Source organism: Microcoleus sp. N9_A2 (genome assembly GCF_036701775.1).
In the GTDB taxonomy this organism is placed as follows: Bacteria; Cyanobacteriota; Cyanobacteriia; order Cyanobacteriales; family Microcoleaceae; genus Microcoleus.
This window is the reverse complement of sequence record NZ_JAUBRH010000002.1, coordinates 142,970-200,640: the sequence shown is the minus strand read 5'-3', so window position 1 is coordinate 200,640 and position 57,671 is coordinate 142,970. Positions and strand designations below refer to the sequence as shown.

The window sequence follows — 57,671 nt, the reverse complement described above, 5'->3', positions numbered from 1 at the left end:
GGTTGACACAAAAGCGATATGACGCTGCTGAAGCAGATTTGAGAATAGCAATAGGATTCAGAGGCGACAGCCCAGAAGCTCAATGTCTTTTAGCACAGGTTCTCGAAATCAAAGGTAAGCCGCAAGCAGCCTTAGAAGCTTGGAATCAGGCGCTTAAATATTCTAATTACCGCGTGCCGAAACAAGATGAATGTATGGAAATTGCCCACCAACGTTTACAAGCAAAAGGAAATATCAAATGAAAACCAGGATGGCAATTATTATCGGTTTAAGTTCGATCGCAACTACCGCACTAGCAGCCAGCAACCGAATATCCAACGGACTAATTATCCATACTAGCGGGGAAGTTGCGATCGAGCGCCAAAACGGGCTAATTGTCCGCCCTACCAGCGGTACGCTGATTTATCCGGGAGACAAATTGCGAACAGCACAAAACGGACAAGTTATGCTGCAATGTGCTGATTTGGGAATAAAGTCGATCGCAGGGAGTGAAAATCAATTGAATAGCTGTTTGTTAGCTAAAGAAAAGTCTAAATCTGATTGTAGCGCCGACTTGGTTAAATGTCCCGATCGCGGCGACGATAAAATTGCTTGGAATAGCGCGCCAATTCCTTATATAATCAGTCCGAGGCGCACGAAATTGCTTGACAGCAAGCCAATTTTGCGGTGGAATCCGGTTGCTGGCGCTACTAGCTATAAGTTGAGCCTCCGGGAAAATGGAGCGAAATTAAACTGGGAAATGACTGTTAGCGGTACTGAGGCTGTCTATCCGGGGGAACCGGCGCTGAAACCGGGTGTTAAGTACAGATTGATTGTCGAGGCGAATACGGGTGCTTCTTCTGAAACTCCGGTGGTAGAAGGAGATACAGAATTTGGGTTGCTGGATGAGGGTGAGGTGGAAAGGGTGAAAAGTGAGGTTGGGGCGATCGACAAACAAGTACCCAATCCAGCGGCTAAAAAATTAGCAATATCCCAGATTTATCTTAGCACCAACTTGATTGCAGAAGCAATAGAAACCTTAGAAAGTTTGTCAAAAACTGGAGTTGAAACACCGCCAATTTACCGCACTTTGGGCGACCTGTATCGGGAGCGCTTGCAACTGATGCCACAGGCTGAATTATACTATTCAAAGGCGATCGGTACAGCTAAACCCGACGATATCGAGGAGCTAACCGAGGCTCGTTACGGTTTGGGACAAGTTCATTCATCCATGAGAAACAATCTGGAGGCTATGGGTTATTTACGAATGGCAAAAGATGGATTTCAAACTTTGGGAGATTTGCCAATGGCGGAGAAAGTAGAGAAGCAATTGCGGGATTTGCAAAGAAGGGAAGAGAGGAAATAGTAACGCGCTGTGATGTGAATTCCGGCAGGGAATGAATTCCCTGACTCAAAGCAACGGAGGAGACGGCAGTGCCGTTTCCCTACCCCAAAATAATCATGAGTACGATCTGAGAGATGTCACCATCACCCGATTAATTGTAGGGAAACGGCACTGCCGTCTCCTGGCTAAAATCAACTAATAGCCAACTATCACCCGATTAATTGTAGGGAAACGGCACTGCCGTCTCCTGGCTAAAATCAACTAATAGCCAACTTTTTTTTACAGTCCTCTGAAGAGGACTTTCGCTATTAGCCAGGGGTTGAAACCCCTGGCGGACTGAGGGACTCGCAGACTATCAGAGTGTACGAGATATCATCTACTAACAAAAACCATGAAATCAACATACAAAAAACCGCGCTTTTTCCTCACATTCCTCTCCTTCACCACCTTAGCAATGTGGGAAATAGGACTTTTATTCCCATCCCAAACAGCCACAGCCCAAATCACCCCCGCAACCGACGGCACGAATACTCAAATTACTCCCAGCGGCAACCAATTCAATATTAATGGCGGCCAACAATCCGGCGACGGTGCAAATCTATTTCACAGTTTCCAGCAATTTGGTTTAACTCAAGGACAAACTGCTAATTTTATATCAAATCCCAATATCCGCAATATTTTAGGGCGAGTTGTCGGCGGCGATGCTTCGTTAATTAACGGATTAATTCAAATAACGGGCGGCAATTCTAATTTATTTTTAATGAATCCGGCGGGGATTGTTTTCGGTACAAATGCCAGTTTGAACGTGCCTGCTGCTTTCACCGCGACTACTGCGACGGGCCTCGGTTTTGGCAATAATTGGTTTAGCGCGGCTGGTACTAATAATTATGCTTTATTAGTCGGAAATCCTAATAGTTTTGCTTTCACAAATACACAGCCGGGAGGAATTGTCAATTTAGGCAATTTGGCAGTGGGAGAAGGGCAAAATTTAAGTTTATTGGGCGGCACGGTTTTGAGTACGGGACAACTTTCTGCACCGGGAGGAAATATTACTGTTGCGGCTGTACCGGGTGAAAGTTTAGTCAGAATTAGTCAACCGGGAAATCTGTTGAGTTTGGAGATTCAGCCGCAATCTGTAGCCGGGAGTTTGCCTCAAAATTGGGTGTTGCCAGTTGCATCTTTGCCGCAGTTGTTGGCGGGTGGCGGGGGAAGTGCAACGGGGGTGACAGTCAACGCTGGAGGGCAAATAGAATTAACGGGTTCTGGTTTGCAGGTAGAGAATGGAGATGTCACTGCTAAAGCAGTAAGTGCGGAGACTGCAACGCTGTCAGCTAATCGCAATTTGACATTAGTTGAAAGTCTGTTGCGTACAACTGGCGATTTGAATTTGCTGGCTAACAATACTGTGCGGGTGCGCGACAGCGTGGCAAATCCGTTTGTGGCTAATGCTGGCGGAAATCTCTACATTCAGGGAAATCAAAGTATCGATCTTTTGGCGCTAAATCATCTTTCGCAAACGCCTTTTGTGAGCGGTGGAAATCTGACTTTAGTGAGTGATGGCATCATATCTACAGATGCTCACTTTCGCAGTGGCAATAATATGTCAATTCTCGATCGTTCGGGCAAACCTGCTAATTTTACCAGTTTGTACGATCCAATTATGCAGCCTAATGACTATACCTCTGGGGGATATACGGGGGCTTCCCTCAAGGTAGATACCACTTCGGGTACGGGAAATATTACTTTTACTGGAGATATCATAATTACGAGTCCAGATGCAACTTTGGCTGGTGCTACTACGGGTGATGAATTTATCTTGGGAAGTTCGCGATCGGTAATTTTGCGATCTGGCGGCAACATTCAAACAGGAAACATTGACACGTATCCCGATCCAAATATTTTTATAAGAATTGGTCAAACTGGCCCTATAACTTTGCAAGCTACAGGCAATATTCAAACAGGAAACATTAAAACAGATAATTTTGGGGGTGACGCTGGTTCTATATCTTTGACTGCTGGAGGAAATATTTCAACAGGAGAACTTCGTGCTATAGTTAGTTCTGTTAATGGCAATGGCGGTAATATTACTGTTAATGCAGGTGGCAGCTTTACTCTTACAGGAAATATAGCTTCTTTCTCACCAAGTCGAGCGGGTGACATTACTCTCAAAGCAAAAGGCGATATCTCTATGAACTGTTCTAATCCCTCTGTTTGTATAGAGAGTTTTGCTGGGGGTTCTCCTACCTTCAAACCTACTGGTAATAGCGGTAACGTTACCATCATCAGCGAACAAGGAGCTATTATTTTTTCTCCAAGTGGAGTACATATCAGCAGTGGAAATGGCGATTCCCCCGACCGTCCTGGTTCTATAACGTTACAGGCAAATGGTAATATTAATGTAGATCTTATAGGCTCAAATAGTACAGGTGAATCGAAAGCAGATGGTGGAACTATCAATATTACCAGCGTAAATGGCAATATTGAGCTTGGCGATATAAATAATTCTTCAGATGGGGGTAATGGTGGCAATATCACCATCTCTACCAGTGAAAATATTATAACAGGTGATGTATTAAACTACGGTAGATTGCAAGGCGGGAGTGTTAATTTTACTAGCACGAAGGGCAGCATCACTACAGGAAAAATAAATGCAACCAGCTCTCAGGACTCAGGAAATGATACAATTTTTCTACCGGAAAATGGTGGATCAATTACTTTGAGTGCCGATCGCAATATTACGACTGGCAATCTCAATGTAACGGCGAATCAAAACGGCGGCCCGATCGCACTTACGAGCACTGCCGGTTCCATAAATACCGGAACGATCGATGTCACGGGCGATCGCGCTGCTGGAAATATTACCATTCAAGCCAGCACCGGCATCACAACACCGACAACAGGAACCGCGATCGCGGGTACTTCTAGTAGCGGCAACGGTAGCAATGTTACTTTATCTACTGCCAGCGGTGACATTAATATAGGCGATGTATTAGTATCGGGAATCCAGGGCGGAAATCTAAAGTTTACTAACAGCAACGGCAATATTACTACAGGTCAGCTATTGACAAGTTATGACGGTTCATCTCCCGATCTTAAAACTAACACAGGCGGCAATGTTAATCTAAATGCTGGGGGAAATATTACTACCAGCGACATCCGGGCGATCGGCAATCAAGACGGCGGTTCAATCACGTTTAAAAGCGGCGGGGCGATCGACACTACCGCCGGAATCATCAATGCGATCGGCGGCAACAACGGCGGCAATATTTCCCTCGAAGCTGGAACCAACATCAGTACGGCAGGAATTGGTAGCGCTTTATTATTAAGTGGGTTCAACGCCAATAGCGGCAATCTTCGCATTCAAAGCGGCGGTAATATCGACACAACAGCAGGCCCAATTATTACCGCTGCGGCAAATGGCAAGGGCGGAGATATCACCATAATTGCTGGCGGAACAGTTTCGACATCTGATATTAATTCCCGCACTTTCGCTCCCAGTATTACTGTGAGTGGTGGCAATATTGATGTTAAGGCAAATGACTCTATTACTGCCAGTGGCCAGATCGAAACCAACCGCAATAACATTACTTTTAACGCTCCGGTAACATTAGGTGACAACCTGTCGGTCAAAATCTTAGATACTGGCGATATTACTTTTAAGTCTACTGTTGACGGGCCTTACAGTCTTACTGTTCAACCCCAGGCGGGAAGTGTGGATTTTGGTAAAGATGTTGGCAAAGCGACTGCCCTCAACAGCATCCATATTGAAGATGATATCACCAAAAATTCCGGTGCAATTAACATTTTTACTACGAATAATATTACCGCCCAAAATATTAAGTCAGCGACCGGAATTTCTTTGGATAGCGACAAAGGAGAAATCACCACAGGTGATCTCGATGCGACTTCCCCTAACACTGGCGGTAATATTGCTTTGAGCGCTGGAACTAATATTGCTGCGGGCGATATCAATACCTCGTCTGCTGGTAATGGTGGCAGTATCTTGCTCGACGCTACCGGAAGTATTACTGTTGGTAAAATTGACTCTTCGGCGCAGGGGAATGCAGGGAATGTCACGGCTTATAACCGCAGTGCTGCGGGCAATATTACGGTGAGTCAAATTAACGCTCAAAGTAGTCTCGGCAAGGGTACGGGAGGCAATGTCGAGATTCGGATGGGAAGGTTTTTTCGATCGCTCAATTCCTTCACAGACAGCAACGGCATCAATGCTAGCATTTCTACCGCTGGAAGTCCTGGAGATAGCAGCGGCGGTACTATAATTATCCGCCACGGAGGCGCAGGATTAACGCCGTTTATTGTCGGTGATTCTGCCACCAATGGAACGGCGGGTGCAATTACTAGGGGAAATTCTGATCCTATTCAAACAATTTTGCCGTATATTGCCTATCCTTATACTCACAAACAGGATGGCGATCGCATTCAAATTATTTCCGTACCGCCGCCAATAGTTGCACCGACACCCGCAGCTACTCCCACGCCCGCACCGACACCCGCAGCTACTCCCACGCCCGCACCGACACCCGCAGCTACTCCCACGCCCGCACCGACACTCGCAGCTACTCCAACACCTGCACCCACAGCAGCAGCTACTCCAGCGCCCGCACCCACAGCCGCAGCTACTCCAGCGCCCGCAGGCACGCCCTCCCCGCAAATCCAACCGCGTTTACCCCTCGCACCTTCGGCAACACCGGAAAGCTCGATCGCACCATCCCCAACACCGGAAAGCTCGATCGCACCTTTCCCAATTCCCCAAATATTTATCCCACCTTCGGCAACACCCCAAACTTCGATCGCACCTTCGGCAACACCCGATCCGATACCTGGTTTTCCCCTCAACATCCAACTACCTGAATTGCCCGATTCATTCGTACTGCCACCCCGCGCGCGCCCCACACAGCCCTCAACACCCACAACCCCAAACGCTGCTGCCCGCATAGCTTCGAGGCCTACCCTTCCCTCTGTTTCCCAAATCAACTCCTCCCTCGGCACTCAACCTGCGATCGCCCCCCAACCTTCAAACGCACCAAATCCCGCGCCCGCAGCCCCTCTTGCCTCTGTAACCCAGCCTGTAACTCAGATTCAGCTAGCACCTGCAAGCTCGATCGTACCCGCGCCTACAAGTGCGATCGTACCCGCGCCTGCAAGTGCGATCGTACCAGCGCCTGCAAGTGCGATCGTACCCGCGCCCGCTGTCAGCCAAAGCCAAACTCCCCAACAAAATTTAGCTTTTTTAATTGGCGATTTATTGGGTGCTGAAACTTCTTTCGAGCTAAATCGTGAAACTGGGAATACCAGAGTTGGCTTTCAACTAGAAAATAATCGACAAATATCGATCGACATACCGCCCGTTGAAACACCCAATATTACCTTTATCCCAGCTTCAGAAAACCCTCCAGAAAACCCGCCGCAGCTTGGCGCTTCTTCCACCGAACAACCCGACGGATATATAGTCTTAAATCCCGCTCCCGCCGAGACGCCTCCTCCAGAACAACCTGCTGAAAACCCTACTAATTGGTTGGCAAATATTCCCCAAATCTCTCTGCCGCAAATAGAATCACCTCCCGTTAATCCAGTACCCGCACCAACTCCAATTCCCGCACCAACTCCAATTCCCGCACCAACTCCAGCGCCCGCAACAATTCCCGCACCCGCACCAACTCCCGAACCAACTCCCACTCCCCCTCCGATCGCAGAAAATCCCGCACCCGCAGATATCCCGAATCTCTTTCCGTCACAAATTAGCAGAGCGCTCGTCGAACAAACTTTAGACCAAGGCAATGCTAATGATGCTGTTGCCCTAATTGACCAACTCTTTGAACAAGACTACGAAAATTATTATGGGGAAAATTTCACGGATAAAAAAATCAACGTTCAATATCTAAGAGAAACTCTGAAAACAATTAAGGAAGAAACTGGGAAGCAAGCTGTAATTGTTTACGCGCTCGTCCGTCTCGAACAATTATCGCTAGTTTTAGTAGTTCCCGACGGCCCTCTGATTCTCAAAAACATCCCTGTCGAGAGCGAACAATTGCTGAAAACAGTAGCAGAGTTTCAGAGGTCTTTGGGTCAACCAAATAATTCGGAAAATGACGAATATTTGCCAATAGCTCAACAACTTTACCAGTGGTTAATTGCGCCGATTAGTTCAAATTTAGAAGCATTAAATATAGATACTCTAGTGTTTTCCTTCGATGCCGGTTTGCGCCAACTGCCGCTAGCAGCTTTGCACGACGGCAAGCAATTTCTGGTAGAAAAGTACAGTGTAGGCTCACTTCCTAGTGTCAGCTTGAGTAACACAAAGTATCAAAGTTTGAAAAACGCTCAAGTTTTAGCGATGGGTGCTTCCCAATTTCCCCACACTGATAAACCTGCTTTGCCTGCGGTGCCGATCGAATTATCTGCGATCGCCGGTACCGTCACCGACAAGAAAAATCAAGCGGGATTCAGCAGAAATGAAGGTTTTCTCACTCCTGCTTCCGAATTTCCCTTGTGGCGGGGCCGCTTTTTTCTCAACGAGGACTTTACCCTGGAAAATCTCACCAAACAGCGACAGCAACAGGCTTTTGAGATTGTTCACTTTGCTACTCACGCGAGTTTTCCACAAAATCAAAACGGACGCAACGAAGCTGAGATTGACCTGTGGAACCGCTCTTTGGCTCTGGATGAATTTAGGTTGGCGAAGTGGTACGATCGCCGACAAGTAGAGTTATTGGTGCTGAGTGCGTGTGAAACTGCGATCGGCGACAATATAGCAGCAGAAATGGGATTTGCTGGACTGGCCGTCCGCAGCGGTGTCAAATCAGCGCTAGCGAGTTTGTGGAAAGTTAAGGATATCGGCACTTTGGGACTGATGACCGAGTTTTATGGCAATTTGCGATCGGAAAACATTAAAGCTGAAGCGCTCAGAAAAGCTCAACTGGCAATGATCCACAAACAAATTGTAGTAAAAGACGGTCAATTGCGGGGAACTCAAGGCGCGATCGACCTTACTCAATGGACACAAGTACCAAATGCAGATTTCTCTCACCCGAAGTTTTGGGCCGGATTCACAATCATTGGCAGTCCTTGGTAGGTTAATTGGAGATTTGATATTCACGAGTGGTAAGGTGTAAGGCTAGACACACCCCACATTGACTGGCGGCATTTTGCAAAAAGTAAATGTATCCCTGACTACTATCTTTTTATGTCATAAATTTGCTATGAATAGCACAACTAAACACTAGCGGGGCAAAACCTGTGGGCAAGTTTGATAAAATATTCAATTCAGAAGACCAATCCGAAGCAAGCTTGACTTTAGAAGAATCCGTAGCAGCGGTAGCACTTGTCGCAGCGGAGGCAAATTCCCCTGATACGGATGCTGATATCTTAGAAAGCATACTTTGGGAATCAGAAATATTTGCTGAATACTCGGAAGATGATATGTCAGCAATGTTTCAAAGACTCGCCGGTATTGTTGCCCAAGACGGTTTAGGAGCATTATTTAATACTGCTTGGGAATCCATGCCAGATGAGTTAGTGTTGGATACTTTTGCAATAACCGCAGCAATGTTTGTCGCCGATGGCGAAATATCTGAAAAGCACGAGGCTTTTCTCCAGGAATTCCAGCAAGCATTAGGTGTGGAAGATGAGGAAGCAGCAGAAATTATTGAGGATGTAATAGCTGCTTACTCGGAAGTAGAGGGCGAAGAGTCTGATTTCGATGTGGCATGGTACGTATCTCCTGAAGGCAATTTTAGCGTTCCCATTCCAGTTGACGATCAACGAGGCGGTAAAATTGATGATCAAGAAAGCTGTGTCGCATTTTCAGATGACTTTGGCGTTTTGCTGAAAATTGATTATTTCCCTGTTGCTGGTGAAGTGGAAGAAACAATCGAGTCGGTTGGCGAGGAAGGTTATCTCAAGTCTTTTCTCGACAATTTTGTTTCTCAGGCAATTCTTGCTAATGTTGCCAATTCTAAGTTACTCCATGCGGAATATTTAGAAGATGAAGAAGCTTATTTCGTGGTTTTAGATTTGCCTGGGGGTGCAACTCTCAGCGGGCAGAAAAACGATGGCCCTCTGACTCGGTTGGATGCTTACCGGGGACTTATGGCTTTTATTGCTGACGATTTTTGCTACACCGTAAGCTGTCAGCGAATTTATCAGGAGGGGGATGAATTGGGTTCCCTGGAGTCTGAAGTTGAGGGAATTATGAACAAGATTTTTGACTTTATTGAGACAATCGAATTCGGGCCGATCGAATAAAGAGGACTTGTTTAGACGGGCTAAAAACCAGGTTTCTTTCTAGATTTCTCGCTGCTTAACCCTATATTTTCAGAGAAACCGGGTTTTTAGCCAACCATTCTCAGGATATTACATCGTGTCCGGTCGATAGACAAAAATCAAACTGGTTTCTAGGGAGGACTTAAATCCTCACTACTTCCCGGCTCGCGGTTATTTTACCGCACTGCTAGATATTAGAGGTTTTTTGCCATAAAGAGTGCGATCGAGAACAGGGTTTTTTGACCGATTCTCGATCGCACTTCCAGATACATTCAGTCAACCACAGTCGAGAGACAGCAGCAATTAGCTGCCATTGGCGACTAATTAGTAGTCTGAGCTTCCACCAATCTTTGCTTGAGTTCTTCCAGAGCACTCGCCCAGCGCGGATCTGGCTGCACCGAGCCGGAATCAGCGCTCGACACCGTTGCTGCTGACTGATTGCGGCGAGACTTGTTGTTGTCACCCCGACGGCGATTGCTTTTGCTGGAACCGCCTCCACCTTGGCTAGGGGGAGCCGAGCGCTGCTGTTGCGGCACAGGTGCTGGCACAGACGGCGACGCCGACGCGGACACCAACTGCGGTGACTGCGGCGACGACTGCTGCTGCTGATCTTCTTCGCCCTTCTCAGATTTACCCTTAGAGCGCGGCAATGCCTTCTCTATTTTCAGTGGGTTTTCTTTGAACATCAAGCCGTTGTATTTCTCAATAACTTGGTCGGCTTGTTCGTCGGTTAGCACAGTCACAAAACCGAATCCTCTGCATTTACCAGTTTTGCGGTCTGTAATTACCTTTGTGGTAACAGATTCACCCTCCGGTGCAAAAACTTCTTGCAATTCTAGGCGATCGAGTTCCTTTGGTAGATTGCCAACATAAAGACGAATAGACATGAAAAATTCCTCCAGACTTGGATTTTAATTAATTTGCTCGAACAGAACTACCTGAAGTCAACTGAATATTGACTTCAGGCAAACACCACATAACCAGAGAATTGGCGCATTCCTCCCACCAACCTTGACAGCTCCCCCCACCTTTTAGAACAAAAAGATGATTTACTCTGATAAGGCCGGAACTTAACCGCCGATGCAGAGAGCTTTTAAATCTCAGGTTGTTGTGTAAACTTTTAGTCATCACTCAAATGTTTAGGCTATTGGCTATTCTGTATTACTTGCTTCCGGTTTTGATTCAGAATGTTTATAGCCAGCGCCGTCTAGAAATTTATGTCCAAGGATGTCAATTGCAAGCGATCGGAATGCCAGTATTCAGTTTAATACAGTGATGGATAAAATGGCTAACATTTTTTCAGGCAGTAATCTTACCTCGTTCCTAATCTCGCTCCTAATGCTGAGAACTACTTATTTACCCGCTATCCCTTAAATCGGGCCCGGCAGAGTCCGAGCATTCTTTAAAGGTATCACAGCCTTGGTAACAGAGCTAGTTATTTAGGAAGATTTCAGGCTGAATTTAACGGAAACCACATCTGAATCACTTTTGAGAATTCATCCCACACAGCAATAATAGCGGTAGAAAAAAAACAGCCGACAAGCGGCTGGCTGTACTTGCTGTGTTGGGATGTTGACAATTTTTACGCAATGCCTTAAGGGATTTTAGCCAACTGAAGTTATTGCGCTATTTGGTTCAATTCAATTTATGTAAACTAATGTAACAGAATGCTGGCAAAAAAGCAACTTTTCTTTACGAAGGAAGAGGCAAGTTCGGCAACGGATTTTGTAACGGATGTAACGGATGTAACGGATAGACTGTAGGGTGCGTAGGGAGCAACTCCAGAATCCGATCGCCAATCCGCTGTTTAACTCAAAACCGATGGAGGCTGCGCGTTGACACCGATTCACCTGAGATGTTGCACCATTCTCAATAAGCTTTTTATGAACAGGCAAGATGCCTGTTCCACAAAGAGTGAATTTTCTTGTGGAACAGGCATCTTGCCTGTTAAGCGAGAATGGTGCAAGATGTGAGATTCACCCCACAATCCGATCGCTATTCCTCACCTTGGGCCCTGGATAATAATGTATGCGCCCCAAATAGCAGCAGCAAAAGCCAAAATCGCAGACCAAATCGGATGTCCGCTGTCACTAACCCTCCCTCCTTGACTGCGGAGACTTTCAAGGTCGATCGCCACAGTAGCACCACGGCGCAGCCAACCAGTCGCCACAACAGATGTTCCGATCAAATCGCTAGGGCGAGTAGTCTCTTTGAACAAAAATGGCCACAAAGAGCCAATGTAGCCAAACCTCGAAACATAGTGCAACCTCACCAACCCCGTCGCCGTCTGCAAAATCAAATCTTGTCCCAGCCAATTACTCATACCCGATCGACCCAAAAGTTGCCCTTCCAGCCGCACCGGTTCAGCATCCAGCGGCAAACTCTCGGGATTTGACAAAATTTCCGGCAAACTCGGCGAAGCGGTTTCTCGGGGTATAATATCCGGGAAGAAATAATTGATCCGCATCAAAGTACCGATGCTAAATCCGATCGGCAAACAGCCCCAAAGAATCGATCGATCGCCCCAAAGCCAATCCAACTGCCAAATACTCGTCCTCGAAAAAATCCCGCCAATCAGCCAAAGCACCCCGACTATCGCCAAACTCATCGGAATCCCAAAAAACGGCGCACCCTGTAAAAATAGTTTTGAGTCTTTAAATTCGAGTATTGACTTAAACAGAGACAATTTTCCTTTCCTGGGTGGTGCTTGCACTCCCGCGTTTGCCAAATCTAACTCTGTCTCCAGTTGCCAGAATTGAGCATACAGAGCCAACAGCTTCAAACGCTCTCCCAGCAAAGGATGCGCGCGGTTAACCGTCAACCAATTGCGCTCCTGATTGCTGACATCCCACAGCAAAATCTGTTCCAGCGGCGCGTGTAATGCAGCAGAACCAAGGGTTACAGCTTGTCCAACCCCTACAGGTAACAATAGATCGAAACTTTCGAGGAAAAAGCTAGTTTGTTTTTGCTGCTCGATATTAGCAGCAATGCCGATCGCAATTTTAGACAATGCCCGCGTCAAACCGTTAGGATTACCCGTAATTTCCGCAGCAGTGCGATCGCTAAAATATACTCTGCGGCGCGACACCCACAACATCGGCCACCTGAACAACTTATAAATCCCGTAACTAATAGCAGAAATTGCAGCGGCCACAAATTTGACAGCAGAACGCAAAAACTCGATCGTCATTAAATCGCACAACCGCTCTTGCCAGTGCGCCACCTGCCAATAAATCAAGTAAGGAATCTGAATCACCAGCAGCGCCAGGGACATCGGCGCAAAATCCCAGTGAGAGATATGGCCCAACTCCCGCGCGAAAATAGTGGCAATTTCATCATCCGTCAATTGTTCCAATAGCCCGCGACTCACAGCAATCCGAGCAAAACGGGGCAAACAGCCGTAACTGAAAGCTACAGGAACATTCAGCGGCAAGAGTTTCAGCAGCGGCACCGGCATATTTTGCTTCGTACAATAACTTCGCAGTACCCGACTAGCTTCCTTGCTGTGCTTGGATAAAACTGACCCGCGCAGAGTTTCGATGCCGCAAAACAGTTTCAGCAGCGCGTCTATCAGCCAGGGAGACGAGGCCAAAAGCAATCCAAAAACCATCTGAACAAAGGGAGTTGGATCGCGGTAAAAAAGCTGAATCGGCGCGAAAATAGGCAGTCTAGTGAATATGTAAAGCTGAACCAACAGAGAATTAGTGTTTGTCAGCAGGAATTGCAGGATAAAGCGGGCTAGGAAAAATAGGGCGATCGCACTTGCAAAAGCTTCGATCCGAAACTCCAGCAACTTTAGCGGTTTGAGGGGACGCGGGCTTTTCACGCGCGCTGCTTCGCGCCAAGTTAGTTGGTAAGTATCTGTTGAGGAACGGGGGCTATTTTCGTCGCTAGTTTCTGTATCGGGTGTGGTTTCTGTGGATATTGCCGGTTTGGGGGGTGGTGGTGGCGGTGAAATATGTGTCAATTTGGTGTTTCCTGGCGTGGCAGTCGGCTCTAAGGTTGAAAATCCGGTTTTTTGGTCTGCGGTCGGTCGTAGCGAAGCGGGGCGTAAGCCATCGCCCTTAACCGTTTTTTTCGCTGATTCCGTTGCTGAATTGAAGGCGACAAAGCCTGTTTTTGGGGGAGTTTCCGCTGGTTTTGGGGGGAGAGGTGGGGTTAATTCGGTTAAAGTGCGATCGGCCCAGGTTTTGATTTGGGTGTTGGGGATTTTGGTGAGGGATGTGCACAGGGCGATCGCCTCTTTAACATTACCGGTGGCTTTGTACGCAGCCACTAACCCCATCTGCGCGCGGATTCCCGACGGCTGATTAGCTGCGGTTTGGGTAACGGATTCTAAAAGGGCGATCGCGGTGGGGTAATCCTGCTGTTTCAAAGCTGCGAGCCCAGCCTCTAGAGACTGTTTTGCAGATGAATCCGCCGGATTTGGATTAGTGGGAGGTGCCATGACTGTGCTTTCGCTAGCGTCCTTTCTAAGATAGCTTTGCTGGTCGATCGATAACTGTTCTAACACAGCTCTATTTTGCTGTCATTAGTTGCAACTTTTGCCACAAGGTACTTAAGTAATTTCACTAAAATTATTTGTTTCTGAGATATTGCACGATCGCCACGATCCGACAGGGGTTTAAACCCCTGCCTCAAAGCTAAAGTCCTCTAAAAGAGGACTGAAGAATTATGTCAATTTGTGGTTAAATACTTCCTTGCTCTTTTAGTCGGCGAAGGCGGACTTTGTTTGTGTAGAAGCGATTTCAATCGCCGGGTTTCAATCGCCGATTCCATCAAATTTTTGCTTATAATTAAATTAATACCTCACCTGCACACTTATGCCAATTGACGACGAAGATTTTGAAAGCGAATCTATTAGCGGCGATCGCAAACTGGAACTTTTTACCGACAGATACGAATTTACCCGCCGATTTGCCTTTTATTTAAACGAAGACCCCGCGCGCCAACAAATTTTGTATTTTTACGGAGATGGAGGCAACGGCAAGTCTTTGCTGCTACAACACTTGCAGTTTCACTGCTGCAAAAGGTTTTCGCCGCAGGTGTGGAAACAATTGCACGACATCCCAGAATCACAAGCCGCCCAAGTTGCTGATTTTGTCCGCTATGCTGAACCTAAGACCTACACTCCCATACCCGCAGTCAGACACGATTTCGGATTGATACCGATTAAAGAAGATAAACCGCAAGATAGATTTTACGGCTTGCTGATGCTGCGCCGAAATCTGGCAGCAGCCACTAAGAAATATAAATTTAAATTTCCAAATTATGACTTTGCTTGCTTTTGGTATTTGCTGAACAAAGGCGAATCACAGGCAACTCTCAACCAACTTTTCCCCGATGATGTGGCGGAATTGGTGGTACCTATAATTGAAACTTTTGCAGATTTTCCGGTGGTGGCGCAAGCTGTAGCGGTGCTCAAAGGGATAGATAAATTGGGCGGGATTAAGCGGGCGATGAAATTAATTCAAAATCGCTTGGGCGTCAGCGATGAAAAGGCGGAGGAAATTCGCCGTCTAGATATTGATACTGAGTTAACCGACTATTTGCCGAAATTGTTTGCTGGGGATTTGAATGCGACAATGGCTGGCAAAAATAAACCCGATCGCCTCGTGATGCTGTTCGATACTCACGAGAAAATGTGGGATGAAAAACGCAATTCTCAAGGCGCAACTTTTTGGTATCAAGATGAGTGGTTTCGGCGGTTGTTGAGGGCATTGGATTACAAATTGGGGATTGTAGTTGTTGTGGCGGGGCGAGAGTGTCCGGTGACGCAATTGCGGTGGCCGAATGCGTCAAGGTTTCCGATTCCCGCAGATTATATAGATGCACAATTGGTGTGGCATTTGTCGCCGGATGATGCGAGGGATTACTTGCACAAAGTGAAGATTGACAAGGCAGATTTGGCAGATGCTGTAATTAAATATGCCAGCGTCAATCCCGCTGATAATTGGGAGAATTTGCAGGTACATCCGTTTTATTTGGGTTTGTGCGCGGATGCGGTGCTGGCAGAAAGAAGGCGGGGAATTGAGTTGATGTCGTCGGATTTTGCGCGGATTCCGAAGTTGGAAAACAAGACTGCGGAATTAACAGATCGGTTGCTGAGTTATGTCGATCGAGAAGTGCGATCGGCCGTGCATTCGCTGAGTGCTGGTCGCGCTTTTGATGAGGATTTGTACGTAAAATTGGGATCTGGTTGCCACTTCCAGGCAAGCAGTGCAAATTTTGAGATGTTGACGGGTTTTTCCTTTGTGTGGAAATCGCAGAAGCGGGGGGATAACTGGTATCGGATTCACGATTTATTGCGGCGTTTGGATGCCGATCGGGATCATCCGAAAACTCGCAGGGCGCATGAGGTTTTAGAGGGGCATTATCGGGAAGTGGGGGATGTGGCTGAGGCAATTTATCATGCTAATCGCTTGGATTGGGAGCGGGGTGTGAAGGAATGGGAAGAGGTGTTTGATGAAGCATTGCGGCTGAGTCGTTACGGGGAATGCGAGTCGCTGCTGGGAGTTAGAGATGAGTTGTGGATTAAAAGTGATTATTGGCTTGGTAGAGTTTCGCGCTCGGAGGGAGATTACTATGCTCGGTTGGCTCGATATGTAGAGGCAAGACAGGAACATTTAGAGGCAGTTGCAGCCTATAATTCTGCTTTACTTATTGCACCGGATGATATCGCTGCTCTTACCAACAAAGGGAATGCGCTGCAAAGTCTGGGTGAATTGCAAGCACAGCTAAGTGAATTTGAGACGGCAAAACAGTCTTATTTTGAGGCGATCGCTGCCTGTAATTCTGCTTTACTTATTGCACCGGATTACCTTTGTGCTCTCAACAATAAAGGGATTGCGCTACTACGTCTGGGTAATTTGCAGGCAATTCTGAGTGAATTTGAGGCGGCAAAACAGTCTTACTTTGAGGCGAGCGCTGCCTGTAATTCTGCTTTACTTATTGCACCGGATTATACCAATGCTCTCAACAGCAAAGGGATTGCGCTACTACGGCTGGGTGAATTACAAGCAAAGCTAAGTGAATTTGAGGCGGCAAAACAGTCTTACTTAGAAGCGATCGCAGCCTATAATTCTGCTTTACTTATTGCACCGGATTATATCAATGCTCTCAACAACAAAGGGAATGCGCTGCGAAGTCTGGGTGAATTGCAAGCACAGCTAAGTGAATTTGAGGCGGCAAAACAGTCTTACTTAGAAGCGATCGCAGCCTATAATTCTGCTTTACTTATTGCACCGGATTATATCAATGCTCTCAACAACAAAGGGAATGCGCTGCGAAGTCTGGGTGAATTGCAAGCACAGCTAAGTGAATTTGAGACGGCAAAACAGTCTTACTTTGAGGCGAGCGCTGCCTGTAATTCTGCTTTACTTATTGCACCGGATTATATCTGTGCTCTCAACAAGAAAGGGAATGCGCTGTTAAGTCTGGGTGAATTGCAAACACAGCTAAGTGAATTTGAGGTGGCAAAACAGTCTTACTCAGATGCGATCGCTGCTTACAATAGAGCTTTACTTATTGCACCGGATGACATCATTGTCCTCAACAACAAAGGTATTGCACTGAGAATACTGGGTGATTTACAAGCAAAATTATCTGAGCAACAGGAAGCACTCAAGAATGGGCAAGAGGCTCTGGAAATGTTTAATCGATCTTTAGCCATTGCTCCTAACAACGATCTGGTTCGCAATAGCCGCGACGCGCTGCAACAACTTCTCGATAATTTGGGTGAGGATAGTCTCAGCATTTACCTCGATCGCAAGGAGTAAAGACGCGGCATTAAAAAGGAGGACGTGTCCAGTTAACTTAAACCGAAAGGCCGCCAAGGAATGAATTCCACGGGGCTTTTAGCAAAAGTCCTCGCTATGAGGACTAATGAATTCTTCAGTCCTCATAGCGAGGACTTTTGCTTTGAGGCAGGGGTTGAAACCCCTGCCGGACTCAGGGCTGAACGTTAAAGGCCCGCCCTCGAATTTAGCTATTTAACCTTGTAGCTTACCGCCCAGATTTTCTCGGCGAAGTACCATCAGCCCGCTTCCGACATCAGCACGCTCATCACCTGCTTCGGATTAGCGGCACGCTGTACGGGGCTCCAATCGCCCACTTCTGCAAATCCCAGCCGGTACAAAGTGAGTATGGTTTCCCTGACACCCTTGGGCGAACCGACAACCGTTAACAGCACCACTTCCTGTTCGCATACTGCTGCTGAGTCGTCATTTGGGCGATAGAATTTGTTGTCGTCAGGCAAGAATTCCTGTGACATAATATGTTCTCCTGGTTTTGGGTTTTCTAGAAAAACCCAAAAACCCAGCCGCCCCGCATTTCAACACATAGCAGGGCGGCTACAGAGGATGTTAAGATACTCCGTTAGCCTCCAGACTGCTAGTCCCAGTTTGGCGGTTATGCTGTCCATTGCTGTTAGCAGCAGCTTTGGGCAGTGCAACTAGATTTTTGGGCGACGCGGGCTGCCTCCTCTACAAGCAAGCAACCTCTCACTTCAAAGCGTAGCCGCAGATGGGGGCCGCCGTCAATCCATTTTGGATTTTAGATTTTGGATCTTAGATTTTGGATTTACTCGTTACCAGCGTCAGCGGCTGGAAACCAGTTAGTTCGGCCGAAATGCTAAATTAAAAGTAATGTTGCTTTAGTACAACCATGTCCAAACGACTCACCATTGCCCAAGCACAGCAGCAGCTTCCAAACCTACCCCAAGAACTTATCAATGAGCCTATCATCATCACTCAAGATGGCGTTCCCGTTATGGCTGCAATGAGCTACACGCATTTGACTGAACTGTTAGAAACCTTAGATATTCTCACCGATACAGAATTCGTTGCCAAATTGCGCCAAAGCATCACCCAAGCACGCCAAGGGGAAACTATTTCCTGGGAAAATGCCAAAGCAAAATTGGGACTATGAATCACGGAGAAAATGCGATCGAATATGAGATCCAGCTTACGCCACTGGCACTGGAAATGTTGGAGGCAGTCAAAGATTGACGAGAACAGGAAAAATTGCGCGATCGCATTGATTAACTACAAGTTGAACCACAAAAGCAAGGCAAAGCCCTTGTAGATAACCTATCAGAATTTCGCAGCATCCGAGCTGTTGGACAGCGCTATCCTATAGTTTATCAAGTCGAACAAGATCGAGTTCTAGTTGTCGTGGGACTAGGGAGACGTAAAGATGGTGACAAAAAAGACATTTACACCATCTTAGAAAAACTGTTAGAGCCGTGATTGTAACTTCTTATATCCGGCGTATTTAAGCCAAATATAGCAATCCTAAATCATTCATGTAAATTTGTAGGGGTAGTGCCCCCGTGCCTACCCCCTATCTATCCGGGCAACCACGGGGGGATTGCCCCTACAATAATTACGCGAATAATTTAGGGTTGCTATAAATATCATTTGTATGGACACAACAATGTTGTGTCCTTTGCCTGCGGTAATCTCACTCCTCGCTAACAGCCAAACCTGACACCACAGGGGCGATTGCATTTAACTTCAACACAGGATGCTCCCCTTCCACCTGTCGGCAATTCCACTCATTTCTAAACAGCAAAACCGGCCTTCCCCAAGTATCTTTCACCGTCACCGTATTAAACAGCCGCCCAACTTTTTCCAGCGCATCCCAACCGCCGTCAACCCAACGAGCTACACTGTAGGGCAACATATCGATCGTCGTTTCCACATTATATTCCGACTGCATTCTGAACTGCACAACTTCAAATTGCAACTGTCCCACAGCCGCCAAAATCGGCTCGCGTTTCGACTCATCAACCGAGTACATAATTTGCACTGCGCCTTCTTCCTGCAACTCAGAAACGCCTTTGCGGAACTGCTTAAACTTAGAAGGATTGGGATTTCTCAAAAAAGCAAAAAGTTCAGGAGAAAAACAGGGAATCCCTTCATATTCCAGTTTTTGGCCGGTGTAAATAGTATCGCCGATCGCAAATACCCCCGGATTGTTCAAACCGATCACATCGCCCGGATACGCAACCTCGATCGACTCGCGATCCTGAGCAAATAACTTTTGAGGTCTTGACAAACGCACCGTTTTACCACTGCGAGCGTGAGTCACGTTCATGTCCTTTTCAAACTTGCCCGTACAAACCCGAATAAACGCCACCCGATCGCGGTGTCTTGGGTCCATATTCGCTTGCAATTTAAACACAAACCCGGTAAAATCTTCATAAGTTGGTGGCAAGTCTCCGGCGCTGCTCTTGCGGGCGATCGGCTTCATAGCGTAATCTAAAAACGCATCTAAAAACAGTTCGACCCCAAAATTACTCATCGCGCTGCCAAAGAAAACAGGCGTCATTTTTCCAGCGCGAACCAAGTCTAAATCGAGTTCAGTTCCCAACTCATCAAGCAGTTCTAACTCTTCTTTGAGCTGATAGTAAAGGTCTTGTTCCAACAAATCTTCAATGCGCGGATCGCCCAATTCAATGACGGTATCAACAGCAGCACGAGAACCGTGTTTAGTCCGCTCGAATAAGTGAATTTTGCGCGCCCTGCGATCGAAAACACCTTTAAAGCGATCGCCCGTACCTATGGGCCAATTTACCGGATAAGTCTGCAACCCCAATTCCTTCTCAATTTCGTCCAACAAATCCAAAGGTTCTCTGCTAGGGCGATCGAGCTTATTAAAGAAAGTAAAAATAGGCAAACTTCGCAGCTTACAAACTTCAAATAACTTCCGAGTTTGCGGTTCCAAACCCTTAGCAGCATCCTCAAGCATCACCGCATTGTCAGCCGCCGCCAGAGTGCGATAAGTATCTTCGCTAAAATCTTGGTGTCCTGGAGTATCGAGCAGATTAATGTGATATTTTTTATACTCAAACTGCAAAACAGTAGAAGTAATAGAAATTCCCCGCTGCTGTTCCATCGCCATCCAGTCAGACGTAGCGTGTCGCTGAGCCCGCCGCGCTTTCACAGAACCTGCTTCGTGAATTGCACCTCCGTACAGCAGCAGCTTTTCTGTCAAAGTAGTTTTACCCGCGTCAGGGTGCGAGATAATAGCAAAGTTGCGCCGGCGCTCAACAGCAGTCAGCAGTTCAGTTTCGAGTTCTGTTGTCATCACAAATTAGGTAGGGGAATCATCACCCGATCGCCATTATAGCCTGTGCTACAGTTGCTATTAAAGGTAAAATTATCGGTAAAGTCAAGGAATAAAACTAATATGTACGACTCCGACAAGCGAAAGCTGCTATCACTGCTGTGCCACGGGGCTATTTTTTTGAGTACGTTAGGGTTGTCGATCGGAGTGCCGATCGCCGTATTATTAGTATCAGATGACCCCGTTGTCAAAGAAAACGCCACCGAAGCCATCAATTTTCACTTCAACGTCTGGCTGTACACCACCATTATTGGGGTGGTAACTTTCCTGACTTTAGGTTTGGCCGGCTTTTTCCTAATACCAATCGGTTATCTGCTGCATTGGGGACTGACAATCTTGGCGATTCTCCAGATTTTAAAAGATCCCAACCAACCCTACCGCTACCCTTTTATTTTTCGCTTATTCTAGACAGTAAATCGCTCTTGGGTATCGATTTCAGAAACCCGATTTCTTTAAGAAGAAACCGGGTTTTTAAGTGTTTTCTAACCCACATTCGTTACCCCAACTGGCCAATGCACTGCTTAAGTGACAAAGAGGGTTGATTGTCGGAGACAAGACTTTGTAAAAAAACTTAAAATCTTGTGTAACTAAGCATCATCCAGTTGGGGATTCCTGAAAATTGACCTAACATCATGAGTGAAATCTTCTTAATCCATAAAGCTTCAAAAATTAGAGCGAAATAAACTATTAATTCTAGCTGTTAAGCTAATCCGCCTTTAAATTGCATGGTCAAATAAACTTTCGCTATTGTGCGGTTGGTAGGAAAGCCCGCCCTCAACACACAATTTCAATGCACAACAGCTTATCTTTGGCATTGAAAATGGTGCAACATCTCTGTTTAAACTTACATCTTGCACCATTGTCAAGAACAGGCTTTCCGGCCTGTTCCACAAGAGATGAATTTTATTGTGGAACAGGCTTTCCGGCCTGTTCCTAAACAAGTAATTGAAAATCGTGCAACATCTCAGTTTAAATGAATGTGGGTAGCTCGGTAAGTGATGCCGAACCCTCTCTGCCTAAAGTCGCAATGGTGTCTTCACCCTATTGCAGGGCTGTTGTGAACGCTAAGTTGATCTTCAGTTGATGCCGTTTCCCAAACTATGCTAACCTCTTTGGGTTATTTCGCAGAGTTAGGGCGGATGTTTGATCGCTCCGAACCATCGTTTTTGCTTTAGCTGTGCTATTTTTGCATCTGGCGATCGTTTTATTGAAGTTTTCCACCAATTCTATCTCTACCAGGAGTCTTAAAACTTAATACAATATTTTTCCAATAAAAATCCCGCTCTTGTGGAACGGGAAAACCATCAGGGTGCATCTATATATATGTCACTATAACTCATAGGGGGTATAACCCCTCGTAGCTTTATCGAATCTTTACAATCACAAAATTTTTGTAAAGATTGAGGTTTTTATTTGACTGATCAGCCGTTTTATGAAATTAAAATGGAAAATGCTGACATTTATAAAATCCAGTGAGTTTCCTCTGAATAATCAAAACTTTAAGCTCCTTTACCATGCTTCGGCCAATGGTGGAGCAAATACCATAAGATGGCTACATTTGTGATAAATACCGCTAACTTAAGTACCGTGACCCCGTGAACTAATTCATATATTTCAGGGGGTATACTGATGCTTACCAGCACTAAAACTAAGATGGTTGCCCAGTCTTTTTCGTACCACAAACCAACGGCTTCAACAGCAGTTAACACTGCATAAAGTGCTGCGGCAAGTCCGCTAAGCAGTAAGTTTTTAGGCTTGAGAATTAAAAGTTTGTCTAAGATGAATTCAATAATTTTGAGTTGGCTTTCTCACAAATAAGATTGCGAAAACTCTTCTAAGACTTGATGATTTTTTAATGCAAAAAGCAAAGCAATCGAAGTTACTGTCAAGAGGGAAGCCACAAATGTTTTGTAAAGGACAATTGCGATTAAAGCAGGAGCGTGATGTTTCTTCACCTTAATTCTCGAAATATCAATAATGTGCGATCGCCTGGTTAGCCTGTTTAGGATTGAAAACTTAAATTTTAGTAGAGTGCGTCAGCAATTAGCTAATCTATTATAGCAAAAATAACGCGCTGCTGACGCACCTTACTAAGTTTGAGGATAACGTTGTGCTACGAAAGAGATAGCAGCAGCCCGATCGCCCAAATCGCCATCCAACCTCGCCGCCAACAAATCATCCAACATTCGTTTAAACCCAGGCCCCGGCTTATAACCCAAAGCCTTCAAATCGTTGCCATTCAAAGGCGGCTCAACATTCGCCCATTTGGTGAGATATTCCCAGATTTGGCGGCGGAATTTTCGCGGACTTTGTAGGGCGATCGCAATTAACACCGGCAACTCATAATTCCTCAACAGCAATACCAATTGACTAGGCAACTCGCACTTAGGCAAATTCTCTGCTAACTGGTTCTTTCCCGCTTCCAACACTTCCAACCGCTTAATGCTGTCAGCGGGTAACTGAAGATTTGCAGCCACCTTGCCGCGATATTCCGGTGCTAAATAAGCTATCAAAACTTCCAGCCGCATCTGCCAATCGGGAATATTGATAATGGGGAATGGGGAATGGGGAATTGGGAATTGGGAATTGGGAATTGGGAATTGGGAATTGTCTCTTCCTTCTTCTTTCTTCCTTCTTCCTTCTTCCTTCTTCCTTCTTCCTTCTTCCTTCTTCCTGACATCCGTTACATCCGTTACATCCGTTACAGAATCCGTTGCCGAACTTCCCTCCTCCTTCTTCCTGACATCCGTTACATCCGTTACATCCGTTACAGAATCCGTTGCCGAACCTTCCTTCTTCCTTCCATTCAAACACCGATCGAGCAAACGCAGTTGCCGCCACAACTCCCGATCCAACTCCAAACTAGGATGAATGCAGCGCAAAGCCTGCAAATCTCCCAGCATTTGCAAAGCAACTTTCCAGTACGGGGCTTGCAAAATGTATTTCAATTCGCTTTTGAGCCGAGTTTCCAAAGCCGGAGCTCGGCCGTTTTCCCCCTGAATTCGGTAATAAATCCCGCTTGCCAAAGCGTTGCGGATGTATCCTTCCGTCTGCGGCTCAATTTCAAATCCCAACCGCACCGCAAACCGCACAGCGCGATAAATTCGCGTGGGATCTTCGATAAAACTATTGGCGTGCAAAACTCGAATTTGCTTCGATTCCAAGTCCAGCAAACCGCAAAAAAAATCTAACAATTCGCCACTGCGAGGAACACCCAACCGCACAGCCAGCGCATTAATTGTAAAATCCCTGCGGTACAAATCTTGGCGAATTGAACTCGCTTCAACTTCAGGATTTGCAGCCGGATAAGGGTAAAATTCAGTGCGAGCCGTAGCGATATCCACCCACAGCGAGCCGAAAGCAGAGTCTTTGGGCCACAAAAGCGCGGCGGTTTGAAATTGACCGTGAACGTCCAAACGCGATTCGGGGTAAAGTTTTTGCAGCGAGGAAGCTAACTCGACACCAGCACCGGAATCGTCGGAACCGCACTTTCCATCCACAACCAAATCAATATCTGTTAGCGCCAATGTGTCATCCGTGGCTAAGAGTAAATCCCGGACTGCTCCACCCACAATATAAAGTTGCCAGCCGCGATTGTGGGCAATATTGGCGGCGATCGACAATAATTGCCATAATTCGGGACTGATGCGCGATCGCAACAACTGCTCAACCGATTCGGGCACGGGACAATTAGGCAATTCTGCATTGCTTCCCCTGTCTCGCGCTTTTTGCTGGTGCAATTCCCGCAACACATCAGTCCGGGTAACAATTCCCACCAGTTGACCGTTTGCCAATACTGGCAAGCGCCCGATATCATACATCACCATTAAAGATTCAATTTCTGGCAGCAAGGTATCTGGGGCGATCGTTTTTAGCTGCGGAGTCATGTAACCCTTGACGGGGGCGTGACTGAAACCGTGGTGCAGGGCAATGTCTATGTCGCGCCGCGAGATAATGCCAGCGAGCCGATCGCCCGTATCGACCACCGAAAGCCCCGAATGTCCGTAACGCAGGAGGATACGGTGAGCTTCCCCCACCGAAGTTTCTGGGCGAATGCTCCGCACGGGAGACGACATTAATTCGCGGGCTGTCGGAGGGTGCGGGATTTGAGCTTTCAGCGCGTCAGCTAATTGATTTAAAGTCAGCAGCGGATCAACATCCCGTGTAGCGAGGGATGCGGCGCGGGCGTGGCCTCCGCCACCGAGGGGTTTAAATAATTCGCTGAGGTTTGTGCCTTCGATGCGCGATCGACCGATAATAGCTAAGCGGTTGGAAACTGGCGATTCAGGGATGTTGCGGTGGTCGTTTTCGCTAAAGTTATAAACATTGGCTAAAAGTAGAGCATCGGTTTCAGTTAAATCTAGCAAGCGAGAAGCTAGTGCAGAAAGTCCGGGAACATAGTCATTAGTAGATAGCAGTACCCAAGCTACTGTATAACCGTGCAAGGTTTCCGATCGCAAATTCTCCAACGCTTCTCTCAGCAAATCCTGCAATTGCGGAGACAAACCGGGTTCTACATATTCCGCGATTACCCGCAAACTTGCTCCCTGTTCCATTAACCACGCTAAAGCCATTGCATCTCGCGCAGTTGCGCCCTCAAAGGTGAGGGAACCTGTATCGACGTGGATACCGAGGGCCATGACTGTGGCTTCCGAAGGTAAAAGCTGGGATACTGTATCGCCGTTTTCTGCGGAATTTTTGAGTTTTTCCCGCAGTTGTTCGACAATTAATGTGGTGGTTGCGCCAACTGCTTCAATCTGTGTAACCGTGGCGGGGATGTCCAAATCAGCTTGTAGGTGGTGATCAAAAACGGCTATTTCGTTGAGGTGTGGCAAGTCTAGCCATTCGGCGGCTTTTCCTAGTCGATCGCGCTGTGAGGCATCCACTATACTAATAGATCGAATTTGTTGCGGATTGACCGATCGACGTTCAATCAGCGGATACTCGTCGCGGTGTAGCGCCAAAAAATCTCGCACCGTCGGGTGACAACCGCCAGTCAGCACGATTCTGCTACCGGGGCGCAGCACGCAAAGTCCCACCGCCGCGCCTAAGCTGTCAAAATCTGCTGTTGTGTGGCACAAAACTAAGTCCATAGCCGAAAATCTCGCATCTCTCACTCCCACACTAGCAATTTCTGGTGCTCGGATACCGGATCGGGCGATCAGGCTTTAACTTAACCTTTCCAGTTTTCTGTCCTGCTGCGAACAATGATAAAATTGTTAAAAATCCCAAGAGCTACTGACGCTTGTTCGCGCAACGCCCGAATTTGCACAGTAGACAAGAGTGCAAAAGTCCTTTTAATCAAATTTTCGGGCGGGCTCGCGTGTCCACCCCACAAGAAAAAATGATTTTTTTGGGATGGGCTTTGAGCAGCGTCCTAGCTATTTTTGCGAGAGGTATAGTCTCTTTCGTATCAATCAACCGACAATTTCTCGATCGACCATCTGGAAATTGTCAAAAACTATAATCTGGAATATTTTGCCAGATTATGACAAACTATTTCTCGTCCACGCACGGTTATATCAAAAGGAGAAAAGATGTTATCAATTCTGTTTCAAGTGGTTTTACTAGGTCTCGTGCTACTGTCTTTTGTGATGGTTGTTGGTGTGCCAGTTGCCTATGCCTCTCCCCAAAACTGGAATCAGTCTAAAACGCTAATTTATGCTGGTTCTGGTCTCTGGTTCTTACTGGTTATTGCAGTGGGTGTCTTAAACTTTTTGGTAGTTTAATTTCGCCTAAGACTATCGAAGAAAGAAGGTAAAAGATAGAAGGTTGAAGGCATTAACCAGCAATTTAAAGTCATTCCGCATTCGGCAGAAGCTAGGAATTGTCCAGCCAGCACGACGAACTTGTATGTTTTTGCACTTGAGATTAAGATGAGATGTTTCAGCTTTCTAACTTTTGCCTTCTCGCCAACAAAAAACTAAAATCTAAAACCTAAAATTTAAACTAGAAACACTATGACTGTTTTCGAGGGAACTTTTACTCAAACAGAATCTTTACGATTTGCGATTGTGATCGGTCGTTTTAACGATTTGATTGTCAACAAACTTTTGGAAGGATGTCAAGATTGTTTGAAGCGCCACGGGGTTGATATTAATCCTGATGGGAATCAAGTTGATTTTTATTGGGTTCCGGGATGTTTTGAGATTCCCTTGGTGGCGCGCAAAGCTGCTCTTTCTGGCCGCTACGATGCGGTAATCTGTCTGGGTGCGGTAATTCGCGGCCAAACTCCGCATTTCGATTTTGTGGCTGGTGAGGTTTCTAAGGGAATTGCTGCGGCTGCTTTTCAAACTGGTGTGCCCGTGATTTTTGGGGTGGTGACGACTGACACGATGCAGCAAGCTTTGGAAAGGGCGGGAATTAAGAGCAATTTGGGCTGGAATTATGCGATGAGTGCTTTGGAAATGGGCACTTTGATGCGTCAAGTTAATGGTTTGGGCGCAAACTCTTACGGGCAATTGACTGCTGCGTCTGCTACGCAAGTGCTTGCGGGTGATGCTAGTCGGGCGATCGCCCCGGATGTATCATCGGATACCATAGACTTATTGAAAAAGTAATGCTGAAAGGTTGAGTTCGTAATTCCTACGATCGATTTTCTAGAAATTTTATGAGTTCATGTCATGAAAAATCACACCAGGAAACTCACCCGCAGCCGGTCAGATCATCTTCCAGTGGATTCGTTGCCAAAGTCTTTGATTGCTTTACTGCGCTATTTTCTAGCCTTCCTAGTTTGCTATTTCTGCTGGCAACCTGCTGTTTTGGCAAATAGCGCAGCGAATTCCTCACCTCAAACCTTAGTAACACAGGAAATTAACTACTCTTTACCCGCAGCAGGCGAAGTCTTTCTCGTTTGGGGAGTTAACGACTTGGCGACATTACCCCAAGCCCAAGGCCCTACAGGTACTGCAGTCAAAGATAAAATTATCTACACGCCAATGAAACGCCAGTCAAATCACTTCGCAGCCAAAGTGCGAGTAACCGCTGGTGCAACTATTGATTATGTTTTCCAAATTACCAAAACGCGGAGTGGTAGTAGCTGCGAAATTTGGGATAAAAACTCTTCTGCCAACACTAAAGACTATCATACTGTCGCCGTTCAAGGCGGAGTTGCTCAAATAGAAGCGAAAACAGCGATCGTAAATTTGTTGCAAGCATATGACACTACTTCTTCAGTATTTTGGTGGCGTGCGTCAGCAATTGTTCTCATTGTTTATGCTGCTTTATTAGTGGCAATTTTCCAGCTAAACACCGATCAGATATCAACCCGTGGTAACTGGCTGTTATATTTGATGCAAAAATATGTAAAATATCACTTTTCAGTAAATCTATTCCTATTTATCGTTGCCTGCTATTTTGTATTTTTATTTTGTTTAGAGTTCCCATCTATTCGGATGTGGGATGAATCTAGACTAGCAGTAAATGCCTTGGAAATGACGATGAATGGGGACTTGATAGTTACGCATTTTGAGGGAAAGCCTGATATGTGGAATACTAAACCACCTCTGTTAATTTGGCTCATAGCCCTCAGCATGAAAATTTTTGGATATAACACATTTTCTCTGCGGTTGCCGTCAGCAATATCCGCTATGAGTACAGCTATTATAGTTTTTATATTTTCTGCCAAATATTTGAAAGACATGAAAATAGCATGGGTGAGTGGGTTGGTATTAATAACCAGTTCCGCTTTTATAGGATTTCACGCAGGCAGAAGCGGAGATTATGACGCCATGCTTGTGCTTTGGATAACTATTTATTCCCTTTCATACTTGATCTACTTGCACTCAAATGAACTAGAAAAACAACGTTTTTATTGGTCAATAGCAACCGCTGCTTTAATCTTGGCAGTGTTAACCAAAAGTGTAGCAGGACTTATGCCATTGCCAGGTATTTTTTTGTATACTGTTTATCAAAGAAAACTAAAAATCTTGCTCTTTTCATCTCGGCTTTATATTTCTTTGAGCATTTTGATAGGAGTGGTATTAAGTTACTACATGGCTAGAGAATTTTATAATCCCGGCTATCTCAAAGCCGTAGTAGACAACGACCTGACAGGTAGATATTTCAATGTGCATGAAAAGCATCAGGGTTCATTTTTATTTTATTTATACCAGATACACAATGACAGATTTATGAGGTGGATCGAGTTATTACCTATTTGTTTACCGATTAGTCTATTGAGTGTTAAAAAAAATCTGAAAACAGTGGGATTTTTCGGATTTTTCTACTTAACCTTGTATTTCACGATCGTTTCTTTTGCCAAAACTAAGCTCACTTGGTATATTATTCCTCTATATCCCATAGCGTCTCTGGTTATTGGTGTAGGTTTAACTGAAATTTTCAAGGCGATACTTAATTCGTTTCCTGTTAACGATTTGAAGCGCCAGTTGATTTTTATTTTAACAGCTATCGCTATTTTCATCCTGCCTTATTTTGATATTACATATAACTTGGTTTATAAGCAGGATTTACTAAGTTTTGATACACGGGGTTCTGAAGTTATGTATGGAGATTACTTTCAAGAAATGTTCAACGATGTTCCGCAATTAACCAAGTTTACTGCGGTAAGTAACAAATATAATGCTCACTTGATATTTTACGCAGAAGTAGCAAATTTTCAGAACAATTATTCAATATCATCTGTGGTTCACTATCAGCAACAGAATAAAAACAAGAAATTTAATCCTGGTGAAGTAGTTGTTACTTGTGAATATGAAGTAACCAAAAGATTGGGACAGCAATACAATTTGAAATCATTACACAGCAATGATTTTTGCTCGACATTCACTATAGAAAAACTATCAACCTAAGCAGATGATTATGACACTTTTTCAAGCCAGTTAACTCAAATTTCAGGTATTACTGTTAAAGCATTCACTAAGTTTAAAAAAAATAACACTTAATATTGGAGACTGTTCATTACCTGGGATGCTTAACAATTAAGCATAATAACTTCGCTGTAAAATCAAGGGTTATAGCCGTGGATCGCCCGTCCCCGCCTCAAAGGCTAAGAATAACGACTACGCTAATCGATCGGCTCAAAGCTGACCCCGCTGAAAAAAAGCTGGTACAAAAGTCTCAAAACTCTTGTGCTGTGGAAGTTGCCGCCACAAAGAAACTGCAATTTTTATTGATCGCATCCGAGGGAAAAAATTAAATGAATATCTTGCAAATTCGCAAAGTGTGTGATAGAATAAAAAGTCATCAAAAATAGCGCAACAGCAACTAATTACTGCATGGCAACGAAGCCAACGATCGCATTTACGCACCTCGGCTGCGAAAAAAATCGCATCGATACCGAACACATGATTGGCTTGCTGGCTCAAGCGGGCTATCAGGTAGATTCTAATGAAGAATTAGCCGATTATGTTGTAGTCAATACTTGCAGTTTTATCCAAGCTGCGCGAGAAGAGTCAGTCCGCACTTTGGTCGAATTGGCAGAAGCTAATAAAAAAGTAGTCATCACTGGCTGCATGGCACAGCATTTTCAACAACAATTGCTGGATGAATTGCCGGAAGCAGTCGCAATTGTCGGCACTGGCGATTATCATAAAATAGTCGATGTGATGCAGCGGGTCGAAAAGGGCGATCGAGTTTCCCTCGTCTCTAGCGAACCTACTTACATCGCTGACGAAACAACTCCCCGCTACCGCACGACATCCGAAGGTGTCGCCTATCTGCGGATAGCAGAAGGCTGCGACTACCGCTGTGCATTTTGCATTATCCCGCACTTGCGCGGAAATCAACGATCGCGCACGATCGAATCTATTGTCGCCGAAGCTAAGCAATTAGCATCGGAAGGTGTCAAAGAAATTATCTTAATTTCTCAAATTACCACCAACTACGGCAAAGATATTTACGGCGAACCGAAGCTAGCCGAACTACTGCGCGCTTTGGGTCAAGTAGATGTGCCTTGGATTCGGATGCACTACTCCTATCCTACAGGTTTGACTCCGCAAGTTGTGGCGGCAATCTGCGAAACGCCCAACGTTTTGCCATACTTGGATTTACCTCTGCAACACTCGCACCCGGAAATTCTGCGGGCGATGAACAGACCTTTTCAAGCTGGGATTAATGATGCTATAGTCGATCGGCTCAAAGCAGCAATTCCCAACGCCGTGATGCGAACAACTTTTATTGTTGGCTTCCCCGGCGAAACCGACGAACACGCAGCACATTTGCTGGAATTTGTCAAGCGCCACGAATTCGATCACGTCGGAGTATTCACATTTTCCGCCGAAGAAGGTACCCCAGCCTTCAGCTTGCCAAATCAACTGCCAGCAGAAAAAATGGAAATTTGGCGCGATTCGGTAATGGCGGCACAACAACCTATATCATTGAAGAAAAATCAAGAATCTGTCGGTCAGGTAGTTGATGTCCTGATAGAACAAGAACAGCCAGAGACAGGTGAGTTGATTGGTAGATCCGCCAGATTTTCCCCAGAAGTAGATGGACTCGTCTATGTGACAGGAGAAGCACGGCTGGGATCGATCGTACCTGTGAAAATTACGAGTTCAGATGTCTACGACCTCTACGGTCAAGTAGAAGTATAGCTCGAACTGTCCCGCCCGCCAAAGCAGCATCAGCCCCGCGCTAAGAGTGTAGCCTCGCGTCGGGATGAGTGCCAGTGAGTTGACGATTCCACTCCCGCGAGTCGAATTCCAAGCCGTGCTGTGGAACAGCGACGGGGTGGATGAGGAAACGAGCAATTCTTCTGATAAAATTGGTACATCTTGACCACCAATGCCGTAAGCGAAAACCAAGCTCAAAGGTACGTGTTGCCAGAAAAAGTATGGGTCTTGGGAACCAGGACTCCTGCCCTTGGAGGCAATGTAAGACCAATAGAATTACGGAGTTCTGGCGGCTGTTGCCAATGAATTGGGAAGCCCGTGGTGTACCGCAGGTCACCGTCGGGTAGTTCACTGTTTTGTTTCTGAATGTAAAGAGTTATGCTAACATAAAGTCAGAAACCAGCGGGGAGAATTTGAGATTGCTTCGCCGTCCGCCCTACACGACAACGGTATCCCGAAAGAGTGTTGAGATGGATAGGCAGTAACGGTCGCTGCATCCCCTGTTGAATCCCGCAGACGACGGATTGCGGGATAGCGCCTGAACTAACAAACCTGTAACTACTATGTAGTGCAGTTCAGTGGGGCTGGTCATCATCCTCACTATAAAACGCCCTAGAGAGAAAGCTTGCAAGTACCTCAAAGGAAGTCCAATGTACTATTTTAAGAATGTTGGAAGTCGATAACCCGATCGCTGGCGGTTGGTATCGGTGATGTCACAAAATCAAAGACGGCTGTCGAATCGGTAAATTTAGTCACCATCGACGGAGCTGCCCTATACTCGATTGCTATTTAAAAAGGTGCGCGCAGGCGCAGCACCGTACAGAACTCATAATGAGTTCCTGCCTTATAGCAGAAATCCGCATCCGAGTTGGGCAACTTAGAAGGCTAAGGACTCGTTATTAGGAGCATTAATGAATTTATTGTTTGAAGGCTTGGGTCTTTCGGAAGAACTCGTTCTCCATCTGGAAACACTCGGCTTTACAGAACCTACTCCCATCCAAGTACAAGCCATTCCACACCTGTTAGCAGGTCGCGATGTTGTGGGTCAAGCCCAAACAGGAACTGGCAAAACGGCAGCATTTTCGTTGCCCATCTTGGAGCGGATTGATTTAGATGTAACTGCGGTGCAAGCATTGGTGCTGACACCGACTCGCGAATTGGCGATGCAGGTAACTGAAGCCATCCGCGATTTGAGCGGCATCAGCAGCGACGGCCCGGTAAAAGTCGGTCGCTCTCTGCAAGTTCTGACGGTGTACGGTGGTCAATCGATCGATCGCCAAATGCAGCGTTTGAAGCGTGGCGTTCACATCGTTGTCGGTACACCCGGACGCATATTAGATATGCTGAGCCGCGGCAGCCTGAAACTAGACAAGGTAAAATGGCTGGTTTTGGATGAAGCTGACGAAATGCTGAGCATGGGCTTTATCCAAGATGTGGAAAAAATCTTGGATGCTGCACCAAAAGAACGTCAAACGGCATTTTTCTCGGCGACGATGGAAGCTTCCATTCGGAAATTGGTAACGCGCCATTTGCGCAACCCAGTCAACGTCACCGTAGAACAGCCAAAAGCAACGCCGAAGCGGATCAGCCAAGGCGTGTACATGATTCCTCGCGGCTGGTCGAAGGCAAGAGCTCTACAGCCAATCCTAGAAATGGAAGACCCAGAATCTGCACTGATTTTTGTGCGGACGCGGCAGTCGGCGGCAGAACTTACTAGCCAACTGCAAGCAGCCGGTCACAGCGTTGACGAGTATCACGGTAATTTGAACCAAGCACAGCGGGAACGTTTGCTGCATCGGTTCCGCCAATGTCAGGTGCGCTGGGTAGTGGCGACTGATATTGCGGCGCGGGGTTTGGACGTGGATCACTTGACTCACGTGATTAACTATGACTTGCCCGATAGCGTAGAAAGCTACGTTCACCGGATCGGACGTACCGGCCGGGCTGGTCGCGAAGGAACTGCAATCACGCTGATTCAACCTGTTGATCGCCGCAAACTGCGTTTGATTGAACGCCACGTGCGATCGAGCTTGACAGTACGAAACATTCCGACACGGGCACAAATTGAAGCGCGTCAGTTGGAAAAGATGCAGGGTAAAGTTCGCGAAGCTTTGGCTGGCGAACGGATGGCATCTTTCTTGCCTCTGGTGTCTCAGTTGTCTGAGGAATACGACGCCCACGCGATCGCCGCTGCTGCTTTGCAAATGGCCTTCGATCAAAGCCGTCCGGCTTGGATGGGTGCTGATTACGCTCAACAAGAAGATCCCCCTATTGGTGGAGAAAACAGCGTCAAGCCAATCTTGATCAAGAAGCGGGCTAAGACTGGTGCGTCGAGTAATTCTGTGGGTTCGAGCGTTCCTTCTCCCGTTCCCCAGAACAGCTAATTAGTAGGGTGCGCTGAGGCGCACTTTACTTTGAAATATGTGTAGAGATGCGATATCGCGTCTCTACATTGTTTTGTTGATCTCTCTCTTCTATTCCTCTGTGTCCTCTGCGCTCTCTGCGGTTAAATCATCCAAAAACAACCGTAAACGATGTAAATCAATATGGAACTTAGCGATCGGACAATTTCTGTCACTAATTCTACGCTGAGTACGTTAATTGAAGAGTTGGGTACTGAGTGTCAAAATGTTATTACTTTAATCCATCAGCTTCAGTTACCTGATTTGAGCGATCGACAAAAAGCTGAAATTCTAGCAGAGTTCATGAGTGCTGCAATTCACCTGAACCTGCACTGTGGAGAGGATTTTCAGACACTAATTGCTGAGGAAATGGCAAAATTGTCGGATGATGATGAAGAGGATTAAGGAGATTTGGGCGATCGCGCATCAAGAAAAAGCCCTCCAGTCAACTCACCGAAAGGCTGAAAAACCTAAGAAATAAGCAGGACTCAAGTCCTGACTGCGAACCTGTACACGGAAATTTTTGGACTATTGTGTAATATTTTAGTTGAGCTGCGTGCCGATAATAATCTTTTGCACGCGATCGCCCTTAAGTTCCAAAACCAAATTAGAAGCCTTTTGATCGTTGCTGTAAGTCAACCGAGTCACTTCACCCTGCACAGATTGCGACCCATAACTGTAAGTTTTAACAATTTTTTTGCTGTTATCTCCTATCTTAATCCCATCAATTGTCACGAACTTGGGATTGGTAGTAGAAATTAAATAAACTTTGCCATCCCAGGCTGCTACTGTCAATTTTGAGTAGGTTAGCGTGCGAAATTTGCCCCCGATCGCCTTACCGCCCGGTTTAGTTTCGTCGCGTTGAGGTTTTCCCAACTTACGTTTTGCCTCTTCTACAGACATCCCCAATCGCACGCCGCCAATCCCCAAGCGCGAATAGTCGATCGCCGCCGGCGTTTGTGTCGCGCCCAGCATTCTTTCTAGCACCGCAACAGTTGGATTCATCGCAGGAATCGGGCGAACTAAAGCAGCAAATCCTAAGCTAGAAATTGCCAAATTAATCATGATGCCAGCGACGGCTGTTGTCACAAACAATCTTACCATTTTTTTATACCTTTATTTGGCAGTAGATTCCTGCAATATCCTGTTATATCCGGATAAATATAATGATTGCGGGCGAATACAATTCGCTCTTACACAGCCAAAGTCCGCCTGCGAGGACTAAAACAGTAACAATATTCATCCCCAAAAATATAACATAGAGAAACCCGGTTTCTGTAGGGGGCGTACCCCCGTGTCCGCCTTGATTCGGGGTTTCTGATTACCAACGCCATTTTACGTTTAATTAGCACGACTACTGAATCGCCGGAATGGGTGTGATATCCTAACAAAAGCCGTTTCTCCATAAAATCCGCAATTTAGATGACCGCCATAGATTCGACTAAACACCAAAAATCTAAAGCCCTCAAACCAGGAAGCCGCCGCCCCGCGAAAGAGCTTTGTAGCGAGTGCGGTTTGTGCGACACATATTATATCCATTATGTCAAGGAAGCTTGCGCTTTCTTAACTCAGCATATCGCAGAACTAGAAGAAGAGATTCACGGGCGATCGCGCAATCTCGACAATCCCGACGATTGGTATTTCGGAGTCAGTCAAAATATGATGGCGGCCAAGAAAAAAGAACCAATTGAAGGTGCTCAGTGGACGGGAATTGTCAGCTCAATTGCGATCGAAATGCTAGAAAAAGGCATTGTTGAAGGCGTTGTCTGCGTCCAAAATACGAAAGAAGACCGCTTTCAACCGATGCCAATAATTGCGAGGAATCGCGAAGAGATTCTCGCAGCAAAGGTCAACAAACCAACTCTATCTCCCAACCTTTCAGTATTGGAACAAATCGAGAAGTCAGGGATGAAGCGGCTGTTAGTAATTGGCGTCGGCTGTCAAATTCAAGCTTTGCGAACAGTCGAAAAACAACTAGGTTTAGAAAAGCTCTACGTTTTGGGAACACCCTGTGTCGATAATGTCAGCCGCGCGGGATTACAGAAATTCCTAGATACGACTAGCCGCTCTCCTGAAACTGTGGTTTCTTACGAGTTTATGCAAGACTTTAACGTTCACTTCAAACACGAAGATGGTTCGAGCGAGAAAGTGCCGTTTTTCGGGCTGAATACTAAAGAATTGAAAGATGTTTTTGCTCCTTCTTGTTTGAGCTGTTTTGATTATGTGAATTCTTTAGCAGATTTAGTTGTGGGCTACATGGGAGCACCTTTTGGCTGGCAGTGGATTGTGGTGCGAAATGACACCGGGCAAGAGATGTTAGATTTGGTAACGGATCAGTTAAATACTCAGCCGGTGATGTCTAAGGGAAACCGAAAAGAAGCCGTTCAGCAAAGCATTCCGGCTTACGAAAAAGGAGTGACATTGCCGATGTGGGCGGCGAAGTTGATGGGGGTTTTTATTGAGAGAATTGGGCCGAAGGGTTTGGAATATGCGCGGTTTTCGATTGATTCTCATTTCACTCGCAATTATCTGTACGTGAAGCGGAATTACCCGGAGAAGTTGGAGGCTCATGTGCCGGAATATGCTAAGCGGATTGTGGGACAGTATAAGTTACCTGAGTGAGGCGGATAGACAGAGTTTTTAATAGCTGTTTTGCAGGGACACGGTATTACCGTGTCTTTGTTGTATACAGTTCAGAAAATTAGAGGTACAAGATTATGACACTTATATTTGCAAACAAACACATGAATTTATCAAAGTCGATCGCACTTGCTTGCTGTGCCATCCTAGCATTATCTGGAAGTGGAAGGCCTGCGAAAGCAGCAGAAGTGCGATCGGGAAACAAAACATTTGCTGAATGGTGTCGCGAAAAAGATTCTTTGAGTTATGAAAGTAAACATACTGTTGAGGTGCTGTTGCGGCAAGTTGAGACTACTGAGTGCGATGCGGCTAATCAGAAACTTTCGAGTCTCACCGCACTCTTCCTTTGGGGTAATCAAATCAGCGACATCAAACCTTTACAATCTTTGACTAACCTGATTACACTCCACATTAGTAACAGTCAAATCAGTGACATCAAACCGCTAGCATCTTTGCCTAACCTGATTACACTCTCCGTCGGCAACAATCTTCTGGGCGACATCAAACCCCTAGCATCCTTGACTAACCTGACTACTCTCCAACTCAACAACAATCTTTTGGGCGACATCAAACCGCTGGCATCTTTGACTAACCTGACTTGGTTAGACGTCAGCAACAATCAAATTATTGACATCAAACCGCTAGCATCCTTGACTAAACTGACTTGGTTAGATATCAACAATAATAAAATCAGCGACATCAAACCATTGCTATCTTTGACTAAACTGGCTGCGATCGATCTCGAAAACAATCAAATCAATGACATCAAACCATTGCAATCCTTAACTAACTTGACTTGGTTACAACTCAGCGGAAATCCGATCGCCCCTAAAACCTGCCCTCTCAAACTAGAGTCTATCTGTAAGTGGGAACCACAAACTCAACCATAAAACTTTACAGTGACGCCCGATCGCACTTAAATATTTCATTCGCGAATGATAAATTTGGTGTTCATCAGAAAAACCCGATCGCCCTTATTGAGTAAAAGCGATCGCTCGAAAATTTTACACTACAAATCAGCAGCGTGTTCCTTCAATTCGTCCAAAGAAACGTATTCCAAAGTTAAAACGTGAGTCGCCGACAAAACCACGCGCGGCGCACATCCAGCATCCATTGCTTCCTTCCACCGAGAAGCGCACAAACACCAACAATCCCCTGGTTTCAATCCCGGAAATTTAAACTCAGGAACCGGCGTGCTCAAATCGTTTCCCATTCTTTTTGTGTATTTCAAAAAATCTTCTGTCAGTTGGGCGCAAACAGTGTGAGCCCCCAAATCCCCGCCGCCCGTATTGCATTTTCCGTCTCGATAATATCCCGTCATGGGCGACGTACAGCAAGTCTCTAATTTTCCGCCCAGCACATTTGTAGCTTCCGTCACCATCACAACTCCTCCGCAAAACTCTTCGATATAATTTTACACAAAAGCTAGTTGTTTATAGATATTTTTCCATGACAAAGTTGATGAATTTTTGATCCCTCCGTTCTACTTCCTGCTTTCTAATCACAATAAATCCCCGGCTTTCAAAAAAAGCTCTAGCTGTAATGCTGGCTTCGGCAAATAACTTGTTAAGTCCTAAGTCTTGGGCTTTTGACTCAATTTCTGTTAAAATGAGCTTGCCAACTCCTTGTCTTTGAAAGTCTTTGTGACAGTAAAAGCGATCGATATGGCCGCTTACTTCTAATTCCCCAAAACCTGCAATTTTATCACCTTCTTCTGCTACGAAAGTAAATTTACTGCTTAAACTTTTAGTCCAACTTTCAATATCGATATCGGCTGGAGCCCAAGCATCTACTTGGGCTTTTGTGTAATCGCGGATATTGACTTCGTGCACGGTGTCGTAGAACAGTTTTACAATTTTTTGGGTGTCGCCGATTTCGTAGGTTCGGATTTTCATAATCATTCAGGTGCAGATTCGCACGATTGGCGGGTTTTGGACGGAGATTGATTGCGGGTGTTTGGGATTTTGGGCTAAACCCGCCCCGACAAATCGACTCTAAAAATAATTTTACTGCACCCCTTGACAAGCTCCGCTAGTCTGTGCGAGATTAATTATAACAACTGTTCGATATACCTTATTTTTCCAAGCTCAGCCACCAAAAGCCTGTTTTGTATTCGGTTATACTATATCGGATGTTCGATATAGGAATATTTAGTCGATCGCCCTTAAATCTCCGATAACCTAGGATCTGGAATCAAACATCAGAAGATAGATCGACCTATGCCAAAGATAGTTGACCGCGAATTGTACCGCAAAGAACTGCTGAACAAAAGTTTTGAGCTGTTTGCCGAAAAAGGCTATTCATCAGTCACAATGCGAGAAATTGCCTTGGGAATCGGAGTTTCTACAGGTACGCTTTACCACTATTTTTCTAGCAAAGAAAGTCTGTTCGAGCAGTTAATTGAATACTTGAGCTATGAAGATACCAAAGAAGAAGCGCTGGCAGAATTGGGAAATCCGCCAACCCTAGGAGAAAGGATTCAAGAAATCATGGATTATATTGGGAAAAATGAAGATTACCTTACTAAAAATTTTTTGATTACATTTGATTTTTGTCAACACAAAACGCGCCAAGAAATTGATAATAATCAGGCACTCCAGCAAGCGGAAAAGCGTTATGAAGAGGCAGTTTGTTGCTACTTGGGTATTTCCGATCCAGCAATTGCTATATTTATCATCAACTATGTTGACGGATTACTGGTAAGAAGGTTTTATCAAGGCGAAAGGATCTCTTTTGCGGAACAAGCGAATTTATTAAAAGAAATGATCCTGGCTTATTTAGAAAAAAAACAACCGTAAATATAGGAGGAATATGAATTTTCAATATTTCATCAAGCCTAAAAATAAATTGGTAATGGGATTAGTAATTGCTGGCGCTGCTATTAGTGTTGGTACAAGTATTTACGGCATTTCTCAGTTTGGATTTTTAGCTAAAAATGCTGAACCTTTACCCGTAGAAACGCCGCCGCCCAGGAAAATCACGGCATTGGGAAGATTGGAACCGCTGGGGGAAGTGATTCGCTTGGGAGTGTCGCAGACGTTAGATGGCGATCGCATTTCCCAGCTTTTAGTCAAAGAGGGCGATCGGGTGAAAGCAGGACAAGTTATCGCAATTTTGGATGCGCGCGATCGACTAAAATCTGTTTTAGATGAAACCCAAGAGAAAGTCAAAGTTGCTGAAGCCAGTTTAGCACAAGTAAAAGCCGGGGCAAAGTCGGGAGAAATTAGCGCCCAAGCAGCAACAATTAGCAAGCTAAAAGCTGAACAGCAAGGCAATATAACTGTACAAGAAGCAACAGTCGATCGCCTGCAAGCGCAATGGCAAGGCGACAGAAGCGCACAGGAGGCAACTATCAACCGAATCACGGCGCAGTGGCAAGGCGAGAGGAAGGCGCAGCAGGCAACAATTAGCCGGATAGCGGCACAATGGCAAGGAGAAAAAACAGCACAAATAGCAGCAATTAACAAGTTAGAAGCTGAGTCTAGTAATGCTAAAGCTGAAGACTTGCGACATCAACAACTTGCGGGTGAAGGTGCAATCTCTCAATCGGTAAGAGATACTAAGCGGCTGACATTAGAAACCAGCCGCCAGGAAGTTAAAGAAGCACAAGCCAATCTCAGCCGGATTAACAATACGGCAAAGCAGCAACTAGAAGAAGCGCAAGCAAACCTCGATCGCATTAACAATACAGCTAAGCAACAAATCAACGAAGCAGAAGCAAACTTAACTCGCATCAACAGGACATCTATCCAGCAGCTTAACGAAGCAGAAGCCACACTCAAACGCATTCAAGAAACGGGTAGCGAACAACTAGAAGAAGCGAAATCAACTCTTGACAAAATAGCCGAAGTGCGCCCCGTGGATGTGCAAGCTGCCGAAGCTGAAGTCAAAAGTGCGATCGCCCAAGTGAAGCGCGCCCAAACCGAGTTAAATCAAGCTTCCATCCGCACGCCCAATGCTGGAAAAATCCTGAAAATTCATACTCGCGCTGGTGAAAAAATTAGCGATGACGGCATTGCAGACTTAGGAAAAACTGACCAAATGGTAGTCGTTGCGGAAATTTATCAAACCGATATCAGCAAAATTAAGCTAGGACAAAAAGCAGCGGTTATTAGCCAAGCATTCTCAGGAGAGTTGCAGGGAACTGTCAAAGAGATTGCGTTAAAAGTAAGCAAACAAAATGTGTTTAGCAATCAACCGGGAGAAAACTTGGACAGCCGAGTAGTGGAAGTAAAAATTCACCTAAATCCTGAAGCTAGCAAACAAGTTGCGGGATTGACAAATTTGCAGGTACAAGTAGCAATTAAACAAAACTAAAGTCTTTACTAAAAACCTTGGAGGATTGAAAGTTATGGTAGAATTTGGCCCCGATCCGAACCGACCTTATCCGATGGCAGACCAGCGCAGGGTGTGCTTCATAAAAAACTTCATAAAATCCCCCAATATTATCGCCGGCGATTACTCATATTATGACGATCCAATCGATCCAGAAAACTTTGAGAAAAATGTACTTTACAATTACGGCAGTGAAAAATTAATTATTGGTAAATTTTGTGCGATCGCCACCAACGTCAAATTTATCATGAACGGTGCAAATCACAAACTAGACGGCATTTCAACTTATCCTTTTCCCATCTTTGGCAATGGTTGGGAAACAGCCATGAATTTATTAATCGAACTGCCAAGCAAAGGCGATACTATTATTGGCAATGATGTTTGGATCGGCTATGAATCCGTGATTATGCCCGGAGTCAAAATCGGTGACGGTGCGATCGTTGCCGCCAAATCAGTTGTAGTAAAAGATGTTCCCGCTTACACAGTTGTCGGTGGAAACCCCGCAGGTTTAATCAAACAGCGTTTCAGCGATACCGAAGTTGCACAACTATTAGAAATTCGGTGGTGGGATTGGGAAATTGACAAGATTTCGCGCAATATTAACTTAATTATGCAATCTGATATTAAAGCGCTCAGTAATGCTGAGTAAACTCGCAAAGATAGCGATTTTAAATTAATAAAGTGGAGGTTTCCCAATGCTTCAAATTGCATACTTAGTTCTCTGCATTCTGGGCACTGCTTTGCCGTATTCCCAGTTTGTCCCGTTTCTCTTAGAAAAAGGGTTGAATGTTAACGCTTTCTTCGGACAATTGTTTGCGAATCAAATTTCCGGCTTTTTTGGCATGGACTTAATCGTGTCTTCCGTGGTTTTTTGGTTTTTTGTATTTAGCGAAGGTTCGCGTCTGAAAATGAAAAACTTGTGGATTTATATTGCCACTAACTTACTGGTTGGTGTTTCCCTGGGTTTGCCTTTATTTCTTCTAATGCGGCAACGTCAACTTGAACAAACAGCTTTAAGCGATCAACAATAAATAACTAATCACCAATTCCCAGTTTTCAATTCTCAATGCCAATGCTTCGACTTCGCTCCTATGCCCCAATACGGTTCAGCTAACACTGTTAATTCCCCGGAGATCCCCTAAATCTCCCTTAAGAAGGGGGACTTCGCAGCACCTTCTTGTTCCCCCCTTTTTAAGGGGGCTAGGGGGGATCTGTCTTATCTGAACCGTATTGCCCAATGCCCAATTCCCCATTCCCCATTCCTAAACAAAGCTTATGTTTCGCAAAACACCCCTTGCTTGGTTGCAAGTAACTAGAGAAAAAACTCGTCTTGCTGTTGCTATCGCAGGAATTGCATTTGCAGATATTCTGATATTCGTGCAACTGGGATTTCAAGATGCACTATTCGACTCTGCCGTTAAGCCGCACCAAAGTTTACAGACAGATTTAGTTTTAATCAATCCTCAATTTGAAACTTTTGCTGCGGTAAAAGACTTCAACCGAGAGCGACTTTACCAAGCACAAGGAGTAGAAGGAGTAAAATCCGTTACTTCCTTATATATTGGTATGGGAGAGTGGCGAAACCCCACAACCCGCACTACTCGATCGATTTTAATTTTTGGAATCGACCCCGGCAACATAACATTTAATTTGCCTGATGTCAATCAAAAATTGCCTCAAATTCAAATGTTTAATCATGTGTTGTTTGACCAATCTTCTCGACCTGAATACGGCGAGATTGCCAATATTTTTCACAAACAATCTACCCTCGAAACTGAACTCAATAAACGCAATATTCAAGTAGGAGGAGTCTTTACTCTCGGTACTTCCTTCGTGGCTGACGGTAATGTCATTGCCAGCGATTCTACATTTATGAATTTATTTCCAGAACGAAAACCAGATGAAGTTGATGTTGGCTTAATTAACCTAAAACCGGGGGCTGACATCCAAAAAGTTCAGTCAATGCTCAAAGCTATATTGCCCGATGATGTGAAAGTTTTAACCCTAGCAGAGTTTGCAGAAATTGAAAAAGCTTATTGGGCAAATGCTACTCCGATCGGCTTTATTTTCGGATTCGGTACAATCATCGGATTCATTGTTGGGCTGATTATTGTTTACCAAATTCTTTACTCCGACGTTTCCGATCACTTGGCGGAATATGCGACTTTAAAAGCAATGGGATATAGCGATCGCTATTTAGTCGGAGTCTTAATTCAAGAAGCTCTGCTATTAGCTGTTTTAGGTTTTATGCCGGGAATTGTTTTAGCCAACGGACTGTATTCGCTAGGACAATCTGCCACTTTACTGCCAATTGCGATGACAACAAATCGATCCGTTGTAGTGTTAAGTTTGACGATCGTGATGTGTACCGGTTCCGGCGCCCTCGCCCTTCGCAAACTCCAATCAGCCGACCCCGCAGACATCTTCTAATCTGCGTTCATCAGCGTCAATCTGCCTGCATCTGCGGTCAAAAAAACTCCCAAAAATCACCATGCAAACCTTAAATTTCCCCGCTAACCCAACCACCGTAACCGAACCAGTAATTTCAGTCCAAAAACTCAACCATTACTTCGGTCAAGGCTCCCTTAAAAAACAAGCCTTATTTGACATAAATCTCGACATCAACCCCGGAGAAATAGTCATTATGACGGGGCCCTCGGGTTCGGGGAAAACAACTTTATTGACGATGTTAGGCGGTCTGCGTTCGGCTCAAGAAGGGAGTCTCAATATTCTGGGGGAAGAAATACGCGGCGCTAGTAAGAATCAGTTAACTAAGTTGAGAAAGCAAATTGGTTATATTTTTCAAGCGCATAACTTGATGACGTTTTTGACGGCTAAGCAAAATGTGCGGATGTCTTTGGAATTACATAAGGAAATGCTGAATCAGAATATGGATGCTTTGTCAATATCAATGTTGGAAGCTGTGGGTTTGACCGATCGCGTTAATTATTACCCTGAAAATTTGTCGGGAGGACAAAAACAAAGGGTGGCGATCGCCCGCGCGTTAGTCAGTCGCCCTAAAATAGTTTTAGCGGACGAACCTACCGCGGCTTTAGACAAACAATCCGGGCGAGATGTGGTGGAAATCATGCAGAAACTAGCAAAGGAACAAGGCTGCACGATTTTGCTAGTGACGCACGACAACCGCATTCTCGATATTGCCGATCGAATTATCTACATGGAAGACGGCCGTTTAGCAACAAATCCGGATCGGGTAATTAGTGATTAGTTATTTTATTTGCCGGGCCCACAGCCTCGATCGCAGCTTCCAGGGCTATCGATACATGAGTCCAATGAGTTCCCCCCTGACAAAAACCCACGTAAGGCTCGCGCAGAGGCCCGTCAGCCGAAAACTCCGACGTACTCCCATCAATAAAAGTACCCCCAGCCATCACTAACTGACTTTCATACCCGTGCATCGGCGCCGGTACGGGATCTAAATAGGAACCGACGGGGGAATTTTGCTGAACCGCACGACAAAAAGCAATTAACTTATCAGCAGAACCGAATTCGATCGCCTGAATCACATCTCGTCTTCTAGCCAAAGGCATAGGATTCACTCGATAACCCAACTTATAAAAAACATAAGCCGTTAAATGATTGCCCTTCATCGCCTCCCCCACACAACCCGGAGCCATAAACAAACCCTGAAACAGCAACCGATTCAAATCAAAAGTTGCACCGCCACTGCTGCCGATTCCCGGCGCCGTCAAGCGACAAGTTGCCGCCTCCACCAAATCAGCCCTCCCGGCGACGTAACCGCCAGCAGGGACGATCGTACCCCCCGGATTTTTAATTAAAGAACCAGCCATCAGATCCGCACCCACAGCAGTAGGTTCGCAATCATCAACAAACTCCCCGTAACAATTATCAACAAAGCAAATTGTGTTAGGATTCTGATGTTTGACTATGGCGACGATTTTTTCAATCTCAGAAATAGACAAACTCGATCGCCAAGAATAACCGCAAGAGCGCTGGATCAAAACCAGACGAGTCTTTGCTGAAATAGTAGAGCTCAATGTCTGCCAATCCACACTTCCTTCGCGAGTTAGAGGCAACTCACGGTAACTAATGCCAAACTCAATCAGTGAACCTTGACCTTGCCCCCGCAAGCCGATCACTTCTTCTAAAGTATCGTAGGGAGAACCAGCCACTGCCAACATTTCGTCACCAGGACGCAGGATGCCAAAAAGAGCACAGGCGATCGCGTGAGTACCCGAAACAAACTGTACCCGGACAGCCGCGGCCTGGGCCCCTACCACTTCGGCAAACACCCCGTCCAAAGTCTCCCGACCCAAATCATCGTGGCCGTAACCCGTAACCCCTGCAAAATGGTGGACTCCAACCCGGTGGCTGCGAAAAGCTTTTAAGACTCGTTGAAGATTTTGCTTGACTGTAGTGTCAATACCAGAAAAAATCTGAAAGAGTGCCTGTTCTGCTTCCTGTAGCCGTGAAACGCTATTCATCTATACCTCGCTCACCCTTTGCGTGCGCGCTGTTCATTATGGCGTAGATGCGGCCCCTAGTTTGTAAACATAATATATTCATGACGATTGCAACTTCCAAAAAAACTTCTCCTGATTGGCCTGTCATAGGCTTTATGGCCTTTCTGCACATCGGTGCTTTATTTGCTTTGCTGCCGGGTAATTTTAGCTGGTCTGCGGTCGGGCTAGCAGTATTCCTGCATTGGGTAACAGGTGGTTTAGGAATTACTCTCGGATTTCACCGCCTTGTCACCCACCGCAGTTTTCAAACACCGAAATGGCTAGAGTATTTTCTAGTTATTTGCGGTACTCTTTCCTGTGAAGGTGGCCCGATCGACTGGGTAGGAATGCACCGGTTACACCACATACATTCCGACACTGAGACAGATCCCCACGATTCAAATCAAGGCTTCTGGTGGAGCCACATGGGCTGGATGCTCTCGGATCTACCGATCAGAGTAGAAATTCCCCGCTTTACCAAAGACATCGGCGACGACCCAGTATACAAGTTTCTCCAAGCATATTTTATACCCATCCAAGTTGTCTTCGGCGTGTTGCTTTATTTATTAGGCGGCTGGTCTTTCGTGGTTTGGGGCGTGTTTATGCGGATCGTGGTGGTGTTCCACTGCACTTGGCTGGTTAACAGCGCTACCCACAAATTCGGCTACCGCACCTACGAGTCGGGCGATGGCTCGACCAACTGCTGGTGGGTTGCTGTCCTCACCTACGGCGAAGGCTGGCACAACAACCACCACGCCTTTCAATACTCTGCTCGCCACGGTCTTCAATGGTGGGAAATCGACTTCACCTGGATGACAATTCAACTGCTGCAATCGCTGGGTTTGGCAACCAAAGTGAAATTAGCAGAAAAATAGCGATCGGCAATTAGTCATTGGTTGTCGGTCATCAGTTCTGGACTAATGGCTCGCGACCAATGCCTAATGCTGTTTTTTCGATCGGGTAAAGGTTGGGTTGAACTGAGATTGAATCATCTTGTGCGATCGACCCAACCAAAACCAGAATCAGTTATAATATAATTGGGAACAAAAAATTTTGTTTCGCAGCCAAAATTTTTAATTTCACAATAAAAACGTAAATCTTTTTCAATCCTCATCCAAAATCTATCATTGATTCTTTATTAGTTTGGGCAAGCGTGCACCAAAACAGTTCGCGACTCAATCCAAACTCTTATACGTGAATTCCAGTCTGCATCTCATCAGAAATCAAAAAAAGAATGACAATAGCAACACAAGACAAACTTCAATACAATTGGAAGCACGTTATTAGTTTAGCAGGACTGCATATCGGAGCTTTGTTCGCATTGCTACCGAGTAACTTCAACTGGACAGCAGTTGGTTTAACAGTATTCATGCACTGGATCACCGGCGGTTTAGGAATAACTCTCGGATGGCACCGCCTGCTCACCCACCGCAGCTTTCAGACACCAAAATTCGTAGAATACTTTCTAGCATTTTGCGGGGCCCTTGCCTGTCAAGGAGGAATAATTGATTGGGTTGGGTTACACCGTTTACACCACACCCACTCTGACCAAAATGCGATCGACCCTCACAACGCCCAGAATGGTTTTTGGTGGAGTCACATCGGCTGGATGCTGTATAAAGGCCCCGCTCACGCTGAAATTTCCCGCTGCACAAAAGACATTTCCAGCGATCCATTTTACAAATTTTTGCAAAATTACTTTCTCCCCATGCAAATCGTCTTTGGCGTGTTGCTTTACTTAGCAGCAGGCTGGTCATTTGTAGTTTGGGTAATTTTTGCCCGCTTAATTTTGGTATATCACTGCACGTGGTTTGTCAACAGTGCAACTCACAAATTTGGCTACCGCACTTACGACACTAAAGATAGTTCTACTAACTGTTGGTGGGTTGCGGTTTTGACTTACGGCGAAGGCTGGCACAACAACCACCACGCTTTTCAATACTCCGCCCGTCACGGTATGAAATGGTGGGAAATTGACTTTACTTGGATGACAATTCAAGTCTTGGAAGCACTCGGTTTAGCCAGTAAGGTGAAATTACCAGCAGCAAAATAAGCTGTTGCGGCATTTAGATTGAATTTGTGGGGGCGGGCTTCTAGCCCACCCCACAATAATTTAAATGCGGATTAACTAAAAAGGTGAGGTAGCAGTAAAAACTACAAACTTAGGAAATAATGTCATTGCGCTTCGGGAAAGCAATCCCAGGGACTTGAGATTGCCACCCATAGCTCACAATGAAAAAAACATAATCCAATACCCTTGCGACAACAACCATAAATAAAATTAGCAAAAAAGCCCTAACCAAGCGTACTGTCAACTGTCAACTGACAACTGACAACTGTCAACTGTCAACTGACTAATGAGACCGTTTTTGGTCGCTGCGGCCGCGCAAATATTCTGCTAAAAATGCCAATCCTCCCGAACCTACTATCAACAGCACGCTGAGAGCATTAATATCAGGTTTCACCCCAGTCCGAATCCGGCTAAAAATTTCCATCGGCAGAGTTGTAGTCCCGCTACCTGCGGTGAAACTCGCAATCAAAAAATCGTCCATGCTGAGGACAAAAGACAGCAGACAACCAGAAACAATCCCGGGTATTAATTGAGGTAACAAAACCTGAATAAAAGCTTCAACAGGTGTTGCACCCAAATCTAAGGCAGCTTCTTCTAAATAGGGGTTTAAATCCGCCAATCTAGTAGAAACAGCTAGGGCGATGTAAGCCAGACAAAATACAACGTGGGCGGCGACAATTGTCCACAAACTCAGAGGAATAGCGAGGGCTGCTAAAAATACTAGAGTGGCAACCGCGCTGGCAATATCTGGAATAATAATCGGCAAGTAGGAAACACCCTGATATAAACTTTTCCCCGGAAAGCGGTAGCGGGCTAAACCAACGGCCATTAAAGTTCCGAGTACAGCCGAGATTGCAACTGCACAAACAGCGACTGTTAAACTGTTTCTGAGGGCAATTAATATCCGCGTATCGCTAAATAATTTAACGTACCAATCTAAGGTGAATCCTTCCCAGCCGGCGCTAAAGCGCGATTTGTTAAAGCTGTAAAATGTGAGTACCAGGATGGGCAGGTACATATAAAAAAACATCAAAACGGCAAATATTACCTGCCAAGAAACCTTAAATTTAGGTTTTAAGTACATATCGGCTTGTATTTCCTCCTGTGGATTGTCGGCGGTATTTTCCATGTCTCATTATTAATCGGGAATTAGGAATTAGGAATTGGCAATCGAGAATTGGGAATGGGGAATTGATAATTGGTAATCTGGGAAGATAAGCATTGATTGTTGTCAGTTTACATTTTTTATTGGTTATTATTGATTTGCGAAACATATCAATAACCATTAACTAGCAACTACCAATCAATCAATCAATCAATCAATCAATCAATCAATCAATAAGTAATGTCAACTGTCAACTGTCAACTGTCAACTGACTAAACTGTCAACTGTCAACTGTCAACTGTCAACTGTCAACTGACTAAACTGTCAACTGTCAACTAACTTAAACTGCATTACGATCGCCATATTTGAGCAAAAGGGCAATTCCGATACTCACTGCAAAAATTAATACCATACTCAGAGCCGAACCCAGCCCCCAATTTTGTGTTGCTCCCAAAAACTGATTGTAAATCAAACGAGCGGCTGTCATGCTGGAAGCTCCACCGAGCAACTCGGGATCGACAAAATCGCCCAGACAGCTAATAAATACTAGCAAAGAACCCGCCGCAATCCCCGGCATTGTCTGGGGTACTGTCACTTTCCAGAAAGTTTCTATCGGATTCGCGCCCAAATCTTGAGATGCTTCTAACAATCTGCGATCGAGCTTTTCCAAAGAAGCGTAGAGAATTGTTACAATATATGGCAAATAGCTGTAAGCCATGCCGATGAGAACGGCGGAACTTTGATTTAACAATTCTAGAGGAGGGATGCCTACAAGGGCTAAGACCGAGTTGAGAACGCCCGTAGGACGCAGTATTGTAATCCAAGCATACGATCGCAACAGCGAAGAAGTCCACAGCGGCAACACAAAGCCCAACAATGTTAAATTCCGCCACTTCGGCGAGACATTGATGGCGATCCAGTAAGCGACGGGAAAGCCCAGCAACAAGCACAGAATAGTCGTTCCCGTTGCGAAAAAGAGCGATCGACCCATCACCTGCAAATTCAGCGGTTCAAACACTCGCAGATAGTTGCCGATTCCCGAAGGATTCACCAAATCTCCCGGCTTAATATTTGGTACTAAGCTAAGCTGAAAAATTACCAGAGTTGGTATTACTAATAATAAAACTAGAAACAACCCAGAAGGGCCGAGCAATGCTAGCGGCCCAGCCCACGACGACCACGGGGAGGCGGTTTCAGCTTTCACTGGAGATGTGGGAGGAATCGGAGGGGGAGCTTTGGTGGAAACAGCCATAAATAATAGTTTGGATTTTTTAACCGCTGATGAATGCGGATTAACGCGGATCTAATACGGATGGATGCAGTGGGCGATCGGCTGTGAGGGCGGATGGATGTAAAATTTGGATAAAAGTCAGAGATTGCGTGTAAAGTCCGCCCTACAGGTGAGGATCAGCCGCTGGTTAATTGAGTCCAGTAGCGATCGTACACTTCCATAAATTTCCCTACCGGAGCAACACCTTCGCAATTTCTTAAAACAGCTTCCGAAGGGAAAAGAATTTGGTTTTCCCGGACTTCCGGCGTTAACAAACTATAAGCATCTTCCGAAGGAGTTGAAAAACTCAGCCGTTCGACTAAAGAAGCAGCGATATCTGCTTGTAGCATAAAGTTCATCCATTTATAAGCTGCTTCGGGATTGGGAGCACCTTTAGGAATTACTAAAGTGTCAGTCCATAAAGAAGAGCCACTTTTTGGCACGACATAGCGCAATTTATCGTTATCTGGAATTACTTCATTAGCATCAGAAGAATAACACATGGCTACCTTCAAATCTCCTGTCAGTATTTGAGGCCGCCAAGCGTCAGTCGTAAAAGATGCGATCGCCGGTTTGAGCTCCACCAACTTTTCGTAAGCTTGTTTCACTTGCTCTTGGTTCGTAGAATTCAAAGAATAGCCCAGCATCCGCAACGCAGCGCCCATGACTTCTCGAACATCACTCGCCAGCGTCATTCGCTTTGCTAACTCTTGTTTGTGCTGCCACAAATAGTCCCAATCTTCTGGCTCTTCTTTGAGTTGTTCGCTGTTGTAAATCAAGCCTGTGGTTCCCCAACTCAAAGGCACACTGTAGCGATTTCCTGGGTCATAGACAGGGTTTTGGAACTGTTTTTTGAGCCGATCAATCCCGCCCAAAATCGAGTGGTCTAATGGGCTTAACAGCCCAAGTTCCGTCATTTGAACCACCATGTAATCAGATGGGTAAATGATGCTGTAGGCGCGGGCGCCACCGGCTTGAACTCTCGCCAGCATCTCTTCGTTGGAGCTAAACACGTCGGCCACTACGCGAATGCCAGTTTTTTCGGCAAAGCGATCAAGCAAAGCGTTATCGGTATAGCCTGCCCAAGTATAGATGAAAAGTTGGTCTGCCGAACCTTTGACGGGAGGAGCAGATTGTACGTCTGCAAGTCGCCAGCCACAACTCGAAAGAGCTAACCCGGAAATTGTCGCCGCCGAATTTTTTAGGAACTGACGGCGTGTAGAATTAGCCGGGAAAATCCTGGAAATTGGTAAGTTAGTCGGAGGCACAGTTAGATTTTAGATTTTAGATTTTAGATTTTAGATTGGGGAATTGGTAATTGAGAATTGGGCATTGGGAATTAGTAATTGGGAATTAGTAATTGGGAATTAGTAATTGGGAATTAGTAATTGGTAATTGGGAATTGGGCATTGGGAATTGGTAATTGAGGATTGGTAATTGGGAATTCTCCCTCTCTCCCATTCTCCCTCTCTCCCATTCTCCCTCTCTCCCATTCTCCCTCTCTCCCTCTCTCCCTCTCTCCCTCTCTCCCCCTCTCCCATTCTCCCCCTCTCCCATTCTCCCTCATTATTTTCGATCGCCCAAAGCAAGGCAATCAGTAGTTCCCCAGTAAGCATAAATCGGCGTGTTCTGGTCTGGGAAAGAGCCGCCGGTATTTGGCTGGCGCACCGTAATTTTATCGCCCGAGGTCAACTCAACCACATAATGAACGTGAGTGCCCATGTACATAGTATTTTTGAGCCGCCCTTCAAAACAGTTGACCGACACTTCCGGCTGGTATAGATTCAAATATACTTTTTCCGGCCGGACGCTGACTACCACAGAGTCGCCTGTGACACCATTCCACATATCTGACTGCTGAACGATTATTTTCAGATTGGCCGAGGTGCGAACTGTGAGAGTCGATCGGTCGATCGACTCCACCGTACCAGAAAACAAATTCGTATCCCCAATAAAATCCGCCACAAAAGCCGTCTGCGGACACTCATAAATTTCTTCGGGTGAACCAATTTGCTCAATTCTGCCCTCGTGCATCACCGCAATCCTGTCTGACAGACTCATCGCCTCTTCTTGGTCGTGAGTCACCATCACAAAAGTCAAGCCTAATTCTTGATGCAAATTCGACAGTTCCAACTGCATCTGCTTCCGCAACTTCAAATCTAGAGCCCCCAGCGGTTCATCTAGCAGCAGTACCGCCGGTCGATTTACCAGAGCTCTCGCCAAAGCCACCCGCTGCTGCTGGCCGCCCGACATTTGACCGGGAAACCGATTGGCGAAAGATTCCATTTTCACCAATTGCAAAACTTCCCGTACCCGTTCTTCAATTTCCGCTTTCCCCAGCTTTTTAATCCGCAGTCCAAAAGCGATATTGTCCCAGACATTCATGTGTCCGAACAAAGCATAGCTTTGAAACACGGTATTGACCGGACGGCGGTAAGCTGGAGTGTTGGTCATCGACTGGCCCCGAATCATCAATTCGCCCGCCGAGGGAGTCTCGAAGCCAGCGATTAAACGCAGCGTCGTAGTCTTGCCGCAGCCGGAGGGGCCGAGAATACTAAAAAATTCTCCTTGTCGAATGCTGATGTCAACTCCGCGAACTGCGGTTTCGCCGTTAAATACCTTAAAGACCTTGCGGAGTTCAACGTCAAGCGCTGTATCCGTTGCTGTCGTACCTTGGTTGAGTGCTGTCTGAAACATATTCGCCCTTTCCTGGGGGTAATGCACGCCACTTAAATACAGTTTAAGTTTAGACTTTTCTGTATTTTAGGTGAGGAATGTTCGATGTAACAGGTTTTGGGATTTGTTCTTTAAATTCTATCTCAGAGCGCACCATTCTCAGCAACAGGCTTTCCGGCCTGTTCCACAAGAAAATTCACTCTTTGTGGAACAGGCCGGAAAGCCTGTTCATAAAAGACTTATTGAGAATCGTGCAACATCTCAGATAGAACTGCCATCTATTTATTCTCAGGACTTGGCGTGGGGGATGGTTTTTGCGGTTTATCTGTTTTGGGTTCTTCTGCTTTTTTCCACTCTGACAAAGGTCGCTGGACGGCATTTTTAAAGTCAAAAGGCACTAGCAGCACGGGCAAATTTTCGGCTGAATTTTGAGGGGGCGCTTCCGGCGGATTGGCTTGAGCGTACAAGAAGCGGCCGCTAAAGTCTGTTTTGCCTAAAACTAAACGATGAGTTTCCTGGTTGTCCAGCTTGACTGTGACTGTAGCTTGGGGTTTGTCTAGACCGAATTCTGGGAGTTTAGCCGCAGTAGTATTAATCGTGCGATCGCTCTTTCCTGTTGCCAGCCTGTCTAGCAAGAAATCCACCGATGCCTGACTCGCGTGTGCTTGCACTGGCAATTTCATTTCCCAGCTAGACTTGCCTCCTTTTGTAGCATAAACTCGCTCAAAAGTCAAGATTTTTTCGGGAGTTTTGACTGTAAAGAATTGTATGCGATCGGAGTTAAAAGCAAAAATTTTCTGTTTTTCTTCCTTAGCGGCTTCCTGTTTCGGAGATACTTGCATCTCGAACAAAGCAACCAACCCAGTCATGCTCAACGCGACGGCTATCAATACTAATGTATTTTTCTGCAATTTCATAGTAACTGGGAATTGGGCATTGGGCATTGGGAATTGGGCATTGGGTATTGGGGAGTCTGTTATTAATAACAACTGACAACAGTCAACTGACAACTGCCAACTGTCAACTGTCAACTGTCAACTGACAACCGTCAACAGTCAACTAACTTATCTTCTCTTCCACCAGATAGCGCCGCCAATTCCAAGTCCGAGTAAAGGCCACATTAGCCAAGCTAAAACCAGCAATCCTACTTGGATGGTAGTCATGTTAACGCGGCGGTTGGTAGCTTTTTTCGGACTGATAGAAAAGCTTTGTTGGTCTGGTTTACTCAACCAACTGACTGAATTGAGAAACACGTCGCTATTGAGTTGTTGGTCAAACCAACCGTTAGTCACAAATTGAGATGTGCCAATTACTACCATTCGCGATGTTTTTCTAGGAGTTGAAGGCACAGAAGGAGTTGCCGTTGGACTGGGAGATGCTGTGGGTGTTGGTGTTGGCGAACTTTCCGGAGATTCTGTGGGAGATGCTGTCGGTGTTGGCGAAGTCGTCGGTAATGCTGGAGGCGTAGCTTCTTGCGAGACAATCACCGAATAGCTGATTGGGGAAGCTGTTGGCGAAGTTGTCGGTGATGGTGAAGTTGTCGGTGATGGTGAAGTTGTCGGTGATGGTGAAGTTGTCGGTGATGGTGAAGTTGTCGGTGATGGTGAATCTATCGGTGATGGCGAAGTTGTCGGTGATGGTGAAGTTGTCGGTGATGGCGAAGTTGTCGGTGATGGTGAAGTTGTCGGTGATGGTGAATCTATCGGTGATGGTGAATCTATCGGTGATGGTGAATCTATCGGTGATGGTGAATCTATCGGCGACGGTAAAGTTGTCGGAGATGCTTGGGGTGAAGGCGTGACCGGTGTTGGTGAAGGTGAGGGCTTTAAGGGAGTGCTGTCAGTGGACGATCGCACTAAAGCCACACCTAATAATAGCGGGCCTTGTCGATCGGTCTTCTGATCGAACTCCAATTTCTTAGTCGTCAAATCGCTTTCCGCCCAACTTTCCTGACTCGTCCAAATCAGCGGTTTTTCCTCTATCCCTTCTACTGGCGAGGTTTCCAAAGCACGCGCAAATGGATAAAATGAAATACCGTTGCCAAAACTTTGAGTAATCGGATGTTCGCCGTAGCGCCTGACGGTGGGAACCGTGGGGCCCAGACCAAATCTTTGACCAGTGCCCGAAGCATCGATGGCCAAACGGGTGTCTAGTTTTACGCCCCATTCTTGCAGCATTTTGTCCAATCCCGTATCAATTGCCGGGTCTACCATTAACAATAAACTGCCGCCACGATCGAGATAAGCTTTTAGTGCTTTAATTTCTGTATCGGAAAACGGTTTGTCCTGCCCCGGAACGATTAAAGCATCTGCATCTTCTGGCACTTCTTTTCGTTCTGTCAAATTCAGCGTTTGGGCGTTGTAGTATTTATCTTTCAGAGCTTTTTCAGCTTGCTGAATTCCGCCTTGACCTTCCTTTAGCGGGCGGGCTCCTTTGCCTTGCAAAAAGTAAACTGTAGCAACGCGAGTGCTCAGGATTTCTTCTAAGCCATTGGTAAGTTTGATCTCTGAAAGCCCTTGATTTGGGTCGCTACCAAAAGTAGTGCCACCTTTTTGCAGTACCTGTTTTTTCTCGCCGGATTGCAGGTAAACTTCTCCGATGCTAGTAATACTAAATTCCCGCGCTTTTCCCGGTTGGGCCTGCGGGTCAACAAACTCGAATTGAAACTTTTCGCCTCCCTCGCGTTTGTAGCTTTGCAACAATTCTTTGATTTGGGGGTTTTGGATGGGGTCAAATACCCAAACTTTGACTGTTTGTTGCAGGTTTCGCAGTATTTGTTGAGTCTGGGGGGCAAGGGTAAATTGTTGGCTTTCGGTTAAGTCGATGCGGACGGGATAGCGAACGGCTATGAAGTTAATTACTCCGAGAATCACAAAGACGGCGAGGGTGGCAATCAGGGCGTTGGTGCCCGCTTGAGTGGAACGCTGCCCCCAAAAGCTTTGTTCGTAACTCAAATATAGCAGCCAAAGTGCGATCGTCACTGCTCCGGCAATAACTAAACCGACTGTCAGGGGGTCCCATACTCCAGATACAAGTGCTGCTGTTACCCCCGCTGCGATGAGGAGGGGGCCCAGCAAAAAAACGTATTTCCAATTTGTTTTGCTAATTTTCATAATGTAAATATTGAGGGAAAATTTTCCGGGTCGAGGATGTTATTCTATATCGCATTAGTCTGCAACCATGCTGTTAAATCTGACGGATTGTTAAAATCCAGCACGGCATCTCCTAGTTCTTCTAATTCCTGTATACCTAATTGACGGATGCAGTTTTCGGTTTCCGGTTGTATTGTGCCTAAACGCCGCACTAGCTGACGCAATATTAACGAGAGTTGAGCGGTTTTTGTCACCTGTTCTCTTGCTACATCTATGGCAATCTGCTGGTCTTGAATCCACAGTTCTTGCTTCTGCAATTCATTTAATTCTTCCTGAGTGAAGTTTTCCCCGCTGGCAATTCTAAAAGCTTTCTGAATTTCGGGAACTGCACTGAGTGTTTCTGGTACTGTCTCCAAAGTGCTGGTATTTTCGAGAAAGTAAATCCATTGGTCGGCGGTTGTTTGTAATTCTGCTAATTCCTTGCTAAATTTGGGCAGTTCGATAAATACTAATTCTATTTCAGTATCTGGACACTCAAACTGTTGCTCTTTTTCTTGGAAAACAAACCGTGACATAAATTCCGGCTGATTTTCAAACATTTCAAAGTCGGCAATTTTTAAAGAAATTACTGTTTTTAGTCTTTCGTAGCGTTCTTTTCCTGTTAATTGCTGGCTGTAGCTTTTGGCAGCGTTGTACAAAACTCTATTGCCGAAGGAAGGCACGTTGAGGAGTTGAATTTCAACTAGGGCGATTCTGCCGCCGTTAATTGTGGCTTTGACATCTAGGTGTGTGTCTTGGGTTGCGAGAGTTTGAGGTTCTGGTTGGGAGTTGATTATTTCTAAGTCTTCGATGACAGGCTGTGCTTCATAAAGGATGGCGTTTAAAAAATTAATCAGGATGTCTTTGCTGTCGCTGGAACCGAATATTTTTTTGAACGCAAAGTCGATTTTTGGATTGATAAATCTCATTATTTCAAGAAATTAGTGGAATAACTAACATTAATTGGGAATGGGGCATTGGCCAAACAGGGCATTGGGCATGTTGCCCGCTCGCGAAGTCGAAGGGTGGGCATTGGTGGTGTCTCCTTTAATGTGCAACTCTCCAAATCTCCTATTTTCCCACTCTTTCCTCTTTATTCCCCGAAGCCTTGCCTGATACTTTTAAGAACGCTGATATCGCAAGGCATCGATGGATTGGGCGGTCAGAAATACTCCTAAAATGATGTAACTGGCAAACATAATTAAACTGCTGGTATCGAAAACTCCCTTGACAAGATTGGTGTAATTTGTTAGGAGGGACAAATGTCCTAATGCTGTTCCGAAGGGACCACCGATACCGACGGCGGCTGCATCGATCACCCAGAGAAATAATACTAGAGTGAAGGTGAGGATGGCGGATAAAATTGTGCTGTCGGTGAGGGAGGAAATAAACATTCCGAGGGACAATACTCCTGCTGCTAGTAATATTAAGCCGCCGTGTCCTAGCAAAAGAACTCCGGGGGGTACGGGTGGGGTTGAGGAACTGAGGGCGATCGCCTCGCAGAACAGCAGGGGCAGCAACATTGTGGTATAAAATGTTAAAACGCCGAGGAGTTTGCCGGTAGCAACTGCCCAGTTTGTTAATGGCGATGTGGCTAATAGTTCTAAGGTGCCACGTTTGCGTTCTTCTGCATAAAGTCCCATTGAGAGTGCGGGTAATACGAACAAGGAAAGGGAACCCATTATTCGCAGAAATAGTTGCAGGAATTCGTAGGCTACGTCTATGGGAGGTTCGGTAATTCCCATTTGGTCTCGCTGGCCGATTTGGGGAATCAACCCGTCGGGGGCGAGGAGGATGGCTATTAAAAAGTAGCCGGTGATTAGCCAAAAGACTGCTGCGATGGCATAGGCTAATGGCGAGGCAAAATAGCTTTGTAGTTCTTTGCGGTAAATTGCGACAATATTACTAATCATTACTAACATTTAGGATTTGGGAATGGGTAATTGGCCATTGGTAATTGGTTCATTCTGAGTCGCCTGCGGGTGGTGTTTCGCTGTCGTCACTGTCCTGTTGTTGTTTTTCTATTTGTCGCTTTTTGGTAAGAGGTGGCTCTTCTGGTCGAGAATCGCTACTCGGTTGTGGCTTTTTTTTAAGTGGCCGATTTTTTACAACTGGTTCGGATTCTGGTTGAGAAGGCTCTAGCGACTTTGGCGCATCTAAAATCAGTTCGGATTCTGGTTGAGAAGGCTCTAGCGACTCTACCGTTTCGACAATGAGCAGATTTTCGACAACCGGTTCTGGTTGAGAAG

Annotated in this window: 44 protein-coding genes (1 of these 44 cut by a window edge); 24 read left to right on the top strand and 20 right to left on the bottom strand. The window is 45.7% G+C overall.

Annotation, left to right across the window (positions count from 1 at the left end; all coding sequences use genetic code 11):
• The 5 genes from QUA44_RS02120 to QUA44_RS02100 form a co-directional block, all read left to right on the top strand.
• A protein-coding gene (locus tag QUA44_RS02120; RefSeq protein WP_333247633.1) for a CHAT domain-containing protein crosses the window boundary here: on the top strand, nt 1–242 show its end. Its footprint begins 1,615 nt before the window's first position; the window shows 242 of its 1,857 coding nt (coding positions 1,616–1,857); its start codon lies off the left edge, out of view; the stop codon is at nt 240–242.
• Nucleotides 239–1,345 (top strand): hypothetical protein, encoded by a 1,107-nt coding sequence (locus QUA44_RS02115; protein WP_333247635.1) that lies wholly within the window; start codon nt 239–241, stop codon nt 1,343–1,345. The genes QUA44_RS02120 and QUA44_RS02115 overlap by 4 nt, the downstream gene beginning before the upstream one ends.
• A gap of 31 nt (nt 1,346–1,376) precedes the next feature.
• Nucleotides 1,377–1,523 carry a hypothetical protein gene (locus tag QUA44_RS02110; RefSeq protein ID WP_333247638.1) on the top strand — a complete coding sequence of 49 codons (147 nt, stop codon included), beginning with the start codon at nt 1,377–1,379 and terminating at the stop codon, nt 1,521–1,523.
• Nucleotides 1,524–1,778: 255 nt separating this feature from the next.
• Nucleotides 1,779–8,417, top strand: a complete 6,639-nt coding sequence (locus QUA44_RS02105) for a CHAT domain-containing protein (protein ID WP_445243724.1) — start codon at nt 1,779–1,781, stop codon at nt 8,415–8,417.
• A 164-nt stretch (nt 8,418–8,581) separates the two neighbouring features.
• Complete coding sequence (locus tag QUA44_RS02100) at nt 8,582–9,589, top strand: tellurite resistance TerB family protein (RefSeq protein WP_333247641.1); 1,008 nt, start codon at nt 8,582–8,584, stop codon at nt 9,587–9,589.
• A 338-nt stretch (nt 9,590–9,927) separates the two neighbouring features.
• Here QUA44_RS02100 and QUA44_RS02095 read toward each other — a convergent pair whose 3' ends face one another.
• Both QUA44_RS02095 and QUA44_RS02090 read right to left on the bottom strand, forming a co-directional pair.
• The gene (locus QUA44_RS02095) at nt 9,928–10,494 is read right to left on the bottom strand and encodes an RNA-binding protein (protein WP_333247643.1); all 567 of its coding nucleotides are present in this window, start codon (nt 10,492–10,494) and stop codon (nt 9,928–9,930) included.
• A 1,115-nt stretch (nt 10,495–11,609) separates the two neighbouring features.
• A complete protein-coding gene (locus QUA44_RS02090) occupies nt 11,610–14,120 on the bottom strand; it encodes a zinc metalloprotease HtpX (protein WP_333247644.1) in 2,511 nt (836 codons plus the stop codon).
• A 310-nt stretch (nt 14,121–14,430) separates the two neighbouring features.
• Here QUA44_RS02090 and QUA44_RS02085 point away from each other — a divergent pair, with 310 nt between their 5' ends.
• Nucleotides 14,431–17,385, top strand: coding sequence for a hypothetical protein (locus tag QUA44_RS02085; RefSeq protein WP_333247646.1), 2,955 nt, complete (start codon nt 14,431–14,433; stop codon nt 17,383–17,385).
• Between the two features lie 257 nt (nt 17,386–17,642).
• Here QUA44_RS02085 and QUA44_RS02080 read toward each other — a convergent pair whose 3' ends face one another.
• Nucleotides 17,643–17,879 (bottom strand): hypothetical protein, encoded by a 237-nt coding sequence (locus QUA44_RS02080; protein WP_333247648.1) that lies wholly within the window; start codon nt 17,877–17,879, stop codon nt 17,643–17,645.
• Nucleotides 17,880–18,271: 392 nt separating this feature from the next.
• Between QUA44_RS02080 and QUA44_RS02075 the strand changes: the two genes are divergently transcribed.
• Complete coding sequence (locus QUA44_RS02075) at nt 18,272–18,535, top strand: type II toxin-antitoxin system Phd/YefM family antitoxin (RefSeq protein ID WP_015177371.1); 264 nt, start codon at nt 18,272–18,274, stop codon at nt 18,533–18,535.
• A gap of 534 nt (nt 18,536–19,069) precedes the next feature.
• Here the strand turns inward: QUA44_RS02075 and prfC are convergent.
• Entirely contained in the window at nt 19,070–20,698 is a 1,629-nt protein-coding gene (gene prfC, locus QUA44_RS02070; protein ID WP_333247650.1) for a peptide chain release factor 3, read from the bottom strand.
• Between the two features lie 102 nt (nt 20,699–20,800).
• Between prfC and QUA44_RS02065 the strand changes: the two genes are divergently transcribed.
• On the top strand, nt 20,801–21,145 hold the full coding sequence (locus QUA44_RS02065) for a DUF4870 domain-containing protein (protein WP_106148719.1): 345 nt from the start codon (nt 20,801–20,803) through the stop codon (nt 21,143–21,145).
• Nucleotides 21,146–22,236: 1,091 nt separating this feature from the next.
• Here the strand turns inward: QUA44_RS02065 and QUA44_RS02060 are convergent.
• Nucleotides 22,237–22,527 carry a DUF2127 domain-containing protein gene (locus QUA44_RS02060; protein ID WP_333276354.1) on the bottom strand — a complete coding sequence of 97 codons (291 nt, stop codon included), beginning with the start codon at nt 22,525–22,527 and terminating at the stop codon, nt 22,237–22,239.
• Between the two features lie 300 nt (nt 22,528–22,827).
• Nucleotides 22,828–25,830, bottom strand: a complete 3,003-nt coding sequence (locus QUA44_RS02055) for a CBS domain-containing protein (RefSeq protein ID WP_333247934.1) — start codon at nt 25,828–25,830, stop codon at nt 22,828–22,830.
• 444 nt (nt 25,831–26,274) lie between these two features.
• Between QUA44_RS02055 and psbZ the strand changes: the two genes are divergently transcribed.
• From psbZ to rimO, 4 genes are all read left to right on the top strand, one after another.
• Complete coding sequence (psbZ, locus tag QUA44_RS02050; protein ID WP_106148334.1) at nt 26,275–26,466, top strand: photosystem II reaction center protein PsbZ; 192 nt, start codon at nt 26,275–26,277, stop codon at nt 26,464–26,466.
• 231 nt (nt 26,467–26,697) lie between these two features.
• On the top strand, nt 26,698–27,297 hold the full coding sequence (ribH, locus tag QUA44_RS02045; protein ID WP_333247653.1) for a 6,7-dimethyl-8-ribityllumazine synthase: 600 nt from the start codon (nt 26,698–26,700) through the stop codon (nt 27,295–27,297).
• Nucleotides 27,298–27,360: 63 nt separating this feature from the next.
• Nucleotides 27,361–29,547, top strand: coding sequence for a glycosyltransferase family 39 protein (locus tag QUA44_RS02040; RefSeq protein ID WP_333247654.1), 2,187 nt, complete (start codon nt 27,361–27,363; stop codon nt 29,545–29,547).
• A gap of 426 nt (nt 29,548–29,973) precedes the next feature.
• Nucleotides 29,974–31,290 (top strand): 30S ribosomal protein S12 methylthiotransferase RimO, encoded by a 1,317-nt coding sequence (gene rimO, locus QUA44_RS02035; RefSeq protein WP_333247658.1) that lies wholly within the window; start codon nt 29,974–29,976, stop codon nt 31,288–31,290.
• Here rimO and QUA44_RS02030 read toward each other — a convergent pair.
• The gene (locus QUA44_RS02030) at nt 31,252–31,506 is read right to left on the bottom strand and encodes a hypothetical protein (RefSeq protein WP_333247660.1); all 255 of its coding nucleotides are present in this window, start codon (nt 31,504–31,506) and stop codon (nt 31,252–31,254) included. The genes rimO and QUA44_RS02030 overlap by 39 nt on opposite strands.
• Before the next feature lie 713 nt (nt 31,507–32,219).
• Between QUA44_RS02030 and QUA44_RS02025 the strand changes: the two genes are divergently transcribed.
• Together QUA44_RS02025 and QUA44_RS02020 are read left to right on the top strand one after the other, a co-directional pair.
• Complete coding sequence (locus QUA44_RS02025) at nt 32,220–33,692, top strand: DEAD/DEAH box helicase (RefSeq protein ID WP_333247662.1); 1,473 nt, start codon at nt 32,220–32,222, stop codon at nt 33,690–33,692.
• 162 nt (nt 33,693–33,854) lie between these two features.
• Nucleotides 33,855–34,115 (top strand): hypothetical protein, encoded by a 261-nt coding sequence (locus QUA44_RS02020; protein WP_333247664.1) that lies wholly within the window; start codon nt 33,855–33,857, stop codon nt 34,113–34,115.
• Between the two features lie 138 nt (nt 34,116–34,253).
• Here QUA44_RS02020 and QUA44_RS02015 read toward each other — a convergent pair whose 3' ends face one another.
• Nucleotides 34,254–34,799: a hypothetical protein gene (locus QUA44_RS02015; protein ID WP_333309462.1), complete on the bottom strand. Its 546-nt coding sequence runs from the start codon at nt 34,797–34,799 to the stop codon at nt 34,254–34,256.
• A gap of 333 nt (nt 34,800–35,132) precedes the next feature.
• Here QUA44_RS02015 and QUA44_RS02010 point away from each other — a divergent pair, with 333 nt between their 5' ends.
• Nucleotides 35,133–36,332: a Coenzyme F420 hydrogenase/dehydrogenase, beta subunit C-terminal domain gene (locus QUA44_RS02010; protein WP_333247668.1), complete on the top strand. Its 1,200-nt coding sequence runs from the start codon at nt 35,133–35,135 to the stop codon at nt 36,330–36,332.
• Nucleotides 36,333–36,427: 95 nt separating this feature from the next.
• The gene (locus QUA44_RS02005) at nt 36,428–37,240 is read left to right on the top strand and encodes a leucine-rich repeat domain-containing protein (protein WP_333247670.1); all 813 of its coding nucleotides are present in this window, start codon (nt 36,428–36,430) and stop codon (nt 37,238–37,240) included.
• A 119-nt stretch (nt 37,241–37,359) separates the two neighbouring features.
• Here the strand turns inward: QUA44_RS02005 and QUA44_RS02000 are convergent, their stop codons facing one another.
• Nucleotides 37,360–37,731 carry a DUF2237 domain-containing protein gene (locus tag QUA44_RS02000; RefSeq protein WP_333247672.1) on the bottom strand — a complete coding sequence of 124 codons (372 nt, stop codon included), beginning with the start codon at nt 37,729–37,731 and terminating at the stop codon, nt 37,360–37,362.
• Between the two features lie 52 nt (nt 37,732–37,783).
• Entirely contained in the window at nt 37,784–38,245 is a 462-nt protein-coding gene (locus tag QUA44_RS01995) for a GNAT family N-acetyltransferase (RefSeq protein WP_333247674.1), read from the bottom strand.
• A gap of 324 nt (nt 38,246–38,569) precedes the next feature.
• On the opposite strand from QUA44_RS01995, the gene QUA44_RS01990 reads away from it, so the two are divergent.
• From QUA44_RS01990 to QUA44_RS01965, 6 genes are all read left to right on the top strand, one after another.
• Nucleotides 38,570–39,148 (top strand): TetR/AcrR family transcriptional regulator, encoded by a 579-nt coding sequence (locus tag QUA44_RS01990; RefSeq protein ID WP_333247676.1) that lies wholly within the window; start codon nt 38,570–38,572, stop codon nt 39,146–39,148.
• Between the two features lie 13 nt (nt 39,149–39,161).
• Nucleotides 39,162–40,667, top strand: coding sequence for an HlyD family efflux transporter periplasmic adaptor subunit (locus QUA44_RS01985; protein ID WP_333247678.1), 1,506 nt, complete (start codon nt 39,162–39,164; stop codon nt 40,665–40,667).
• Nucleotides 40,668–40,701: 34 nt separating this feature from the next.
• Nucleotides 40,702–41,334, top strand: a complete 633-nt coding sequence (locus tag QUA44_RS01980) for a Vat family streptogramin A O-acetyltransferase (protein WP_333247680.1) — start codon at nt 40,702–40,704, stop codon at nt 41,332–41,334.
• Nucleotides 41,335–41,380: 46 nt separating this feature from the next.
• On the top strand, nt 41,381–41,716 hold the full coding sequence (locus QUA44_RS01975; protein WP_333247682.1) for a DUF2834 domain-containing protein: 336 nt from the start codon (nt 41,381–41,383) through the stop codon (nt 41,714–41,716).
• Nucleotides 41,717–41,960: 244 nt separating this feature from the next.
• Nucleotides 41,961–43,115 (top strand): ABC transporter permease DevC, encoded by a 1,155-nt coding sequence (gene devC, locus QUA44_RS01970; RefSeq protein ID WP_333247683.1) that lies wholly within the window; start codon nt 41,961–41,963, stop codon nt 43,113–43,115.
• Nucleotides 43,116–43,176: 61 nt separating this feature from the next.
• Nucleotides 43,177–43,914 (top strand): DevA family ABC transporter ATP-binding protein, encoded by a 738-nt coding sequence (locus tag QUA44_RS01965; RefSeq protein ID WP_333247685.1) that lies wholly within the window; start codon nt 43,177–43,179, stop codon nt 43,912–43,914.
• Here QUA44_RS01965 and QUA44_RS01960 read toward each other — a convergent pair.
• On the bottom strand, nt 43,904–45,151 hold the full coding sequence (locus QUA44_RS01960; protein WP_333247687.1) for a methionine gamma-lyase family protein: 1,248 nt from the start codon (nt 45,149–45,151) through the stop codon (nt 43,904–43,906). The two genes, QUA44_RS01965 and QUA44_RS01960, sit on opposite strands and share 11 nt — an antisense overlap.
• Nucleotides 45,152–45,231: 80 nt before the next feature.
• On the opposite strand from QUA44_RS01960, the gene QUA44_RS01955 reads away from it, so the two are divergent.
• On the top strand, nt 45,232–46,044 hold the full coding sequence (locus tag QUA44_RS01955) for an acyl-CoA desaturase (RefSeq protein ID WP_333247689.1): 813 nt from the start codon (nt 45,232–45,234) through the stop codon (nt 46,042–46,044).
• A gap of 359 nt (nt 46,045–46,403) precedes the next feature.
• The gene (locus QUA44_RS01950) at nt 46,404–47,222 is read left to right on the top strand and encodes a fatty acid desaturase (protein ID WP_333247691.1); all 819 of its coding nucleotides are present in this window, start codon (nt 46,404–46,406) and stop codon (nt 47,220–47,222) included.
• Nucleotides 47,223–47,523: 301 nt separating this feature from the next.
• On the opposite strand, the gene QUA44_RS01945 is transcribed toward QUA44_RS01950, so the two are convergent.
• From QUA44_RS01945 to QUA44_RS01905, 9 genes are all read right to left on the bottom strand, one after another.
• On the bottom strand, nt 47,524–48,369 hold the full coding sequence (locus tag QUA44_RS01945) for an ABC transporter permease (RefSeq protein ID WP_333247693.1): 846 nt from the start codon (nt 48,367–48,369) through the stop codon (nt 47,524–47,526).
• A 316-nt stretch (nt 48,370–48,685) separates the two neighbouring features.
• Nucleotides 48,686–49,597 (bottom strand): ABC transporter permease, encoded by a 912-nt coding sequence (locus QUA44_RS01940; RefSeq protein WP_333247695.1) that lies wholly within the window; start codon nt 49,595–49,597, stop codon nt 48,686–48,688.
• Nucleotides 49,598–49,752: 155 nt separating this feature from the next.
• The gene (locus tag QUA44_RS01935) at nt 49,753–50,883 is read right to left on the bottom strand and encodes a spermidine/putrescine ABC transporter substrate-binding protein (RefSeq protein WP_333247696.1); all 1,131 of its coding nucleotides are present in this window, start codon (nt 50,881–50,883) and stop codon (nt 49,753–49,755) included.
• A 298-nt stretch (nt 50,884–51,181) separates the two neighbouring features.
• A complete protein-coding gene (locus QUA44_RS01930; protein ID WP_333247699.1) occupies nt 51,182–52,312 on the bottom strand; it encodes an ABC transporter ATP-binding protein in 1,131 nt (376 codons plus the stop codon).
• Between the two features lie 257 nt (nt 52,313–52,569).
• Nucleotides 52,570–53,235 carry a DUF4340 domain-containing protein gene (locus tag QUA44_RS01925; RefSeq protein WP_333247701.1) on the bottom strand — a complete coding sequence of 222 codons (666 nt, stop codon included), beginning with the start codon at nt 53,233–53,235 and terminating at the stop codon, nt 52,570–52,572.
• Between the two features lie 120 nt (nt 53,236–53,355).
• Nucleotides 53,356–55,404 carry a Gldg family protein gene (locus QUA44_RS01920; RefSeq protein ID WP_333247703.1) on the bottom strand — a complete coding sequence of 683 codons (2,049 nt, stop codon included), beginning with the start codon at nt 55,402–55,404 and terminating at the stop codon, nt 53,356–53,358.
• Between the two features lie 44 nt (nt 55,405–55,448).
• Entirely contained in the window at nt 55,449–56,351 is a 903-nt protein-coding gene (locus QUA44_RS01915; RefSeq protein ID WP_333247705.1) for an Rpn family recombination-promoting nuclease/putative transposase, read from the bottom strand.
• A 192-nt stretch (nt 56,352–56,543) separates the two neighbouring features.
• On the bottom strand, nt 56,544–57,344 hold the full coding sequence (locus QUA44_RS01910) for an ABC transporter permease (RefSeq protein WP_333247707.1): 801 nt from the start codon (nt 57,342–57,344) through the stop codon (nt 56,544–56,546).
• Nucleotides 57,345–57,384: 40 nt separating this feature from the next.
• Nucleotides 57,385–57,671: hypothetical protein (locus QUA44_RS01905; protein ID WP_333247709.1), on the bottom strand; the 287-nt coding region annotated here is incomplete at its 5' end.

Bases quoted from the DNA above. Each gene is read 5' to 3' on its own strand.
- QUA44_RS02115 (WP_333247635.1), top strand. From the start codon at position 239: ATGAAAACCAGGATGGCAATTATTATCGGTTTAAGTTCGATCGCAACT.
- QUA44_RS02110 (WP_333247638.1), top strand. From the start codon at position 1,377: ATGAATTCCCTGACTCAAAGCAACGGAGGAGACGGCAGTGCCGTTTCC.
- QUA44_RS02105 (WP_445243724.1), top strand. From the start codon at position 1,779: ATGTGGGAAATAGGACTTTTATTCCCATCCCAAACAGCCACAGCCCAA.
- QUA44_RS02095 (WP_333247643.1), bottom strand. From the start codon at position 10,494: ATGTCTATTCGTCTTTATGTTGGCAATCTACCAAAGGAACTCGATCGC.
- QUA44_RS02085 (WP_333247646.1), top strand. From the start codon at position 14,431: ATGCCAATTGACGACGAAGATTTTGAAAGCGAATCTATTAGCGGCGAT.
- QUA44_RS02080 (WP_333247648.1), bottom strand. From the start codon at position 17,879: ATGTCACAGGAATTCTTGCCTGACGACAACAAATTCTATCGCCCAAAT.
- QUA44_RS02075 (WP_015177371.1), top strand. From the start codon at position 18,272: ATGTCCAAACGACTCACCATTGCCCAAGCACAGCAGCAGCTTCCAAAC.
- prfC (WP_333247650.1), bottom strand. From the start codon at position 20,698: ATGACAACAGAACTCGAAACTGAACTGCTGACTGCTGTTGAGCGCCGG.
- QUA44_RS02065 (WP_106148719.1), top strand. From the start codon at position 20,801: ATGTACGACTCCGACAAGCGAAAGCTGCTATCACTGCTGTGCCACGGG.
- QUA44_RS02055 (WP_333247934.1), bottom strand. From the start codon at position 25,830: ATGGACTTAGTTTTGTGCCACACAACAGCAGATTTTGACAGCTTAGGC.
- psbZ (WP_106148334.1), top strand. From the start codon at position 26,275: ATGTTATCAATTCTGTTTCAAGTGGTTTTACTAGGTCTCGTGCTACTG.
- ribH (WP_333247653.1), top strand. From the start codon at position 26,698: ATGACTGTTTTCGAGGGAACTTTTACTCAAACAGAATCTTTACGATTT.
- QUA44_RS02040 (WP_333247654.1), top strand. From the start codon at position 27,361: ATGAAAAATCACACCAGGAAACTCACCCGCAGCCGGTCAGATCATCTT.
- rimO (WP_333247658.1), top strand. From the start codon at position 29,974: ATGGCAACGAAGCCAACGATCGCATTTACGCACCTCGGCTGCGAAAAA.
- QUA44_RS02025 (WP_333247662.1), top strand. From the start codon at position 32,220: ATGAATTTATTGTTTGAAGGCTTGGGTCTTTCGGAAGAACTCGTTCTC.
- QUA44_RS02020 (WP_333247664.1), top strand. From the start codon at position 33,855: ATGGAACTTAGCGATCGGACAATTTCTGTCACTAATTCTACGCTGAGT.
- QUA44_RS02010 (WP_333247668.1), top strand. From the start codon at position 35,133: ATGACCGCCATAGATTCGACTAAACACCAAAAATCTAAAGCCCTCAAA.
- QUA44_RS02005 (WP_333247670.1), top strand. From the start codon at position 36,428: ATGACACTTATATTTGCAAACAAACACATGAATTTATCAAAGTCGATC.
- QUA44_RS02000 (WP_333247672.1), bottom strand. From the start codon at position 37,731: ATGGTGACGGAAGCTACAAATGTGCTGGGCGGAAAATTAGAGACTTGC.
- QUA44_RS01995 (WP_333247674.1), bottom strand. From the start codon at position 38,245: ATGAAAATCCGAACCTACGAAATCGGCGACACCCAAAAAATTGTAAAA.
- QUA44_RS01990 (WP_333247676.1), top strand. From the start codon at position 38,570: ATGCCAAAGATAGTTGACCGCGAATTGTACCGCAAAGAACTGCTGAAC.
- QUA44_RS01985 (WP_333247678.1), top strand. From the start codon at position 39,162: ATGAATTTTCAATATTTCATCAAGCCTAAAAATAAATTGGTAATGGGA.
- QUA44_RS01980 (WP_333247680.1), top strand. From the start codon at position 40,702: ATGGTAGAATTTGGCCCCGATCCGAACCGACCTTATCCGATGGCAGAC.
- QUA44_RS01975 (WP_333247682.1), top strand. From the start codon at position 41,381: ATGCTTCAAATTGCATACTTAGTTCTCTGCATTCTGGGCACTGCTTTG.
- devC (WP_333247683.1), top strand. From the start codon at position 41,961: ATGTTTCGCAAAACACCCCTTGCTTGGTTGCAAGTAACTAGAGAAAAA.
- QUA44_RS01965 (WP_333247685.1), top strand. From the start codon at position 43,177: ATGCAAACCTTAAATTTCCCCGCTAACCCAACCACCGTAACCGAACCA.
- QUA44_RS01960 (WP_333247687.1), bottom strand. From the start codon at position 45,151: ATGAATAGCGTTTCACGGCTACAGGAAGCAGAACAGGCACTCTTTCAG.
- QUA44_RS01955 (WP_333247689.1), top strand. From the start codon at position 45,232: ATGACGATTGCAACTTCCAAAAAAACTTCTCCTGATTGGCCTGTCATA.
- QUA44_RS01950 (WP_333247691.1), top strand. From the start codon at position 46,404: ATGACAATAGCAACACAAGACAAACTTCAATACAATTGGAAGCACGTT.
- QUA44_RS01945 (WP_333247693.1), bottom strand. From the start codon at position 48,369: ATGGAAAATACCGCCGACAATCCACAGGAGGAAATACAAGCCGATATG.
- QUA44_RS01940 (WP_333247695.1), bottom strand. From the start codon at position 49,597: ATGGCTGTTTCCACCAAAGCTCCCCCTCCGATTCCTCCCACATCTCCA.
- QUA44_RS01930 (WP_333247699.1), bottom strand. From the start codon at position 52,312: ATGTTTCAGACAGCACTCAACCAAGGTACGACAGCAACGGATACAGCG.
- QUA44_RS01925 (WP_333247701.1), bottom strand. From the start codon at position 53,235: ATGCCCAATGCCCAATTCCCAGTTACTATGAAATTGCAGAAAAATACA.
- QUA44_RS01920 (WP_333247703.1), bottom strand. From the start codon at position 55,404: ATGAAAATTAGCAAAACAAATTGGAAATACGTTTTTTTGCTGGGCCCC.
- QUA44_RS01915 (WP_333247705.1), bottom strand. From the start codon at position 56,351: ATGAGATTTATCAATCCAAAAATCGACTTTGCGTTCAAAAAAATATTC.
- QUA44_RS01910 (WP_333247707.1), bottom strand. From the start codon at position 57,344: ATGTTAGTAATGATTAGTAATATTGTCGCAATTTACCGCAAAGAACTA.